A 42,394-nucleotide genomic window follows, 5' to 3' on the forward strand; every position below is an offset into this window, starting at 1 on the left:
TCGCTGATTCAACAATATTTTTCACCATCGCCAATCCCAATCCCATTCCCGATGTTTTGGTAGTGAAATTGGGCACGAATATCTTTTCCTGAAGCTCTTCGGGAATGCCCGAACCGTTGTCTGTTACCGAAACAATCCAAAGGCCATTTTCGGGCTTTAGCCTGAGCACAATTTGAGGATTGGTTCCTTCAGAAACAGCCTGAATTGCATTCTTGATAAGGTTATTGAACACACGCAGCATCTGGTCCTTGTCGGCCATTACGCAACTTGGTCCATCGGTTTGGGTTTCCAGCACAATCACCACTTCATTGTTTTGATGAAGTTCTGCCACACTTTCGAGCAGGTGTTTCAGATCTACACTTTCAATGTTTGATTTTGGCATTTGCGCAAAAGAAGAAAACTCGCTGGCTATGTTGGAAAGCGTATCGATCTGCTCAACCAGCGTATTCGTCACTTTATCAATTCGCTCACCTAGATCTTCCGCGCCATCATTCTTGCTTCGCTGAAGCATCTGTATGCTCAGTTTCATGGGCGTCAGCGGATTCTTGATCTCGTGCGCTACCTGTTTGGCCATTTCGCGCCAAGCACTTTCTCGCTCTGACCGCGCCAGCATCTCGGCACTTCGCACCAGTTCGTTCAAGGTGCGGTTGTATTCATCAACCAATTCACCGATCTCGTCCTTGCTGTTCCATTCAATGGCGCGGTTGGCTTCATCCAGTTTCAGGTTTTTTAAGCTATCGCGAATGAAACGTAGCGGTTCAGTAATGCGGTTGGAAATGACCAAAGCAACCACTACTGAGATCAGAATCAGGAACACATAAATGTTGGTCAAAGCGGCCAAAAGCGAGAATATTTCCTGCTGCAAACCGTATTGCCGGGCGAAATAAGGCAAACTCACAATGGCGATCACTTCACCTTTATCATTCCTAAAAGGCACGTATGCCGTAAGGTATTTTAGGTTGCCAATGGTTTCTTCCTGGATGAAACTTGACCGTTGATTGAATCGCATTTCGACATAAGCAGTGCGGTCGAGCACTTTTGCTAACAAACCTTCGTCATACAAACGAGGGCGCGAAGTGGCCAGAAGATGGCCGTTCATCTGATATAGATTCACATCGGTGAAAAACACTTTCGACAATCGGTTGAGTAATTCCGAAAGCATTGGCTGATCTTCTTGCGAGAAAGATTCTCTTTCGCGAAGCCGTCTTTCCATGACGATGAGAACCGAACGCGAGCGTTCCGATATCATTTCCTCGTTGCGGTTGTTGTATTCGCGGACCACGTAAAAAACCGTGAGCGCACCGATTAGCAACAGTGAGAAAAGCAGAACGGAACCCATTGCCAGATTGATACGACTTCGGAAACTGCTATTGGTAAAGAGACCACGTATCAAGGTGCCTTCGAGCATGACCGCAATGGTGGCCAAAGCAAAATAGAACAGGAATAAATAAGAAAAAATGGTGAGATGATCGATGATGCCATCGTCTACGATACTGATGACCACCACGTGACCATCGGAAGGATTATTGACCAGATGCTCGTAACCATCAAAAACAGTAAACGTGTTTTCGTCTTTGAACTTGGCAAACATGGCATCCGAAAGACTGTAGGCAAAATCTCCGTGACGTTCTTGCAATTCGCCATTTTGGTAAATGGCGTACGAATAACCTTCCAGGTCTTTGGCGGTGCCGATCTCCTCGTCCACAAACAGATCGGTGAATCCAACCACATCATCTGTTTTTTCGGGAATGAGTTGAATGAAAAGCACGAGGTCATCCTGCGAACGTCTGCCTTTCAATTCCAGCCTGGCCAAGTAGCCGCCATCCGTATTCCAAATTCCTGCGTAGCGTAGGTTCTTGGACATGGTTGGTTTAGAGGCATCGAAATCGCGTTGCAACTCAAAATAGTTAGGTCCAACAGTTGGCTGGTCAGAAACCATTATTCCACCGTTCTGGTTGTACATGTTAACTACCGCTCGGTACTGATTCCAGTGGTCGTAGGCCAGAAAATGATGAATAGCAATCAGTACCGCATCTTCATCCATTGGCCGAACGGTAAGCAGGTTGCGCAATGACCTATCATCAATGATCTTTTCTTCCAAAGCAGAGAAGAGATATTCGCTGATCGGATTTTGACGGTGCTCAATTTTTTGGGCCAGCGCTTTGCGCGATTCGCGTTCGTTGGCGTGGAACGAACTCACCATCATTACGCTTGCAAGAATGGTAAAAGCGAGAACCAAAGGAACGTAGCCAGAAAGCCCATCTGTCCGGCTGAGCCATTTCTCTGCCACAGAGAGGAAAATGACCAAGGCTAATGCCGTTGCACTCACCAATATCGCACTGGCGTCCATGTTGGTCAGCAAGAACAATCCGATGGTACCGATCAGCCAAAAAACGATTGACTTCCTCCAGTTTCTTGTTTCCGAAGGAAGGATTCGATTAAGCAGTTTGTAGGAAATGAAATAGCTAAGCAGCCCAATAAAACTGATTGTGAGTCCCACAAAACTGTAGATGCTGAGAGAGAACGGGTCATTCAGTTTTAAGGAGAAAGACGAGTTGACCACTAGCGTTTGAAACAGCCAGAAAACCGGAAAAACAAGCAGTACTTGAATGATGGGCACAAGGGCGCTGACGACTCGCGAATTAGACGGACGGAATCCGAAACGTACCAATCGGATCAGCATCACCAATCCGAAAATGAGATGCAGCGCTAGGTCGCCAAGCGATGGGACCAAGAGGGATGAAGCGTGCAATGAAGGACCGAATGTTTCGATGGCGTAGAGTGCCTTCGGGAGATTCCACCAAAGCATTAATCCTCGGAAAAGGAGAGTGAGAACAATAAAGCTTGCCACAGAAACCGAAGGCGATGTGAACACCAACATCCAATTTGCCGCAGCCCAAAGCGTCATCAATACAAGCGCAATGAACACCAGCCACAGCGCTGCCGAACGTGAAAAGGCCGGGTTTGCATGCGGATCGCTGAAACGCACATACGCAGCCACCATTCCATCCGCAAAGTGCAAGGCTTGTGTTTCGTGGTCGCTGAGCGTTACCGAAAAATGGTCTCCATCTTTTATCGCTGGATTCCAACGGTTCTTGATGTATCGGTTCTCAAATCCGTATTCGGTCTCAATAAGCGCATAACCTACCAGCAGTTGGCCATTCACTTCGGAGGTTCGACACAGATACCAAGCATTTTTAAGCTTTGTGAGACCTTCGGTCGGTTTGGTTCTTTCTTCGAATGAAGTCTGAAAAGGCAGTGCGTTGGTTGTCCATTCGGTGGCCAATCCGTTGTCGTAGATCACCAGACCGATACCGTATTTTTCCCAGCAATCACAATATGTTCGAAGGCCATCAGTTCGTTCTTCTACCCGTTTGATTGTCTGCTGCAAACGCGCGTCAACGGCCTGAAAATCGAGTTCAATCTGCGCGTGTTTCAGTTCTCGCTCGTTGCTTTCGCGATAGTCCGTGAGGAAACCTGCAGAGAAACCTACAAGCAAGGTCAGGGTGAATAGCAGAAGGAATTTTCTCACAGAATCGAGAACGATTTAATCAAAGATAAGGTATGCCGAAACGTTAGCGGATCACCACCATCCGCTTGTTGCTTACTTGTGCTCCGCTCGATAATCGTACCAAATAGATTCCAGATTCAAGACCGGAAGCAATCAGCACTTTTTCTGCTGGGGAGTTGCCAAGCGGTTTTCGTGCAATCAAATGCCCTGATGTAGAGAATATTTCAACCACAGCATTTGAGACGTTTGCTGCATTGGCCGAAAGGAAAACATTGCCATTATTTGGGTTCGGATAAATGGAGAATAGCTCGGTATCAGCTTCCGAAATGGCATCATTCACCGAACAGCTTGCTCCAGGGTTGGCATGGATCTGAATGCCGTTTATAATGATTCCCGTATTGGTTGCGGCAGTCGACCAATTAGCGCCAACGGAGTTGTCCAACGAATCGATGCAAAGCACAATGGATGCTCCGTTTCCATCCGCTCCAGTAGGCCAAGGAGCCGAAGTAGTGTAAGGAATAGAATCTACGGTCTCGTTGAAATTACTTTTCACGATAATGGTTTCGCCCGCATCATCCAAGTCTCCGCTGGTCCACTGTAGAGCAGGAATGCCGAATGTATTTTCAAAGGCCACCGAATCTTTGGCTATGATCACGTATTCCAGCGGCTGAACTAAAAAGCCTATTGGAAATGTAAACTCAATGCCTTGCACAAAGGAATGCCCAGATAAACTCCGTTCGCTGGTTGCGCTCGGATTTTGAATCTCAATGAACTCCAAATTGTCCTCGCCCAATTGAGGAGAATGGTACATGATCTCCGAAATGACGATGGCAGGACTCCCAGGTGGAAGCGGTTGGCTGAAAGCTGCCCCACTGATTCCAGGTAAGAACAGGATAACTAATGCTGGTAGAAAACGCATGACACGAAGGTACTTGGTAAACGAATATGCGCTTCAAGGTTGTGTTGGAGTACCAAGTACGTGGCAGATGGTGGATTATTTAGGGGTGGATAAACAGGAATTGTGCAAAACAGAAAGGGCGGCCCAGATGAGCCGCCCTTCATTATTTGATAGGTAAGTGCTTACTGCACAATCAAATTCTGATGCGAAATAGCATCTCCATCTTGTAGTGTGATCACGTAAAATCCACTTGCCAATTGAGAATCAACTCGTTTAGTTGTGGTTCCAGCGGCAATGGTTTCCATTTGAATCAACTGACCAACACTGTTGTGGATGCTCAGTGTTCCCATGTTCTTTAGTTCTGCGAATTGCATCGTAAACAGACCTTCAGTAGGATTTGGATAAACGAGCGTAGTAATGACGTTATCGTCTGCGATACCTGTTGCTGTACAAGTAGCAGCCATTCCAGGATCTGCATAGATGGTCAAACTATTCACAACAACCCCAGTGTTGTTCTCAGAAACGGTCCAGTTTGCAGCCAAGCTGTTGTCTGCCGTTGGGTCGCACAGAACCAATGAGTACCCTTGGCTGTTTGCCCCAGCAGGCCACATTCCAGAAGCGCCATAAGTAACTTCATCTACTACTGTGCTATTCGGGGCTTTTAAGGTGATTGATTCACCGTTATTGCTTAATTGGTTGGCAGAGCCTTCCCATTGGAGTGCTTCAACACCAAAAGCAGACTCAAATATCACAGAGTCTCCTGCAATTACAACATACTCGCCAGTGCCTAAGATGAAGCCTGATGGGAAAGTGAAACTAAAAGCATCTTCAATATAAAAACCAGACATGTTGATGGTGGCTGTTAGACTTGGATTGAGTATCTCAATGAATTCCAAGGAATCGGTTCCCGATTCTGGTGGATTGTACATGATCTCGGTAATTACGGGAGCAGCTCCGCCAAGTGCGGATTGTGCAACGGTTTGTGTGCCAAAGGCAACAACACCGGTTAAAACAGAAAAGTAAAGTAGAATTTGTTTCATGTAATTATTTTAGAATGGTAAAAGTAAGTAGATCAGGACTTTCCTGTATTAAAGTACGATGAATCTTTTGGTGACCTGACCACTGTTTGATCGGATGGAGAGAAAATAGATTCCAGCAGGTAATGTTTTCAGATCTAAGCGTTGAAAATGAGCGCCCGAAGCAAATTCTTGTGCTCGTATTTCCATGACCGATTTTCCCATCAGATCTACGATTGAGAAGGAAAGTTCGTTCGCTTCTTCCAGTCCAAATTCTACGTTCAATTGTTCTTTGGCCGGATTGGGATGGATGGAAACATCCATTGCATTGCGCTGAGAATCTTCAACGCCTGCGGTAACATCTACGTTGATATCATCCAAAAACAGCCGATTGTTACCAGCGGAGGTAAACACGAATCGGAATCGGAAACCATCTTCCAAATAACTGGAAGGGATGCCAATATCTTCCTGTTGCCACTGTTCGATTGTTGGCGCAAAGGGTTCGGATTGAGCTGGTGCGGTTTCAAGCGAATTTCCAACGATGCTCAATCTGGTGACCCATGTGGTCTCGCAGTTCCTACTTACCTGAAGCTGCAACTTGGTGTCATTTGTTGCGTCAGTTTGCCCAGCAAAAGCATATTTGAAGGCTAAGCGCATGGTAGAAGCTGAACTTAGGTCGATGGATGGGCCGTAGAGTTCATCAACCGTAATGGCATCATTGTCCCAGTTATCTACCCAAACGGAATGACTCGGACTATGAGAAGCAACTTCCGTCAATTCCCATCGGTTGTCCGCATCCAAGGAATTCTCTGACCAAGGCATTCCCTCCAGATCGGAGTTTCCTTCAAACCAATCCCAAAATGGATAGGACCAAGAAGAGTCTGCCGATACTTGGATGTAGTTCTGCTTGGTAACCTGTTCCGATTGTCCGTTTGAATAAACCGTGAGCGACACATCGAAAATGCCTGGCTGGTAATAGACCACTATGGGTTCTGCCAGCAGCGAAAAGGGAGAATCTCCTCCGGGGAATTCCCAATAAACGGAATCGATCTCTCCATGAAATGAGGTGTTTGTGAATGTAACTGCTCCGCCATTCGGATTGCAGATAAAGGTGTTGTCTGCTTCAAAATCGGCTTCGCAAAGGCCCGATCGGGGCATTACGCCAGTAGCCGCCAGGTTGCTTGGTGTCCAAAGGTTATTCCTATTGGCAATGGGCGAATTGAGTGCGGCAAGCATCCGCGTTTTCTGCCCTTCGGTAAACATGATATTGCAGTAAGAATAGTCCATGGCATTCTGAACGTTATCGCGCACGTTTCCGCACGATGCGGCATTGAGGTTGCAATTGCTCCAACCAATGGTGTTGGGTGTGTCGTCTACCAGATCGTCCTCATCGCAATTGCTTGCCTGACCAACAGGCAGGTAATAGAAATTGGGAACGTTATTTCCGCCCCAGATGTGATGAAGATTGAGGTAATGACCGCATTCATGCGCAAAGGCAACAGAGCGCGTGAGGGTGGATGTGCCGATGGTTCCTACATAACTATGGGCGATAACGATGCCGTCCCATTCGGGAATGGTGTCTGCATCGGCAGGCCAAACGCAATGGCCTGCCAAACCAGCGGCATTGGTTACCACATACACATTCAGGTACATGGATGGGTCCCAATGCACGAGTTCCTTTACGCGATGATCGCCACTGTTTGTGAGCTCTGATGCAATGCGGTTGATGCCGCTGTGGCAGTTTCCTTCGGGGTCTTTGGTGGCTAGCGCGAACTCTATTCCCGTGTCGGCATGAATGGGTTTGAAATCGGGGTGAATATCTGCCGTGTCTTCGCGCGTTTTTCGGAAGGTCTCGTTCAGTATGCGCATTCCATCAAGTATCTGCTCGCGCGAGATGTTCTCGGTTCCGTATTTATGGATCACATGGAACACCACCGGAATGGTGTAAAGCTGTCCGCCCCTTGCCGTACCCTGAGCTTGTCGAAGGGCAAATTCTCTTGTGAATGCTTCCAATTGAGCATCGCGTTCGATTACCGCCTGCGCAATCTTCGGATTGGCGTGAAGCGTTTGGATGCGCATTTCGTCCGCTCCGCAATGGAGATGGTCTTGAGCTTGCGCAGAAATGGAGAAGAGTAGAAGTAGGGGTAGCAGCTGTTTCATGCTTCAAAGATATGATGCCAAAAAACAAAAAAGACCCGTTCAGATTACGAACGGGTCTTTTACAAAATGTAGTTGATTTTCTACCCCTCTTCCAGCGCAGCTGCTCCACCAACGATCTCGAGGATCTCGTTGGTAATGGAAGCTTGACGGGCCTTATTGTAAGATAGTTTCAGTGCTTTCAAAATGTCTGAAGCGTTGTCTGTTGCCTTGTGCATGGCCGTCATTCGAGCTCCGTGCTCAGAAGCATGGCTATCAAGTGTTGCAGCATACAATTGCGTTTTCAACGAACGAGGAATAAGGTCAGCAACAATCTCGGCCTTGGCAGGTTCAAAGATGTAATCTGTTGCAGACGTGTTTTCAGTTACTTCTGGTGGCGCAACAGGCAAGAACTGCTCGGCAACACACAATTGCGTAGCGGCATTCTTAAACTGATTGTAAACCACATCCACACGGTCGTACTTTCCTTCAACAAACGCTTCCATGATGCTTTCAGCAATGGGAGCGATGACATCGAAGCTCAAGCTGTCGTAAACACTATCGTGACGTTCAATGACATTGAAGTTTCTACGCTTCAAGAATTCGCCTGATTTCTTTCCGATGGAAACAACAGTAATCTCTTTTCCAGCATATACGCCATTGGCCAAACTCATCACCTTCTTGTTGACGTTTGAGTTGAAACCACCGCACAATCCACGATTGGAAGAAACCGCTACGATAAGCACTTTCTCAATCGGACGCTCGGCAGAATACGCTCCGCCTTCTGATGAATCTAAGCTTGCACTTAGGTTGGCAAGGATCTCTGACAGCTTGCTGGCATACGGACGCATACGGGTTATCGCATCTTGCGCTCTACGCAACTTTGCAGCCGATACCATCTTCATGGCAGAAGTGATCTGCATGGTAGATGAGATCGATTTGATCCTTTCGCGTACTTCTTTTAATCCAGCCATGGTTGGTTATTGGGTTATTGGGTTACTAGGTTATTGGTGTTGTCCTAAATAACTTTTAACCGATTAACGAATAACAAATTAATATTTCCCCGCTAGGTCAGCGGCAACTTTTTCCAAAGTATCCGTGATCTCGTCAGTCAGTTTACCTGCTTTCAATCCGTCAAGAACATCGCGGTGCTTGGCATCCAAGTAATCCAAGAACTCAGTCTCGAAAGCTCTTACTTTCTCTACAGGAACTTTTCTCAAAAGACCTTTAGATCCAAGGTAAATGATGGCAACTTGCTTCTCTACAGAAACCGGAGCGTACTGTCCTTGCTTCAAGATCTCCACGTTACGCTTTCCTTTCTCAAGTACGTTCATGGTAGCAGCATCAAGGTCAGAACCGAACTTGGCAAATGCCTCCAATTCACGGTACTGTGCTTGGTCAAGCTTCAATGTACCAGCAACTTTCTTCATCGACTTGATCTGAGCGGATCCACCAACACGCGATACCGAGATACCTACGTTGATCGCTGGACGAACACCCGAGTTGAACAAGTTAGACTCCAAGAAGATCTGACCATCTGTAATCGAAATTACGTTGGTTGGGATGTATGCAGAAACGTCACCCGCTTGTGTTTCAATAATTGGAAGTGCTGTCAACGAACCACCACCTTTTACTTTTCCTACCAATGAAGGAGGAAGGTCGTTCATGTTCTTAGCAACCTCATCATCGTTGATCACCTTGGCAGCGCGCTCTAGCAGACGGCTGTGTAGGTAGAAAACGTCTCCTGGGTAAGCCTCACGACCTGGAGGTCTTCTCAAAAGAAGAGATACCTCACGGTAAGCTACCGCTTGTTTCGATAGATCATCATAAATGATCAATGCTGGACGACCGGTATCTCGGAAATATTCTCCGATGGCAGCACCCGAGAATGGAGCGTAAAACTGAAGCGGAGCTGGGTCAGAAGCTGTTGCAGCAACAACAACCGTGTAGGCCATGGCGCCTGCATCTTCCAATGTTTTCACAATTCCAGCAACGGTCGAACCTTTTTGTCCGATGGCCACATAGATGCAGTAAACTGGTTTGCCAGCATCGTAAAATTCTTTTTGGTTGATGATGGTATCGATCGTCACGGCAGTCTTACCTGTCTGACGGTCACCAATGATCAACTCACGTTGTCCACGACCGATCGGAATCATCGCATCAATTGCTTTGATACCTGTTTGAAGTGGCTCAGTTACTGGCTGACGGAAGATAACCCCTGGCGCTTTACGCTCCAATGGCATTTCAAAAAGCTCTCCTGAGATAGGTCCTTTACCGTCAATTGGCTCTCCAAGCGTGTTCACAACACGACCTAGAAGTCCTTCTCCTACCTGAATAGAAGCAATTTTTCCCGTTCGCTTGGCGGTTGAACCTTCAGCAATACCGCTCGAAGAACCAAGCAATACCGCACCAACGTTGTCTTCCTCCAAGTTCAGGATGATACCTCGTGTACCTCCGTCAAATTCGATAAGCTCACCGGCCTGTACGTTCGAAAGACCGTAAATACGAGCAATACCATCACCCACTTGGAGTACGGTACCTACTTCTTCCAGTTGGGCTTCAGTTTTGTAGCCTGAGAGTTGTTCTCTTAAAATACCTGAGATCTCTGCTGGTTTGATGTCTGCCATTTTATTAGTGTTAGTTCGAGATTGCTCTCGCTTAATTAGAGTTCTTTAGCAAATGTTTTATTCATGAATTCTTGGCGTAGGTCACCGATCTTACTCAAGATCGAAGTGTCCAATTGTTTGTCGCCAATGCGGAGTATGAATCCTCCAATAAGTTCCGGATTGATTTCTGTTTCAAGTTCAACCGTTCCGCCAACTTCTTTCTGAACAAGGTCAGTGATTTTCTTCTTCGCATCGTCAGCAAGAACCGAAGCTGAAGTAACAACCGCAGTTGTAATTCCTTTCATCGCCTTGTATTGCGCCACAAACGCATCAGCAATTTCTGGAAGAGCGCCTTCTCTTCGGTTTTTAGTGATAAGAGTGATGAAAAGCATGGTCACCTTACTCACATTCTTCTCATAGATGCTGGTCAGAATGCTCACCTTTTTCTCGGTGTTCACCACAGGACTTTTGAGTAGAACAACCAGGTCGCGATTTTCAGAACAGGTCTTTTTGATCAACAGCATGTCGTTGAAAGCCTCTTCCAAATTTCCCTTCTCGGCCACAAGGCCAAGGAGCGATTTCGCGTATCGTGTTGCAACCTTTGTCTGAGCCATTTTAGTTCAGCTTGATGTCTTCAAGTAGATTATTAACCAGTTGTTTTTGCTTTGCAGCATCACCCAACTCAGCTTTTAGAATCTTCTCTGCAATCTCAATAGAAAGTGCAGCAACATGATTCTTGATCTCAGCCATTGCAGCTGTTTTCTCTGTTTGAATACTCTCACGAGCGTCAGCCACTATCTTCTCGGCTTTCGCTTTTGCATCTCCTTCAGCGTCAGCAATCAGTTTTTCACGGATCTCCTTCGCATCCTTCAGCATGTTGTCACGCTCTTCGCGTGCTTCTTTCAGGATCTGCTCATTATCAGACTGAAGTTTTTGCATTTCTGCCTTGGCATTTTCAGCCGACATCAATGCCTTTGCGATGTTCTCTTCTCGCTCTTTGATCGTTTCAAGAATGGCTGGCCATGCAAATTTGCCCAATCCCACCCAAACAATAAGGAAGGCAATGGTCATCCAAATGATGAGGCCTATTCCAGGAGTTACTAATCCCATTTCAGTGTGTTTTTCTAATTCAAATCAATTTGTGGAATCCCACGGTGCTGACCAACCGTCAGCACCGGGATTCCGAACCCTTTATTCGTCTTACTTCATCAACACGATAAGAAGACAAACAATGATTCCGAAGAACGCAGCACCTTCTACAAGTGCAGCAGCAACGATCATTGATGCACGGATGTCTCCGATAGCCTCTGGCTGACGTGCCATTGACTCAAGAGCCGATCCACCGATACGACCGATACCCATTCCAGCACCGATTGCAGCAACACCTGCTCCGATACCTGCACCCATGTAAGCATAGGCAGCGTCCAAAAGAATTGCGATAATTTCCATTGTTTATTATTGTTTTGGGTTAATTGATTACTGATTTGATTAATGATGTTCCTCCACTGCACTACCGAAGTAAAGAGCGGAAAGAAGTGTGAATACGTATGCCTGAAGGAACGCTACGAGCAATTCCATTACGTTCATGAAAACTCCGAAAAGCAACGAAACGATTGATGCTCCATAACCTGCACCAGCGCCATATATATCGGCAAAGATGAAGATGAGACTCATGAACGAAAGAATAATGATGTGACCAGCAGTGATGTTGGCAAACAATCGAAGGCAAAGTACCAATGGCTTGGTGAACACGCCTAAAAGCTCGATTGGAATCATCAACGGCAACAACCATCCTGGAACGCCAGGTGTTGCAAAAATGTGACCCCAATAAGTTTTGTTTCCATTGATGGTGGTAACTACAAAGGTGAACAACGCCAATACCATCGTTACGGCAATGTTTCCTGTAACGTTAAATCCTCCTATGAATGGAATAAGCCCTAAGATGTTGGCAATCCAGATAAAGAAGAAGATGGTAAGCAAGAAAGGCATGAAACGCTCATACTTGTGACCGATAGATGGTTTTGCAATCTCGTCTCTCACAAAAAGAATGATGGTTTCCATCAGCGCCTGAAATCCTTTCGGTGCTTCAGTAGAACCTTCTCGTTTGTAAGCCCCAGCAACTTTGCTGAAGATGATCAACATCAACATCACGGTGATCAGAATTCCAGCCACTGTCTTGGTGATGGAAAGATCAACGAAGGCACCATTTTCGCCTCTGAATACTCCGCCCCAACTTTGCTCTGAGTATCCCATGCTCATAGCTTCTTCCAAGTGAATTTTTTCAGAAGAAGCAAATGGGTTGTTCAGGCCAAGACGATAAATGTGTCCATCGCTCAATACATAACGGTTTTTGGCCGCATGTCCGTGATGAAAACCAGAAGAAAGGAACACACTCAATCCATCTTCAGCACTATAAAGAATAACAGGCAACGGAATGCTAATGGCATGTCCACCAATATCCATCAAGTGAATATCGTAAGCGTCCATCACGTGGTGCATGATCATATCACCAGCGTTGAAAGCCTCAGGTTCCTCTCCAGAATGGTCGGCAGCATGGTCGTGCCCATGGTCCAAAACCGCTTCAGTTACTTCATGCTGGTGAGTTGAATCCTCAGCATGAACATCAGAATCTTCCGAAGCCAACAAGCTTCCTGACGTCAAAAAAGCAAGGGAAATAAGAAGAAAAAATGGCTTGAAAGCCTTATGTGGTCTATGTTTCAGCATCATCGAAACGGGGATTTTATACCGCCTGATTTTTCGGGCGCAAATATAGACAAAAGAAAAGCTAAAGGCCAACGTTTTTTTAAGGTCTTTCTACTAACAGCAAAGTGGTCGGTTATTCACCGATAATCACCGCTACTTTTTAAGGGCTTTGAGAGCCGAAATGACCTCTAGAATAGAGTAGGTCACATAAAGGATCAGAAATGTGACGATAACGGGAATTGACGCTGAACGAAAAACGAAAACATAAATACCCAAGGCTACGATGTAAACCATCATTTTCAGTCCCGTGATTGCCATGAAATATGTTGGAAACAGAGTCGGCTTTTCTAGCGATGCTTTGATGGTAAAATGATGAATAGCCACGCTTGTCCCGAACATGAAAAGGCCACAAAGAGAAATGTGAAGTGTATTCAGATCAATGCTTGCAGTTTCGTTGATCATCGCCAGAATGGCCATGGCAATCAGATAGACTATGAGGGCTTTTACTGAGTATTTCATCCTTTTAGCAGGTCTTTTATTGCAAAATACATCGATAAGAAAACGGCCACAATTGTCAATCCGCCCGTAAACCAAGGCGTTTCTGTCTCCAAATATTTATCGAGTTGCATGCCTCCCAAAGCTCCAGCCACAATGATAAGGGCCATTTGCGTGGCCATCGAAGAATATTTGATGAACGAGTTAGGCTGTTTTTTCTTGTCGTTGATCTTGTCGCTGTCCTGCATTGTTGGATGATGAAATATCTTTGATTACGCCACCCATACTGCACGAACCGCTGAAAGTTGCTCCTGGTTCGATTGCCAATTTCTTGGTCACAATATCGCCCTGAACTTTTGCTGTCGATTTCAACGAAAGAAGATCGGACACAACAATATTGGCCTTGATGCTTCCTTCGATTTCGGCATTCTCGCATCTGATATCTCCGTGAACAGTTCCGTTTGCTCCGATTACCACACGTCCTTGACACTCAAGGTCGCCTTTCAATGTGCCGTCAATCCGTAGATTTCCTTTGGCTTTGATGCTTCCTTCAATAATAGTATCACTATTTATATGGTTCGGCATTCCAGCACCTGAATTACCTTTCGAGCTTTCGCTATTTGATTTGCTATTGAACATTTTTCCTTTCCCTTTGTAACTTGCTCCGCTGCGCGAAGAATGCCAAATATAGCAATCCTTCATAAAGCGTTGTTTTTACGCATGTTGCATTAACAATCGTTATCATTTACAATGGCAGATAGTCCGATAAGAGAACATTTCAGAGCACAGATAGGAAAAGAAGTGGCTTCAACCCCACCAGGTTTCAGCGAATGGTTGCAGCCGAAAATGATTGCGGTGGAGGAGGATTCACTCACAATTGAAGTAATTGTGAGACCCGAAATGTGCAATCCGGTTGGAACATTACATGGAGGAATTCACTCAGCCATTTTGGATGAAGTAATGGGTATGACTGTGGCTGCCATGGGCAATGACACGCATTTTGTATCGCTGAACATGACAACCGATTATCTGCGAGCCGCAAGGGCAGGCGAAGCTGTGCGTGCCACGAGCCAAGTGATCAGAAAAGGTAGAACCGCCATTCATCTTATTGGTCAACTCACCAATGCCGAAGGCAAAGAACTTTCACGCGCTACTCAGAATATGGTTTCTGTCGGGGCTCCAATGAAGATGTGATGAGAAAACTCTCGGCCGTCATCATCACGCACAATGAAGCCCGCAATATCAAGCGGTGTATTGCCTCGTTACAAGATGTGGCAGACGAAATTGTGGTAGTCGACAGCTTCTCGACAGATGCAACTCCAAGCATTTGCAAAGGTATGAACGTACATTTCCATCAGCGCGAGTGGAAAGGCTACAGCAAGCAGAAGAATTATGGAAACGGCTTGGCCTCCAACGATTGGATTCTCTCTATTGATGCTGATGAGGCACTTTCGGAAGAACTGAAATCGGCCATTGTTTCCGAAAAGGAACACGGAAAGGACTTTAATTATTCCTTCAATCGATTGACAAATTACTGCGGAAAGTGGATCCATCATTCCGGTTGGTATCCAGATACGAAGGTTCGGATGTTTAACCGAACCAAGAATGATTGGCAAGGCGAAGTGCACGAGAAATTGACCGTGGAACCTGCTTCTGTGAAGAAATTGAAGGGCGATCTACTGCATTTCAGCTATCATTCAGTAAGTGATCACGTTAAGCGAACAGATACCTATTCTACACTTGGTGCAAGCGAACTTTTTGAGAACGGAAAAAAGGCAAGCTTGATAAAACTGCTATTCAATCCGTGGCTCAAGTTCAATAAGATGTATTTCATCAAACTTGGTTTTCTGGATGGAATGGCCGGATTTACTATTGCGTTGATTACGGCTTACGGCACGTTCCTGAAGTACATTAAGTTGTATTATTTGACCAAGAATCGCGCTTAATGCAGTTTTCCATTCTCATACCCACATGGAATAATCTCGATTTCCTAAAATGCTGTGTGAATAGCATTCGGAAAAATTCTGTGGAACAGCATGAAATTCTGGTTTATGTGAATGAGGGAATTGATGGCTCTGCCGATTGGTGCCAATCTGAAAACATCAAATTCATTCATTCCGACAAGAATTTAGGTGTTTGCACAGCTTTGAATGCGCTGTTCGAAATTGCGACCAAAGACATCATCTGCTATGTGAATGATGATATGTACCTCTGCCCGAATTGGGATGAATCCTTGATCCGTGAGATAGAATTGATCGGCCACGATAAGTTCTATCTCAGTTCAACCATGATTGAACCGGAGGATACGGGAAACAAATGTGTTCTGGCTCCTTATCCTTTTGGGAAAACACCTTCAGAATTCAAAGAAACCGATTTGCTTGCTGTATTACCGAATATGGAAAAAGCAGATTGGAGCGGTTCAACTTGGCCTCCAAACCTCATGCACCGAAGCATGTGGAAAGCTATCGGGGGTTATGGCGAAGAGTTCAGTCCTGGTCTATATTCGGACCCAGATGTGAGTATGAAGCTTTGGCAACATGGCGTGCGAATCTTCAAAGGTTTAGGTGAAAGTCGCGCCTATCACTTCATGTCCAAATCAACGGGACGTGTGAAGATGAACGATGGCAAAAAGACATTCCTCAAAAAGTGGGGCGTAAGCTCATCTTGGTTCGTAAAAGAAGTGCTGAAACAAGGAGAAACTTACGTAGGCCCACTTCCAGAAAAGAAGATCACTCCGAATTTGAAGGACAGATTGAAAGGATTGATCTCCTGATCAAAATTCAATTCAAAGAGGCCAACTCCGCTTCCATCTCCTGTTTTGTGGTAGCAACCAACTTCAGATCTTGCTTCAACTTGTTCGAAATGATGACGCTTCGGTTTGCCATGTAAGCTGTTCCATCCATGATGGAATAACCGACCAAGCGAACAGATTCTCCAACGGGCACACCGCTGAAGGTGACGGTTCCCGCTCTTTGGTCATAGCTGCCGCCCATTACAGAATTGATGTTATCGAAAACCATTCTTACCGAAGGGCGAAAGGTCGTATCGACATAAACGATCACATTGGTTTTCTCTTCTATGTCGTAGAACGCATCGCAGTTTATCCATCCCAATTGGTCGCTTTTAAGTAGATAGGCGTCCATCGCATTCTCGTTTGCCGCAACCTGTGTGGCAATCGCTTCCTCGCGTTCGCGTTCCGCTTTTCGGTTTTCCCATGCTTGCATTCGTGCATAATATTCTTCACCAGTAACCTCTTTGCCGTTGATGTAAAACGTTTCCTTCATTTCCATTACAGTAATGTTCTTGCCTTGCTGTACCCAATCGAAATTTCCAGCGCGGTCAATTCTTCCATTGAAAACTTCCATTGCCTCTGAAGGTTCGCCATCTCCGTGAGGAAATTCAAGTTCTAATGACTTGCCACTTGCCACCTGTGCTGGCTTTCCATTTGTGTTGGCATCTATATGAATTGTTCCGCCAGATTGCAGCATTCTGCCGCTCGAAGCAGTATGTAAATTGGCTTGAATCAACTGTCCGCCACCATAAACTTCTTTCAGTTCCACCGTCATTTCTGAAGGAACAGAGCCGTTTTTCAGTTCGAGCGTGAAAGCGGCAATGTTTACAACCGTTCCTTGATTGCCGACTAGGCGATTGTCTTCTCGCGGATTGATGGTGAAGGTTTGAACGGGCAGTGGCAGAAAGTCATCGATCCTTGTAAAGATCGGTGCCTGTTTTCCTTGCGATTTGGTAAGAATCACTTCGAGTTCGAAGGGTCTTCTTGATGCAAGTTCTGCTTCCAAATGGAGGTAAGGGTTACTTATGTCCTGAATGACGAACACATCGTCTTCATTGGAAATTTGCTTCAGAAGCTTAATGATATTGTGAGCTCGTGCTGCAGTTATCCGATTTTTCTCCATTGTATCATGCACGTTAGAGATCGGGCCGGTGATACCGAATCGTATCTGCTGGCCGACTGGAAGTTTGGTGTAAACAGCTTCCACAACCCGCGCTGGACTGTTAGTCAGTTCGGAACTATTGGCTGCGAAAAAGACGTTATGCCTTGGAATGGTTTGACCATAAACGGATAGAAGAGCAATGCTCAAAATGGTGGTTAAAAGCGTTTTCATGATTCGTAGGATTAGACATTCGAACCATGAACGCGAAGGATCTGAAGGAAATTATTTGGAAATAGAAGAAATGCAACTAAATGTTAATCAGTGCAATAAGGGAAACGGAGATAACGTTTTAAGATGTTTTACTTTTCGCTCCAGCGATAAGAATCCAGTTCAAATCCAGCAAGATCGAGCACGCGGTCAACTACTGTTGCAGCCAAAGCTTCAAAGTCTTTCGGGTTGCTGTAAAACGAAGGACTGGCCGGTGCGATGATTCCGCCAGCTTCAGTAATGGTCTTCATATTATTGATATGAATGAGGCTCATTGGCGTATCTCTTGGAACGAGAATGAGCTTCCGTCTTTCCTTTAAAATGACGTCTGCAGCCCGCGTCATCAGGTCGTTTGAAATGCCTGATGCAATCCTTGCCATGGTTCCCATGCTGCACGGACAGATGATCATGGTTTCGTACTTGGCAGAACCCGATGCGAACGGTGCCATGAAATCGTTGGAGTTGTAAACCGTGAAAGGGAGTTTTTCAAAATCTGAATTACCAAGCTCCAACTTCCAAACATCGCGTGCATTTGTGCTGAAAACCACGCCTATATCGGCTACTTGATCTTTCAAGTGGCTCAAACGATCAAAAAGAACTTTGGCGTAAATAGAACCGCTCGCTCCCGTAACTCCAACAACAACTTTCTTCTGGCTCATTCCAGTTTCACTTCAATTTGATTCTTCTTCTTGGTCGCCTCAATCTTATCTCGGTCCAAGGTGGTCTTAAACCAATACCTAACCGAAAAAGCGAAGACATGGTTCATCCACCAACCATTTTTACGCATGGTAAGAATGGAATTGCTGTAGCGCACGTTCACTTCAATTTTTCCTTTCCAGAAATAATAGCTCAGGCCTGCAGCACCGCTGAATTCCGCTTTGCGATAAGCTGGTGAGTTCCTGACTTCAACGAAAGAAGGATCCGAACCTTTCTCAATTGAACTGAGCAAAATACCAACCTGTGGCCCAAATTCAATGCTCATATTCTTGATTCCATACCAACGATATAGAATAGGAATCTCAAGCATATTGTGGTTGTAAAGGATAAAGGTGTTGTTGTTCTTAACCGTTCCGGCCTGACGGCTTCCTTTTTGAATGAAAGAGATTTCGAATTGAATGGTTGAACGTGGCGTGAAGCGATAATCCGTGAAGGCACCAGCCCAGCCACCAGCTTTGTTGAATCCTACGATGCCGTCTCCGCTTACCTGTGTGGTACTTATCCCACCGTAAAGTCCACCGCCAAATCCTTGTCCGAAACTGGAAAACGGTAATGCAAACAATATGATAAGTAAGATCCGCATAAGCGGCTCAAAGTTACTCTTCCAAGATGGCTTTGAAGTCGGCCTGTACAACTTCTTTTGTGTCTGTTCGATGAACGAATGCAACCACCTTACAGTTCTTGGCAACCCATTCAGGATTCAGCTCTAAAGAATAATTTACGGTGAAGACACTTCCGGCAGCCAGATTTCCAGTACCGATTTGATCTCCCCACGGTCCGTTAAAATTGGTTCGCAGCACATGCATGTGAACATAATCGGGCAGACTTTCATCCTCTAAAGCAGGATCATAATCTTTTTGCCAATCTATCACGCTGTCCTCAGTTAGGCAAACAATAATGTTGTAAGGCCCGCTATTAAGGTCATTGAAGATGGAAACTTCGATGCTGGTATTCAACGTTCGTGAAGTTGGGTCATACGTGTTGTCTAAGGTCAAAGAAGCGTCTGGATCAAGTTCCAATAGATTGGCTACTTCGGCTGTCCAAGCAGTGTAGGTGTAAGGGTAACTCCCATCGTGAGGCCTTCGGTTGATCAAGCCATTCGGTAAACCTTGTGCATCAGAACCGAAGGTGGTGTTCCAAGCATTGCCGGCAGGCGTTCTAAAATCAGTGGCGTAGCTTCCATCAGGATTGTTCTGCACCGCGGCAAAAAAACCAACATGCACGGCCATTGGAATAACTCGCGAACCATAGGTCAGTTGTAGGTCATGAAGAACTTCTGCTGCTCGCGGACAGTTTCCACACGTATGGCCAGTATAATCTTCCACAAGCACGTTTCGCTGACCAGCATAGATGCAGGCGCAGTTGTTTGCTGTGGCAGATGGGTTATAGTTGAGGGCGCTTTGATCGGTGCACCCGAGCGTTACAGTTGTGTCATATTCACATTTCCCTTGACATGGACCATCAGCATGCGTAGCATCCGGGTTGTAATTGGTTGCGTTTGGGTCAATACATCCGTAATGTGGTGGACTTATCGCGTCACATCCGTGAAACAAAACGGTGACGATTGAGACCAAAGCAAGAAGGAGGATTTGTCTTGAACTCATTTCTTAAAAACTTGTAGTTATCGAAAGCGAAACACCATTTGCAGCAGGGACATTTCTACAAATACCACCAACGCAGAAAATACCCGCACGTTGTCTTCCGTAGCCTAAGGTTACACGTGTTGCATTGTGAATGTATCCTACAGTAATTGATGGATAATGCAAGCGTTTCTCAACGTGCTCGTTGCCGTAATTCCATTGATCTGTAACTGCTACAAATAAATGTGGTGACCATTGGTACTCCAGCAATGCCATCGCCCAATCTCCTTGGTCGGCTCTATCCTTTGTCCACAGCCCTTGCATTTCCAATCGCAATGAATGGTCGCTTGCCACTTTATAGGTGAGATCAATAATAGCGATGTTGGCAAGAATGGTTCCGTAGCCAACCAAGCCTTGCACCACGTCTTTGTTGTATGCCAGATTCAAATATTTGGCAACAGCCTTAAAGCTCTTGCTGAACTTCCTACTGATCTCGAAGTTGACGTCTCTGAAATACAGATCGCCTAGTTGGAAGAAGTTGTTCGTGTATCCGCTTCCAGCTTCGTTAACTGTATTCACAAGGCCATGAACTTCAGAATAGTTTAACGTAAGGTCAGTCCCGAATTTGCCACCGATTTTCGATTTCCTCGGAACTTTGTAACTCACTTCTCCTTGAAAAGACCATTCACCGTTAGGTTGTGTGGCGTAAGGGTAAAGGCTTGCTGCCAACTGGTAAGTGTGTTGTTTCGTAAGGGCAGGGAGGTAATTGATGTTCAAATTAGTTCCCGTTGCGTTTCTGTCGGAACGGAACCCCATATTGTCAATTCGTTTTGCTCCAAGCACAATGCCTAAGCCTTTTTGCGAGTAGGCCAGAGTTGCTAATAATCCATTTCCCGGATTGTAATTTTTTCTCAAGAGACCATCATAGAGAAAAGCATTGGTTGCTTCAGGGTCATTGATCTTACTCACGTATTCTACAGATAAATTAAATCTACCATACATTATATTGGCTCGAGCTCCCCACGCACCTACGTTTTCAGGTAGCTCAAAGTCAGGGTCTTCGTCCTTCTGGTATTTACTCACAAAACTGCCTCCGATGGTGGCTTTCAGTTTGCTTTCAGAAATAGCATGGAACGTTTCGTTCAGGTTTATCTCTCCGTCAAATCCACGCACAATTCCATCTCCATAAGTAAAGAACGATCGCTGACGGCCAATAAAAGCGGTCATATATAGACCACCCAGAACGTGCGCCTTCACTCGTGCTCCATCCAGCACGTTATCATAACCCAAGCCTCGTTCTTCGTATGCTCTTAGAATCATCCCTGATCCGAATTGCTCGTAGAAGTTACCCACTGTGATCGTTAAAAAGTCGGCATCGAAGGTGGCGTAGCGATAAGTGATTCCCTGTCCTTGGTAGCGTCTATCAAAACCCTGAAGGGCATTCAGATAGTTTTCATAACGCATACCAACCTGAAATTTCCCTTTTGTGTAAATAAGGTTGGTAAACCCGTTGGAAAGAAGTTTTTCGGGAACGGGTGGAGCGCCAATGATGGTATCGGGATTGTAATACTGGGCATCGAACTGCACATTTCCGTGAATTTCGCCCCATTTGCCAGAGTCTTGGCTAAACCCTTGATATGACCAAATAAAAAGAAGAACAATCGCCCAAAGGCGTAACATCAGTACTCGATTCAAAGCGAAAGCGGTGTTCGGTTATTTTCCAGAATTCTCTTTTACGATCTCGTAAAGATGTTCTTCATCTCCAGGAGCGTAAGCATTGTGCGACCAAACTACTTGTTTGTCGCCATTTAGAACAAATGTGTGAGGAACCGTATTTACATTCATCACCCGTTTGAAGTCTCCATTCGGATCCATGTAAACCTCGTAATCCCAATCTTTACCATTTACGAATGGAGCCACTTTGGCCGTGTTCCGCGCATCATCAATAGAAATAGCAATCAATTTAACACCTGTTTCTTCTTGCCAATCTGCATAGTAGTCGGAAATTGTATTCAACTCTAGTACGCATGGTTTGCACCAAGTAGCCCAAAAACTGATGATGATCGGTTTTCCATCATTCTCAAATGTTTTGGAGTCGATACTTTTTCCATCCAGTGACTTAACAATTGCTGAAGGCAGATCCCATTTCTCTTTGGCCACTTGTGCCTTAATAGAGGCAGTTCCAAAAAGTAAAGCGCAAAAAAGTACAATTGTGTTTTTCATAGTGTATGCGGTCAAGTTAAATTGAAATAGCCACGGTCAACAATCATTCCATGTTGAACCGTGGCTATCAAATGTAATAACTGCGAATCAGAACTACTTAGCTACAGTGATTCTAGTAGAGTGAATGAAACCGTTTGTAAGCACGTTCACGTTGTAAAGTCCTGTAGAAAGACCATCAATGTTGATAGAACGTCTGTTCATTCCAGCCTCAAGTCCGCCCAATGATTGTTGAAGAACAACAGCACCTTTCATGTCAGAAACGGTAACATATCCTTCTGTGTGGTTTTCTGTTTCGATAACCACGTTCAATGCGCCAGATGAAATTGGGTTTGGATATACGCCAATAGTTGTGTTGTCATCATACTCGCGGATGCCTGTAACGAACATTGATGGACCGCTAGAAACAGTAGAGTTCAACACAGTTTTGTTAGAAGCTTGAAGGAAAGCTACAACTCGGAAATCTGCTCCTGCATGGAAATCGAATGATCCTTGAGTTGGAAGGTTCGGATTCACAGTGGCGGTGTAAGATTGTTGAGCAGTGTATTGCGTTCCTGCTGTAAGTGAAACACTTGATCCACTTGCGTTTGGCAACATTTTTCTGAAGATGTTATGGAATTCAGTCTCACCGTTGCTAAAGCTTGAGTGGCTTGTAGCTGCGTACTCAACCTCAACCAATGCAATGTAAAGTTTTGCGTTAGCAGTTACGTATGGATCCACTGTTACTTCAACGGTCACTGTGCTTCCGTCAATAGTGTGTGTGGCAGCGATATCGAACACTGCAATATCATCTTGGTGATCGGCAATATCGCTTGAGTTAAATGCAGAGAAATTATATTCTTCTCCATCAACGAAAGGAGTAGGAGCACCAGTTACACCGTAATATGCTCTTCTATTTTCAACCTCAGAATTCCAACCATGGTCTCCTTCTCCCGGCCAATCCACAGGATATTTAACCACTGATACTTGAGCACCCGAAAGGTTGTTCGCGTTCAAAGCTGAAAGACCGTTGTTCAAACCACTACCATCAAATCCACTCTCGTTCAACCACTGACATGGAGGGCAGGTTGAACTTGTGAAGTCTTCCACTAAGCTTAGGCGGTTGGCCAATTGTAACGCAACAGTAACACTTGAGCTGCCATCGTTGTTTGTCCCATCTGCATCTCCGGTTGCGTCAATTGTAACATCAATATTGTACGTGTTACCAGCAGTTCCTGCAAGAGGAGTGGCATGTGTGAAATTATAGCTGTCTCCAAAAGAAAGACCAAGGCCAGTAAGGTTATCTGTGTAGTTGTTTGTGCCATCAGACCAAACAACAGAAACGTTGTTCAACGTGGCGGTTCCATAGCTAGTAATGGTTCCAGTAATATTGATGTTGCCTGGAGCTGCATATTGTGGAATTGAAAGAGAGGTGAGTTCAACCTCAACTGCTGCAGGCTCAAAAATGGCCACGTTATCTAAGCCCATTCCAAATGTCCAACCAGAACCGTCATTATAAAGCCAAGAGAATTTAACATCGCTGTTTCCTGCTGCTGCAGATACATCGACCAGTAAACCATCTTGCCAGTTTTCTGCTCCGTCAAGTTGTTGCAAAGATGTCCATGTACTTCCACCATTGGTCGAGTATGCAAATGTTCCAACTTCTTGAGCTCCTTGGTAAGCACCGTTGTAAAAGAACAGGTCGAATTTGGCATACAAAGAAGAGTAACCAGTGAGGTCTAAGGAAGGAGTGATCAATCTGTCAGCACTTTTGTCGCAATTACAACCATCGTCATTGGTTCCAACAATGTTGGTGTGGGCAGGAATAGTAAAACTGCTGCTTGAAAGAGCTGTTCCAGTCCCAGCCAACCAACCACCATCGGTAGCCAAAGTCGTTTGAGACCAAGTTCCTGGTAGACCAGACTGAAAATCTTCTTGAAGAAGAAATGTTTGGGCGAATGCCCCAGCTGAGCAGATGAAGCCCATCGATAAAGAGAGTAAGCGTTTTTTCATTAAATTGATGTTAGCTGTGAAATTGTTTAGGTCAAATCTAAGGATCAAACTTAAATCTGGTCTAATCTATTATTTGTATTTCGGCAGACCTATACTGAAAATTGATTCTTTACATTTGTTACAAATCAAAATGCGAAGGATGAAAAGAAAAGTTCTACTCTTAAATACGTTCATGGTCATTGGTCTTTCAGGATTTGCTCAGAGCTTGTCTGTAGCCAGTTTGGATCGCAATGTTTGGTCGTCTGTAGAAGAGACCGTGTCGCAATCTGTAGGAGTTATTGAAAATGTTGGTTCTTCCACTATTGCTGTCAAGGTCAGACGAATTACGGTTGATACTGTTCCAGGAACCCAGAATTATTTCTGCTGGGAACAGTGCTACATTCCATCTACGAATGTATCGCCAACTGCCATGATAATGACACCTGGTCAACAGATCGATCAATTCTATGCTGATTATAAGCCGAACGGAAACGCAGGAGTAAGTGTGCTTACCTATTGTTTTTATGATGTGGATAACGAAGCGGATTCAGTTTGCGCCACGGTTCGTTTCCATGCCAGCGCGGTTGGTATTCAAGATGTTTTCAGAGGAAACGAATCAGGAATCTCTGAGTCTTATCCGAATCCAGCCAAGTCAGTAGCTAATATCAACTATGCCTTACGTGTCGGATGGAAACAAGCAGATTTGACTGTTTACAGTATGCTTGGCTCACAAGTAAAGAAAGTGAAACTCAAAGAAGACCAAGGAACTTACAAGTTAGATGTGTCTACATTACCTTCAGGAATGTATTTCTACACATTGGAAGTTGACGGAAAAGCCATCAGCACGAAAAAGATGTTGGTCACAAAATAATCTCTCCATTCAAAAGAGATCGGACAAGCCGGGGCAATGCTGCTCCGGCTTTTTCATTCAAAGCAACAATTGAATCTGGGTATCTCAATTCGTGCGCATTGGGGTCAATGATCCAAATGCGGCAACTTGGTTTTGCATAGCGATACAGGCCAGCTGCGGGATAGACGTTCAAAGATGTACCAACTATGATAATAGCGTCCGACTCCGAAACGATCTGAGCAGCAGGTAAAAGGTTCGGAACTTCTTCCCCAAACCAAACAATATTTGGCCGAAGCTGATATCCGCTTTCGCACTTATCGCCCAAATTCAGTTGCCATGTATCCAATTCATATGTACGAAACGGTGAACCTGTGCTTCTCGCCTTTTTCAATTCGCCATGAAGGTGAAGTACGTTCGTATTTCCTGCGCGTTCGTGCAGGTCATCCACATTTTGCGTGATCACTTGCACGTCATACAGTTTCTGAAGTTCTGTGATGGCGAAGTGAGCAGCATTTGGTTCGACTTCTGATAGTTGCTTCCTTCTCAGATTGTAAAAATCCAGCACCAGTTTTGGGTTGCGATGCCAAGCTTCGGGAGTAGCAACATCTTCGATGCGATGTTTTTCCCAAAGTCCGTCTGAATCTCTGAAGGTTGAAATTCCACTTTCGGCACTGATGCCGGCTCCAGAAAGAATGGTTATCCGTTTCATTCTCGGGCAAATTTACTGCAACCTGATCAATGCCTTGATTCGCTCAAAACTTGACTTAGCTTGACATGGCAGATAGATGGTTCTAAATCCGTTCATCGAAAACTGCGCCCAGTCCATCGTGCTCAACATGCTTCTAACCTAAAATTATTTACTTTTGCCAACCTTTTTTCAACCTAAAGCGAAGCATATAGATTCTACTCTACCTGAACTGAAGTAAGTTAAACATGATAACACACCTACACGGTGTCTTGGAAGAAAAGACACCTGCAAGTGCTGTCATTGACTGTGGTGGAATAGGATATTTGTTATCAATATCCCTTCATACCTATGCTCAATTGCCCGATAAAGGCACCTGTCGGCTATTTACCCATATGGCCATACGGGAAGACGCGCATGTGCTCTTCGGTTTTTATAACCGCGATGAACGTGAATTGTTCCGCCAGTTGATTTCTGTATCAGGAGTCGGAGGCAACACAGCCTTGGCAATCCTTTCTGGATTGGATCCATCAGGCGTAAAAGACACCATTGTGAGTGGAAACGTTTCTGTCTTAAAGTCAATCAAAGGTGTGGGGCCTAAAACGGCCGAACGCATCATTGTAGACCTGCGAGATAGGATGGGTAAAGTGGAAGTGGGCGAATTGGCTTTGGGACTACCGCAAAATAAAGGCCGTGAAGAAGCGTTAACCGCGCTCATCACTCTTGGATTTGCCAAAAATGCTGCAGACAAAGCAGTAGATAAAGTGCTGAAAACCCATGGAAAAGACCTAGCGGTGGAAGAGATTGTAAAACACGCCCTGAGCAGTTTCTAAGCCTGAGAATCTTGTAATGCAGCGTTTGTCTAAGAAACTCTTACTCATTTCTATTGTTGTCACAGGGCTTGGCCTTGTGGCGGTATCAGACGCGTCCACGCCCAATAAACGGAAGGCGATCATCGGATTGGAGCTGCTCACGTTTGCACTGGACACACCGCCTGCCGACCAACTTCCATATCCGCTGCAAGACTCATATGATCCAACTCCAACAGGGAACGAAAATGGATTATACCTCAGCGACCCAGACAACATTAAGACTGACATTGAATACAATCCGGAGACGGACGAGTACAACATCAATCAGAAGGTTGGAGACGAGATAAATTACCGTCCGCCCACATACATGTCTTTTGATGAATATCAGGATTATCACGCCAATCAGGCACTACGTGATTACTGGCGAGAAAAGGCGCAAAGCCAATCTGAAAGCCAGCGTAAGCCGCTTATCCCTAAACTGAACATCAAGAGTAAACTTTTCGAAAGTATTTTCTGCGGAAGTACCGTGGAGATCCGACCTCAAGGTTCGGCCGAACTTATTTTCGGGGTGAACGTCTCCAAGATCAAGAACCCAGCACTTCCGGCCAAACAGCAGACGAACACGACCTTCAACTTCGATCAGAACATTCAGCTCAACGTAACGGGTAAGATCGGAGATGCGATGACCTTGGGTGTGAATTATAACACAGATGCAACGTTCGATTTCGAAAATCAGATGAAGTTGAAGTGGGAAGCTTGTAACGAGGATCAGATCTTACGTAGCATCGAAGCAGGTAACGTTTCGCTTCCACTTACTGGATCACTGATTTCTGGAAGCCAGAATCTGTTCGGAGTAAAGGCAGTTACGCAGTTCGGTAGGTTGAAAGTGACAGGAATCTTCTCGCAGCAGAAGAGTGAGAGCAATTCAGTTGAAACACAAGGTGGTGCTCAGGTTACTAAGTTTGAGGTAAAAGCGGATAACTACGAAGGATACCGACACTACTTTCTTACACAGTTTTTCCGCGAGAATTACGATAAGTGGTTAGCCGACCTTCCTTTAGTAAAATCGCCAGTTAACATCAACCGTGTGGAGGTTTGGGTTACTTCGGTCAACTTCAATGACGATTCAAGGAACATTGTGGCTTTCATGGACCTTGGAGAGAAACCTTCCGACACCTACAATACTTCCTATGTTCTACCAGGAAGTGGAAATCAAGGCGTTCCGAACAATAATGCCAACTCGCTTTACAGCAATGTTTACAACTTGCCTGGTTCGCGAAACATCAGTCAGGTATCTTCCAATTTTGCATCGCTTGCCGGATCGAACAATTTTGTCAACTCGCAGGATTATGAAGGATTGGAATTTGCTACGAAGCTAACCCCTTCCGAGTATACCTTCCATCCACAGTTGGGATACATTTCGCTTAATCGAGAATTGCAACCGAACGAAGTGCTTGCTGTAGCCTTTCAGTATACTTACGCAGGACAAGTATATCAAGTGGGAGAATTCTCCACTGACGGTATTACAGGTCAGGATGCGCTTTTCGTGAAGTTGTTGAAGAGTACGGTCACCAATCCGAAAATTCCGATTTGGGATCTGATGATGAAGAACGTTTACAACATTGGAGCATATCAGGTATCTAAAGAAGATTTCACGCTCAATGTCATCTACGACAACATTGCCGCAGGAACACGAACCAACTACTTGACGGAAGGTGCCATCAATGGACAGATTCTGCTCCGAACGCTGAATCTCGATCAGTTGAATTATAATAATGACCCTTATCCAGATGGATTTTTCGATTTTGTTGAGGGAGTTACCATCAACAGTCAGAATGGGCGCATCTACTTTCCAGTAGCTGAGCCATTCGGCTCGTATTTAACGAGCAAGTTCTTACCGTCAGAGGCAGACATTGCTAAAAAGTACGCGTATCCACAATTGTACGATTCTACTCATCAGGCGGCACTTAACTTCCCAGAGCTGAACAGGTTCATTCTTGCAGGTACGTACAAAGGCGCAGGAGGAGCAGAGATATCTTTGGGTGGCATGAACATTCCGCAGGGAAGTGTGAAGGTGACTGCTGGTAGTCAGACGCTGGTTGAAAATCAGGATTACACGGTAGATTATACCTTGGGTCGGGTCAAGATCATCAACCAAAGCGTGTTGGAGTCCAATCAGAAGATCACTGCCTCGTTCGAGAGCAATTCCCTTTTCAATATTCAGCAAAAGACCTTGGGCGGTGTTCACCTCGATTATGTGGTGAGCAAAGACCTCGCATTTGGTGCCACAGTTCTTAATCTGAGCGAACGACCGCTTACCCAGAAAGTGAATATGGGCGATGAGCCGATCAATAACACCATTTGGGGTATCAATGGAAATTACCGAACTGAGTCACGGTTCCTTACAAAAATGGTTGATAAGATTCCGTTGATCAATACGAAGGAGGTTTCCACTATTTCTGTTGCTGGAGAATTTGCCCATTTGATACCAGGCAATGCAAAGGCTATCACCAAAGGCGGGGTTTCTTACATCGATGACTTTGAGGGAAGTGTAAACTTCATTGACCTGAAAAGCAGGCAGACATGGGTGTTGGCCAGTACACCTCAAGGACAATCCGACCTTTTTCCTGAAGGATCATTGAGTGATGATATTGGGTATGGAATGAACCGAGCACGGTTTTCATGGTATATTGTAGATCCCCTTTTTCATCGTACCAACAACCTCACGCCTAGCCATATGACGGATCAAGACCGTTCGTATCAATACACGCGGCAGGTGGTTGAGCAAGAAATTTTCCCAAACAAGCAATCTTCCATTGCCAACCAGCAGACTACGCTGCCAATGTTCGATATTGCCTATTTCCCTAAAGAAAAAGGGCCATATAATTACGATGCGGATGGTAAAACACCATCAGGTCAGCAGGTGGCAGCCGGGTTGGACACGGATGGTTCACTGAAAGAACCGGAAACCCGTTGGGGCGGTATCATGCGGCCTATTCAGACCAGCAACTTTGAAACCAATAATATTGAGTTCATCCAATGTTGGATCATGGATCCATATTACTATGATGACCTTACGAATTCCCATACCGGTGGCGACCTTTACTTCAACCTCGGAAACATATCGGAGGATATTCTTCGAGATGGAAGAAAATCGTTTGAGAACGGACTTCCTACACCAAACAACGATAACCCGATAGATTCTACGAGCTGGGGGATTGTTCCAGATGTACAGAACATCATCAACGTATTTGATAACGACCCTGCTGCGCGACCTTTTCAGGATGTTGGTCTGGATGGGATGAACGATAGTGCAGAGGTAAGCTTCCACACGGCCTCTGGCATTACGCCTCCCAATTCCAATTATGTGAATAAACTGAATGATCAGCTCGCGCTTGGCACCATCACACAGGCCGCCTATGATAAACTGATTTCAGACGTCTCATCAGACAACTTCCAATACTACAGAAGCGATGAATGGGACGCCAAACAGGCTTCAGTGCTCGAGCGTTATAAGTACTTCAATGGTCTTGAGAACAATTCACCAACCGCAACCCAATCTGGAACCTCGTTTCAGGCTTCTTCATCTACTTTGCCAGACGTAGAAGACATCAACCGAGATAACACGGTTAGTCAAACGGAGAACTACTTTCAATATAAGGTGAGTTTGCGAAAGGAAGATCTCGTTGTAGGAAAAAACTTCATTACCAATGCAGTGATGGGTAGAGGAACCTTGGCCAACGGCCAACAGATAGATGTTATGTGGTACCAGTTCAAGATTCCTGTTAGGACGCCAAATAAAGTGGTCGGTAATATTCAGGATTTCCGTTCCATTCGTTTTATGCGAATGTTCATGACGGGCTTTGAGGATTCGGTGGTAGCCCGTTTTGCGCGGTTGGAGTTGGTACGAGGCGAATGGAGAAGATACCTTTTCTCGTTAGAGGAACCGGGCGAATATATCCCAGGCGACCCTTCGGATGATTCGCCTTTCGATATATCGGTAGTGAATATCGAACAGAATAGTGAGAAAGACCCTGTCAATTACATCTTGCCTCCAGGAATCGACCGCCAGCAAACGCCTTCAAGTAACACTACGCTTCGTCAGTTGAATGAGCAAGCACTTTCCTTGACTGTTTGCGACCTTGCAGATGGCGATGCGCGCGCTGCTTTCAAGAACACACAGTTTGATGTGCTTTCGTATAAGAAGCTGAAAATGTTCATCCATGCCGAAGCCGTGGGCGATCACATCCTCAATGATGATGACGTGACCGTTTTCCTTCGACTTGGAACCGATTTCGACAATAACTATTACGAATACGAGGTTCCTTTAAAGGTAACGCAACCTGGTTATTATGATGGAAACTCCGTAGACGACCGCTACGATGTTTGGCCGATCTTGAACAATATTGACCTAGAATTCGCGGAGCTGACCAATGCCAAGACAAAAAGAAATGTTGACCTGATAACCGACCCAACGGTGTCTCTTACAAAACGCTACGTGGTAGATCATGGACCAACCAACAAGATCGTCATCAAGGGAAATCCGAATCTCGGGAACATCAAGTCGATTTTGATCGGTATCAGAAATCCTAAAAAGGATGGTGTCCATACTGGCGATGACGGTTTATCGAAGTGTGTGGAGGTTTGGGTGAACGAATTACGTCTTACCGATTTTGATAACAGAGGAGGATGGGCAACTACCGGCCAAGTGAGCATGAAATTGGCCGATTTTGCTGTGGTTAATGGAGCGGCCGATTACAAGAAATTCGGTTTTGGTGCCTTCGATAGTAAACCGACTGAACGTTTGCGCGAAAGTGTGGCCAACTACGATCTTTCTGCACAGATCCAGCTAGGTAAATTCTTCCCAAGCAAACTGGGGATTAACCTGCCAATGTATCTCGGATATGGCGAAACCTTCGGAACGCCTCAGTACAATCCGCTAAATCCAGACATCAGCATGGCGGCTACTTTGGCGAACCTGAATGAGACTTCCACCAATCCGGATTCATCGCGTAAGGCGCTGCTTCAAGCTACGCAGCGCTACCAAAAGCGGAGAAGCATGAACTTTACGGACGTCCGAATTGGAATCAAGGGTAAGAAACCAATGCCTTGGGATCCAACCAACTTCGGGTTCAACTATTCCTACAATCAGGACTACATGCGCGATATCAATACCAAGTATCGCGAAACACGGACCTACAAAGGTGGCATGAATTACAACTATAGTCCGAGTGCTAAGAACGTTCGACCGTTTACGAAGCTTAAACTCGTAAATGCCATGGTTGATGCTACCAAGGAGCGGCAAGAAACCAAGACAAAAGAACAAAAGGCAGTTGTTGACAGTCTGAAGCGCGCCAATGTGAAGGGAGAGGAAATGGCCGAAGCGGAAGACCTCTTGGAGAAGTACAACAAGCGAAAAGAGAATTATAAGAAGTGGTCGAGGGAAATGCTTCGTTCTGGTTGGTGGCAGCCCATCAAGGATTTCAACTTTAATTACTTGCCAAATCGGTTAGGTTTCCAAACGGATATGGACAGAAGGTACACCGAACAACAGCTACGTAACACCACCGATTATCAGGACCTGAGGATTGATTCCACGTTCCAGAAGTCATTCTTATGGAATCGTTCGTACCATTTCAAGTACGACCTTACGAAGGCGATCAAGATTCAGTTTGATGCTTTCAACTTTGGTAGGGTTGATGAGCCACAAGGGCCAGTTGATAGGAAGTTCGATAACTGGGAACACATGCGCGATTCTATTTGGTCGAACGTGTTGAACGGAGGTAGAACCACGCAGTACAACCATGCAACCACTGTAAACTGGACACTGCCGATCAACAAGTTCCCTATATTCAATTGGGTAACTTCTAATGCATCCTACACAGGTAATTATACATGGAACGCGGCCCCATTGACATGGAATGATACACTGCAGAAGTTTGCGCAATCGTCTTTTGGAAATACGGTGCAGAACTCACAGAATTGGCAGATAAACGTGAACGCCAACCTGACACAACTCTACAATAAGGTGCCGTTCCTGAAGAAGATCAACCAAAATCAGCGTAAGTCAAGCAGCGTAAGGAACAACAAGAACAAGGAGAAGTCGAAGCCGGATGTCAAGACCGAACCGGGAGATACGAGCGAAACCGAAAAGCCGAAAGTTAACGTTGGAAAAATACTGGCCGAAGGCTTGGGTTCCTTGGTGATGATGGTGAAGTCTGTAAATCTTACCTATTCCGAGAATAACGGAACATTGCTTCCGGGTTATAACCCTCAAACGGATTATCTCGGACTTGATCAGGGCATGTCAAATATGGGCGGATTCGTGCCATTCATCTTTGGTTGGCAAAGCAATGTGTTGGATGATGTATCTACAGGTTACGACATCCGAAGAGAAGCAGTGAAAGGTGGTTGGATATCGCAGGATACCTTGCAAAGTAGTCCGTTGGTGCAGACGCAATCGAGTTCACTCAACCTGAGAGCCACGGTAGAGCCATTCAAAGGATTCAAGATTGATTTGACCGCTACCCGAACGTATACCGAAAGTGTCACGGAATATTTCCGTTGGGATGAGGCGCTGCAACAGGCCATTACCAATAATCCGGTTACATCGGGTAACTTCAGTATGTCTTACATCACGGTAAATACCACTTTTAGTAAGCCAAGGGCTGACGATTCATCTCCTGTTTTCGATCAGTTCAAGGATAATCGCATCGTCATATCCAAGCGATTGGCCGATGAGTATCCTGGCTACTTGTTGAGCGATGATCAGGGATTTGCACAAGGGTATGGAAGAACGCAGCAGGACGTGTTGATACCTGCTTTCCTTGCAGCTTATGGCGTTTACACACCCGAAAAGATAGAGCAGAGTCCCTTCCCGAAAATTCCACTACCAAACTGGAGGATTAATTACGATGGTTTGGGCAAGATCCCGTTCATTAAGAATTTTGCGCGGAACGTGACCCTTGGGCATGCTTATCGCTCCACCTATAGCGTAAGCAGCTTTACTACCAACTTAGGGTTCTCTCCGTTGGTGGAAGGCGAGAGTTTGCCGAATTCGCGCGATAGTTCCGGCAACTTCATTCCGCAGCTTCAGATCGGAAACATCACCATCAGCGAGCAATTCAGTCCTTTGGTCAGCCTCGATTTCAACTTCAAGAATTCGATGACTGCCAAGTTTGAAGTGAAAACCAGTCGAAATCTTTCGTTCAATTTCTCGAACGATCAGCTTACAGAGGTAACCAGCGAAGAGTACATCGTTGGGGCCGGATATACCTTCAAAAACGTTCCTTTCCCGATCAAATTCGGAAAGAGCCAGAAGCGGATCAAGTCGGATATGAATCTGCGGATCGATTTCTCGCTTCGCGATAACCGAACGATGATCCGTAAGATGGAAGAAGGGATCAATCAGGCAACGTCTGGACAAAAACTCATCAGTATAAAGGTCAATGCCGATTACGTCATCAACCAGCGCTTTAACATCCGATTGTTCTACGATGCGGCCATCAACACGCCCGTTGTTTCTTCATCGTTCCCAACGCAAAATCATGCCGCTGGTTTGAGCTTAAGATTTACATTGGCTGAATGATAGCTGCATTGCCGAAAAACATATTTTTGGCCGACATTAATTAAACGCCTTATAAAATGAATATCCCACAGAATCTCCGTTACACAAAAGAACACGAATGGGTCAGCCTTGATGGCGATGTGGCCACGGTTGGCATCACCGATTTTGCACAAGGTGAGTTGGGCGATATTGTGTACGTAGAGATTGAAACGGAGACAGAAACACTGGCTGCGGACGAAGTTTTCGGAACGGTAGAAGCAGTGAAAACGGTATCAGACCTTTTCATGCCTGTTTCTGGAGAAGTGATAGAAGTGAACAGCGGATTGGATGCTGATCCGGAATCAGTGAACCGCGATCCGTATGGTGCCGGATGGATGATCAAGATTCAACTATCTGACGTGGCACAATATGATGCACTTCTTTCTGCTGATGATTACGCAGCGCTGATAGGAGCCTGATCAGACTCATGTCGCAGACCTTTAGAATAGTATTGGCTGTCCTGTGGACGGCCTTTATTATTTATGGGCTTACCGCAGCGCCAAGCGAACATCCTAGGTTCCCTTGGTTGGCGTTGGAAGGGATGGACAAATTGATCCATGTGCTGCTTTTTGCTGTTGAGGCTAGCCTAGTTGCACTTGCGTTAAGCAATGAGAATGCGAACAGAACGGTGATTCTTGCCTTGCTCTGGTGTTCTATTTTAGGCGGCAGTTTAGAATTACTTCAACATTATTTCGTTGAAGGACGTTCAGGTGATGTGTTCGATCTGCTTGCTGACATGATCGGAAGCGTGCTTGCCATCGGAATAAAAAGCATTTTTGAAAAAAGATAATGCCCTTTGTGGAATAGAATAAAAACCTGCATCTAAACCTTTGAAAAGCAATTGTTGAGTTTGCCTCAATAATTTTAAATTTACCGACCCATAAAATAACTTGGTATGGAGATTAAAAAGAATCCTGAAGTTGACCTGGAGAAAATGCGCTCGCTGTTTCTCGCTGCAGGTTATGTTGTAGCATTGGCCGTTGTGCTTACTGCTTTTGAGTGGAAGACCTTTGATGCGTCTGCCGCTGACCTAGGCCAATTGGTTGTCGATGATGTCGAAGAAGAGATCATTCCGATAACGGAAATGGACAATTTGCCACCACCCCCACCACCGCCACCGCCACCAGCTCCAGAAATCGAGATTGTGGAAGATGACGTTGAGATTGAAGACGAGGTCGAGATCATGGATGTGGAGGCCGATCAGGAAACCGTTATTGAAGAAGTGGAGCCTGTAGAGGAAGAATCGAACGAGCCAGATTTCTTTACCATCGTGGAAGACATGCCTTCTTTCCCAGGCGGTGATGCTGCTTTGCTCAAATTTATTGCCGAGCACGTAGAGTATCCACCGATTGCGAAAGAGAACGGTATTACGGGTGTGGTTTACGTAAGCTACATTGTAGACAAAGATGGTTCTGTTAAGGATGTGAAAGTTGTGCGTGGTGCCGACCCATTCTTAGACAAGGAAGCCGTACGTGTTGTAAAGACACTGAAAGGCTACAAGCCAGGAAAGCAACGTGGTAAGCCAGTTCCGGTTCAGTTCACCATTCCTATTCGGTTCGTGCTGAACTAATAGTAGAAATACATTGAGTATGAATCCCGATCGGCAATTGCTGATCGGGATTTTTTTTGTGCAATAACTAGAATGTCATCGCGTTGAACCAAAAAAGCAACGCGCATGGTGTAACCGTACTTAACCTTTTAATCCTGTTAAAATGAAAAGTTCGAATTCACCATTGGAAAAGAAGCGGCCATTGCTATTTGCGGCCGGTCTCATGTTTGCCGTTTCAATCACCCTTGTCTCGTTTGAGTGGCGCACGCCTTATAAAGTGCCTTACATCCCCGAGGACATCGGTGGAACAGGCGAACTTCCCTACGAGCTCCCTGATATTACCACTCGAGATGATGAAGACGAGATCAAGAAGCCCGAACCACCAAAATTGGAGGTGAAGACCGATCAGATAGAGATCGTAGAGAAGGATATTGTCGATAATGACGAACCGGATGAGCCCTTCATTCCTGAAGTGATGGATGATCTACCAAAAGGAGATGGTGATGCACCAGAACCTGATGCGGACGAGCCTGATTTCTTCACCATTGTAGAAGATATGCCCAGTTATCCGGGTGGCGACCCAGCGCTTTTAAAGTATATAGGCGAACATGTGGTTTACCCAGCCTTAGCCATCGAAAACAACATTACGGGAGCCGTTTGGGTGAGCTACATTGTAGGAAAGAACGGTAAAGTAAGAGATGTGGAGCTCGTTCGCGGGGTACATCCCTCGTTAGACAAAGAAGCCCTGCGCGTAGTGAAATCCATTGATGGATACACGGCCGGTATGCAACGCGGAAAGGCCGTTCCGGTCAAGTTTACTATTCCTATCCGATTCGAATTGAAGTAAGCTATTTCCATCGCGGAAAGAAGGATCCCGAGCTCTACCAGAGAGCTCGGGATTTTTTTATGCAATAATCCAAGAGAGGCACACGTTGGGGTATAAACGCAGCGCGCAGATGGTAAAACCTTACCTAATCCTTTAATCCCACCAAAAATGAAAAGCTCAAAAGCACCTTTGGAGAAGAAAAGGCCGTTGCTGCTCGCTGCCGGTCTCATGTTTGCCCTGTCAGTAACCCTCGTTTCCTTCGAATGGAGAACACCGTATGTCTTGCCTATAATCGATACTGGTATATCTAGCGGAGATGACGAAACGGTCTGGATTCCGATAACGCTGCAAGAACCTACGGCCAAGGTTGAGAAGCCTGCCTTGCCAAAGGCCGATCCCATTCCGCAGCCCGTAGAGATTACTGAAAAACCCGTAACCGAAGAAGGGAAAGAAGAGCCAAAGCTTACGAATGAAATGATTGTTGAGAATCCAAACATTGGAATTCGGACACCAGATAAAGAGGTCGTGGAACCAGTGGTGGTTGAATGGGCACCCGTGATGCCTGAGTATTGCACAGGCGAAGAGGATATGATGAAGTTCCTTGGCGAAAACCTGACCTATCCACGTATTCCGTTGGACAATGGGGTATCTGGGGTGGTGATTGTGGAGTTTGTGGTAGACAAGAACGGGAATGCACGCGATGCCAAGGTTGTCCGTTCTGTAGACCCATGGTTGGATGCCGAAGCTTTGCGTGTTGCGAAGATGCTCGAGTGCTTTCATCCAGGAATGCAAGGCGGCCAGAAGCTGAATGTGTACCTGCGCCTGCCCATCCGCTTCTCCCTTGCGCCATAGGTGGTTGCCTAACCGCGTTATGTAATACTTTTGTCCCAAGCCATTCACCTTGCGCTTGGGACTTTTTTTAGCATTTGTCATATTGATCCTTTCTGCTGTTCCTAGCCTTGGCCAAGAGCAGTACAACCTACCGTTCAATCAAGAGCAGTACACGGAATTTGAGGGCTTTGTGAATGAAAAGGGTTCGGAATTCCATTCGGGGCTACGGCCTTTTCGCGTTAAGCAGATGAATCAATCCTGTCCGTACGACTCCATTCAATGGCAGAACTTCCACAAGGGCAAATTTTCGAGGACCTTTGTAGGTAAGAAGCTCTTTCGGGTGAGTATGCTGAGGGTCGATTCGGCCAAGTATCAACTTTATGTCGATCCGGTGTTCAATCTCGAATTAGGGATGGATGCCGTAAGCAAGGAGCGACTGACCGTGAATACCAAGGGACTGAACTTCAGAGGAAGTATCGGCAGATCGCTCTCATTCAGCACCACTTTTTGGGAAAATCAGGCCACGTATCTGCCTTATCTCAACACATGGATAGATAAGAATCAGGTGGTGCCCGGGGAGGGGCGCATCAAGGATTTTCAGTTTGACAATGCCTTGTATCGCTTTCTGGGTGTGAAGGTAAAGGGCTTCGACTTTTCGATGGCTTCGGGCCATGTGTCGTATTCGCCCGTAAAGGCCGTGAACTTTCAGTTGGGCAACGACCGCTTTTTCATTGGTGAGGGCTATCGTTCGATGTTGCTGTCTGATGCGGCCTACAACTATCCCTATTTTAAAGTGAGTACCAACGTTTGGAAGATCCAGTACGATTTCATTTTCACGCAGCTGCAGGATACGCGGCTCTTCTCCACCTTCGAGTCGGGGTTTAAGAAGAAGTGGGCTTCATTCCATTACCTGAGTGTGAATGTGGGCAAGCGCCTGCAAGTAGGTCTGTTTGAAGGAGTCGTTTTTAAGAGCGATAGTGTGGGCAATGGCGGTTTCAATTGGAATTATTTCAATCCCATTACGCTGTTCCGATCGGTGCAGTATGCCTACGACCATTCGGGGAATAACGCCTTGGCAGGTTTGAACGTGAAGTTCATTCCTTTTAAGCAGGCCGCCTTTTATGGGCAATTGGCCATGGACGACCTGGACTTCACTAAACTGGGAAAGAAGGGCTACATGGGGCAGAAGTTGGGTTGGCAGCTTGGCTTTAAGATCTACAATGCCTTTGGGGTGCGCAATCTGTTCGGTAGGTTGGAGTACAACGCAGCCCGGCCATACACCTACGCCACCAATTCATCCCTTACCAGCTACACGCACTACAATCAGCCCTTGGCGCATCCCTTGGGCGCCAATTTCCACGAGTTTGTGGGCGAATTGGGCTACCGCTGGCACGATATGCGTTTCAGTTATCGCGTAAGTGTGGCCTCTGTGGGGCGCGATTCGGTGGGCAGGAACTACGGGAACGATGTGTTCCTGTCGGATGTGCAAGCAGTGAACGGAGCGGGCTCCTACGGCAACTCCATCGGGCAGGGCGTGAAGACCACGCTCATCTATCAGAAGGTGGAATTGGCCTATGTGATGAATCGGGCTTCGAACTTGCAGATCTTGATCGGCTTGAACCATCGTCTGTCCAAGAACGATTACAGCAAGGAGCAGAACGCCTATGTGTATTTTGGCATACGAACCATGATAAGAAACATCTATCATGATTTTTAGACAGCTGACGGTCATAACGTTTGTGGCGCTGCTGCCATTGCTGGGTTTTGCGCAGCGATTGGTGGTTCCGCATTCTTATTTGCTGGAGACCTACCTGCAAGAAGATGCAATGGGAAGCGGGTCGCCTTATTTCCACGGCAACATTCAGCCTTGGGTGCTGGGGCAGGAGCTGGAAGATGCGCGTGAGGCCAAGTTGCAAAGCTTCGAGCATCGCGATAGCTCTTCGTTGCATCGCTTCTCGCAAGGTCATTTCTTCGATTACAGTAAAAAGTGGTTCGGGCTGCAGCTAGACCCGATCTACCACAGTGTGGCGCGCTACGGAACAGCCTCTGGGTTTACCAGCGAACTGATCGGTGGCCTGCGCGGTAATGTTTATCTCGGCAAGAACTTCTTGGGGCACTTTTCCTTGCGTGGTGGGGCTTTCCGCCCAGTGGCGCACATGGCGGCTTACATGGCTGTGAATAATGTCGACCCCGGACAGGGAAGCTTTAAGAATACGGGCTACTTCAACACCTTCTTCGACCCAAGTGGTTACCTCTCGTATTCGCCTTCCAAGCATTTTAATGTGCAGGCCGGGTACGATAAGCTCTTCATCGGCAATGGGTATCGCTCTCTGTTCCTATCGGATAATGCCAATCAGGCGGCTTTTCTCAAATTGGACACGCGGGTGTGGCGCCTACGCTACGTTAACATCTTTGTGAACTACAAGGATGTGCGGCCTGGGGCGTATCGCAACAAGTTGGGCACCTTCCATTACCTCTCGCTCAACATTGCCAAGCGTTTCACCATCGGATTGTACGAAAGCATTATTTGGCAGGGAGCCGATTCTACAGGAAAGCGGGGCTTCGAGCTCAATTACATCAACCCCATCATCTTTTACCGTCCGGTTGAGTTCTCCTTGAATTCGCCCGATAACGTGATGCTCGGTTTCGACTTCCGTTACCGCATTGGCAAGAACAACCATCTCTACGGACAGCTTATTTTGGATGAGTTCCTATCGAATGAGGTGTTCAAGAACATCACCGCGCGCAACGACAGCAACGTGCAGAAAGGATTTTGGGGAAATAAGCAGGGCTTTCAGGTGGGTATCAAAGGTTGGAACCCCTTCAAGCTCAAGAACCTCTTTTATCAGTTTGAGTTCAATTGGGTGCGGCCTTTCACCTACACGCACGTAACGGTAGAACAGAACTTCGGGCATTACAATCAGCCTTTGGCGCATCCGCGAGGGGCCAATTTCTACGAATCGGTGAACGTTTTGCGCTACCGCAGAAACAATTGGTTGCTAGAGGCCAAGTTCATTTATTCGAACTACGGACTCGACACGAACAGCGTCAGCTTTGGGGGTAACATTTACCGCTCGTACCTACAACGGAGTGGCGAATACGGTCATAAGATGGCCGATGGCCTGAACACCAATCTCTACCTGTGGCAGGTGCGTGCCGAATATGTGCTGAATGCCACTTGGGACCTTCGCCTCATTGGCGGATTTACCAGCCGTGTGGAGCAATCGGCCATCCATCGCAACGAAGAGCTTTACGTCTTCTTCGGTATCTCGTCCGATATCAGGCGGCCCTTCGATGATTTTTGACGCTGCTTCTTGGGCTAAGGAATCACGATCAGGTTCAGTTTAAAATCGTAAGTGTAGGTTTTGCCTGCGCCAAGTTCCACTGCCACAGATTCTGGGTAATACTCCGTTGCAGAAGCTTCCAATGTTCCGATGAAGATGCCGTTATCTGGAATGTCTGTGAGCTCGAGCTTGAAGTTTCCGTCCGCATTGGTAGTGGTGGTGATGAAAGCAGCGGTACCGGATGATTTGGCTGAAACCGTGGCATTCTCGATAGGAGCCAAGGTGTTCAGGTCAGAAACGTTGCCAGAGATGTAGATGGAGTTGGGTTTTGGAGTTATTGGTTTACCCGAAGAGCCTTTGCGATTAATGATGATGCGTGCCTGTTTGTAGGCGTTATATAATTCCGGGTTCGTTGATCTGAAGGGAATCATAAGCGGGTCTAGCTGTTGTGTTAACAGCTCTTGCGTCTGCGAGATGAGGTCTTTTAGCGTCTCGGTATGAAGGTGGCGTGCATTCACTGCTTCTCGAGGACTTTCGAGTACGGCCACGTAGACATTCAAGGCATCTTGCCATGAGGTAACGATCGTAGGGTCTATCCCGTAATCTGCCATGGCAACAAGGTTGGCACTGACGAGGCCAATACGGTATTCGCAGAAGCCCTGCATGATATCGTCCTTTATCTTTTGAATTTCGCTGATGGGGTAGTCGAACTCGGCAGCCAAGGTATTGTTGCCTATGGCAATGGCCCATGCCTTGCACGGTTGCAATACGGAGTTGGTCATGTTATCGAGGGTATCGCGGAGGGCGGTCTTATCCTGCGCGACACCTGAGGTGTTGGTTGACTGAGAGCCGATCTGTTTATTGATGGCAACGATGTTTGACTGGAGCTGCCCAAAGGCGGTTGTGCGAGCAGGAACCGCATCGATGTCTGGCTGATTGGCCAAATAGAAGTTGTTGACGATGATATACATGTCGAGGCGATTGGATTGTGAATCTGTCATGATTTCTAATTTTTATGCCCAATGGGCGGTTATGTCTTTAAAAACTTTGGTATTGCAGCGAAAATTTTGGGCGCAGTGATTTTTCCTTTTTGTGCTGACGATGAAGCATATGTTTCGGAACATGAAGGGTAGGTGGCGAGGCTTGAAGCCGTTATGGCTTGACTGAAGGCATAGCTGGCGAGGCTTGAAGACGTGATGGCGAAACGAACATGCGTGATGGCGGAACGCAAAGCCGTGGTTTCGGAGCTGGAAGGCCAGATGGCGGGAACGGAAGGCGCGATGGCTTAACTTTTTTTAGCGTTGGCGATGCACTAGCTGTCAATTTCTGACGTTTTAAAGGGTGTTAAAATGGTGAAACATGCTTGTTCTGAACTTAAAACGCCAACTTGTGATGCGCGGCATTAAGCATGGAGTGTCTTACTTGCAGCATCATGGATATACGGAGGCAGAGGCCCGTAAACTGATCAATGGGAATTTGAAATTGATACGGCTGACCCTGCTTGCACGGTTGTGCGAGACCTTTAAATGTTCTCCGAACGAATTGTTTGATTGGGAGGGCGACCCGACCCATGTATTGTCAGAGATCAGCAAATCGGAAGCACCGAATATTCTGAAGCTGCTGGAGGGTAAGAGCCCACAGGAGCTGGAGGAGATCTTGAGGAAGTTGAAGGAGATAGGTTAGGGTGCTTGGGTCGGGGTTTTTTCACGCAGAGGCGCGGAGAGAGTGACAGGGTAGTTGGTGATTGTGCTGGATGAAGAGGTTTGAAGCACGAAATTCTAAAAGAGGAAATACGAAAAGGGGATGAAGTAATGAAGGGATTCTTATCGTGCTTTTCTCTTGATAGAAAAGCACCAAAAGATCAAGGCTTGGAATTCTCATCGACCCTCCCCGCTCTCCGACCTGAACGGGACAAGCCGCTTCGCTTTTGCGCCCCGT

The 42,394-nt window shown here is 46.1% G+C and carries 35 protein-coding genes and 1 pseudogene (1 of these 36 running past the window's edge); 14 read left to right on the top strand and 22 right to left on the bottom strand.

Going from position 1 to position 42,394, the window contains the following annotated elements; translation table 11 throughout:
* The 13 genes and pseudogenes from K9J17_10255 to K9J17_10315 form a co-directional block, all read right to left on the bottom strand.
* A protein-coding gene (locus K9J17_10255) for a GHKL domain-containing protein (protein ID MCF8277108.1) crosses the window boundary here: on the bottom strand, positions 1-3,532 show its 5' portion. Its footprint begins 71 nt before the window's first position; the window shows 3,532 of its 3,603 coding nt (coding positions 1-3,532); it begins with the start codon at positions 3,530-3,532; its stop codon lies off the left edge, out of view.
* Positions 3,533-3,575: 43 nt separating this feature from the next.
* Positions 3,576-4,430 carry a lamin tail domain-containing protein gene (locus tag K9J17_10260; GenBank protein ID MCF8277109.1) on the bottom strand — a complete coding sequence of 285 codons (855 nt, stop codon included), beginning with the start codon at positions 4,428-4,430 and terminating at the stop codon, positions 3,576-3,578.
* Positions 4,431-4,591: 161 nt separating this feature from the next.
* Positions 4,592-5,449 (bottom strand): lamin tail domain-containing protein, encoded by an 858-nt coding sequence (locus K9J17_10265; protein MCF8277110.1) that lies wholly within the window; start codon positions 5,447-5,449, stop codon positions 4,592-4,594.
* A gap of 48 nt (positions 5,450-5,497) precedes the next feature.
* Positions 5,498-7,585 (bottom strand): T9SS type A sorting domain-containing protein, encoded by a 2,088-nt coding sequence (locus K9J17_10270; GenBank protein MCF8277111.1) that lies wholly within the window; start codon positions 7,583-7,585, stop codon positions 5,498-5,500.
* Positions 7,586-7,665: 80 nt separating this feature from the next.
* On the bottom strand, positions 7,666-8,535 hold the full coding sequence (gene atpG / locus K9J17_10275) for an ATP synthase F1 subunit gamma (GenBank protein ID MCF8277112.1): 870 nt from the start codon (positions 8,533-8,535) through the stop codon (positions 7,666-7,668).
* A 78-nt stretch (positions 8,536-8,613) separates the two neighbouring features.
* A complete protein-coding gene (gene atpA, locus K9J17_10280; protein MCF8277113.1) occupies positions 8,614-10,188 on the bottom strand; it encodes a F0F1 ATP synthase subunit alpha in 1,575 nt (524 codons plus the stop codon).
* Between the two features lie 35 nt (positions 10,189-10,223).
* On the bottom strand, positions 10,224-10,781 hold the full coding sequence (gene atpH, locus K9J17_10285; protein MCF8277114.1) for an ATP synthase F1 subunit delta: 558 nt from the start codon (positions 10,779-10,781) through the stop codon (positions 10,224-10,226).
* A 1-nt stretch (position 10,782) separates the two neighbouring features.
* Complete coding sequence (locus K9J17_10290) at positions 10,783-11,277, bottom strand: F0F1 ATP synthase subunit B (protein ID MCF8277115.1); 495 nt, start codon at positions 11,275-11,277, stop codon at positions 10,783-10,785.
* Between the two features lie 90 nt (positions 11,278-11,367).
* Positions 11,368-11,574 (bottom strand): ATP synthase F0 subunit C, encoded by a 207-nt coding sequence (atpE, locus tag K9J17_10295; GenBank protein MCF8277116.1) that lies wholly within the window; start codon positions 11,572-11,574, stop codon positions 11,368-11,370.
* A gap of 81 nt (positions 11,575-11,655) precedes the next feature.
* A pseudogene (gene atpB, locus K9J17_10300) lies at positions 11,656-12,791 on the bottom strand (F0F1 ATP synthase subunit A).
* A 232-nt stretch (positions 12,792-13,023) separates the two neighbouring features.
* Positions 13,024-13,389 carry a hypothetical protein gene (locus K9J17_10305; GenBank protein MCF8277117.1) on the bottom strand — a complete coding sequence of 122 codons (366 nt, stop codon included), beginning with the start codon at positions 13,387-13,389 and terminating at the stop codon, positions 13,024-13,026.
* Complete coding sequence (locus K9J17_10310) at positions 13,386-13,547, bottom strand: AtpZ/AtpI family protein (protein ID MCF8277118.1); 162 nt, start codon at positions 13,545-13,547, stop codon at positions 13,386-13,388. The genes K9J17_10305 and K9J17_10310 overlap by 4 nt, the downstream gene beginning before the upstream one ends.
* 22 nt (positions 13,548-13,569) lie before the next feature.
* Complete coding sequence (locus K9J17_10315) at positions 13,570-14,067, bottom strand: polymer-forming cytoskeletal protein (protein ID MCF8277119.1); 498 nt, start codon at positions 14,065-14,067, stop codon at positions 13,570-13,572.
* Positions 14,068-14,115: 48 nt separating this feature from the next.
* Between K9J17_10315 and K9J17_10320 the strand changes: the two genes are divergently transcribed.
* Genes K9J17_10320 through K9J17_10330 form a run of 3 tightly spaced genes read left to right on the top strand, consistent with a single transcriptional unit; the run spans position 14,116 to position 16,138 of the window.
* Positions 14,116-14,559 (top strand): PaaI family thioesterase, encoded by a 444-nt coding sequence (locus K9J17_10320; protein MCF8277120.1) that lies wholly within the window; start codon positions 14,116-14,118, stop codon positions 14,557-14,559.
* Entirely contained in the window at positions 14,559-15,311 is a 753-nt protein-coding gene (locus K9J17_10325) for a glycosyltransferase family 2 protein (protein ID MCF8277121.1), read from the top strand. Before K9J17_10320 ends, K9J17_10325 begins: the two co-directional genes overlap by 1 nt.
* Entirely contained in the window at positions 15,311-16,138 is an 828-nt protein-coding gene (locus tag K9J17_10330; protein MCF8277122.1) for a glycosyltransferase, read from the top strand. Before K9J17_10325 ends, K9J17_10330 begins: the two co-directional genes overlap by 1 nt.
* Before the next feature lie 7 nt (positions 16,139-16,145).
* Here K9J17_10330 and K9J17_10335 read toward each other — a convergent pair whose 3' ends face one another.
* From K9J17_10335 to K9J17_10365, 7 genes are all read right to left on the bottom strand, one after another.
* Positions 16,146-17,489 carry a hypothetical protein gene (locus K9J17_10335; GenBank protein MCF8277123.1) on the bottom strand — a complete coding sequence of 448 codons (1,344 nt, stop codon included), beginning with the start codon at positions 17,487-17,489 and terminating at the stop codon, positions 16,146-16,148.
* 128 nt (positions 17,490-17,617) lie between these two features.
* Positions 17,618-18,184, bottom strand: coding sequence for a UbiX family flavin prenyltransferase (locus K9J17_10340; protein MCF8277124.1), 567 nt, complete (start codon positions 18,182-18,184; stop codon positions 17,618-17,620).
* Entirely contained in the window at positions 18,181-18,825 is a 645-nt protein-coding gene (locus K9J17_10345) for a PorT family protein (GenBank protein ID MCF8277125.1), read from the bottom strand. The genes K9J17_10340 and K9J17_10345 overlap by 4 nt, the downstream gene beginning before the upstream one ends.
* A 13-nt stretch (positions 18,826-18,838) precedes the next feature.
* Positions 18,839-19,846 carry an Omp28-related outer membrane protein gene (locus K9J17_10350; protein MCF8277126.1) on the bottom strand — a complete coding sequence of 336 codons (1,008 nt, stop codon included), beginning with the start codon at positions 19,844-19,846 and terminating at the stop codon, positions 18,839-18,841.
* Between the two features lie 3 nt (positions 19,847-19,849).
* On the bottom strand, positions 19,850-21,502 hold the full coding sequence (locus tag K9J17_10355; GenBank protein MCF8277127.1) for a DUF6029 family protein: 1,653 nt from the start codon (positions 21,500-21,502) through the stop codon (positions 19,850-19,852).
* A 33-nt stretch (positions 21,503-21,535) separates the two neighbouring features.
* Entirely contained in the window at positions 21,536-22,045 is a 510-nt protein-coding gene (locus K9J17_10360; protein MCF8277128.1) for a TlpA family protein disulfide reductase, read from the bottom strand.
* A 93-nt stretch (positions 22,046-22,138) separates the two neighbouring features.
* Entirely contained in the window at positions 22,139-24,034 is a 1,896-nt protein-coding gene (locus K9J17_10365; GenBank protein MCF8277129.1) for an Omp28-related outer membrane protein, read from the bottom strand.
* A 139-nt stretch (positions 24,035-24,173) separates the two neighbouring features.
* On the opposite strand from K9J17_10365, the gene K9J17_10370 reads away from it, so the two are divergent.
* The gene (locus K9J17_10370; GenBank protein ID MCF8277130.1) at positions 24,174-24,884 is read left to right on the top strand and encodes a T9SS type A sorting domain-containing protein; all 711 of its coding nucleotides are present in this window, start codon (positions 24,174-24,176) and stop codon (positions 24,882-24,884) included.
* On the opposite strand, the gene K9J17_10375 is transcribed toward K9J17_10370, so the two are convergent.
* Positions 24,874-25,572 (bottom strand): NAD-dependent deacylase, encoded by a 699-nt coding sequence (locus K9J17_10375; protein ID MCF8277131.1) that lies wholly within the window; start codon positions 25,570-25,572, stop codon positions 24,874-24,876. The two genes, K9J17_10370 and K9J17_10375, sit on opposite strands and share 11 nt — an antisense overlap.
* 224 nt (positions 25,573-25,796) lie before the next feature.
* Here K9J17_10375 and ruvA point away from each other — a divergent pair, with 224 nt between their 5' ends.
* The 9 genes from ruvA (at position 25,797) to K9J17_10420 (ending at position 40,477) form a co-directional block, all read left to right on the top strand.
* On the top strand, positions 25,797-26,381 hold the full coding sequence (gene ruvA / locus K9J17_10380) for a Holliday junction branch migration protein RuvA (protein ID MCF8277132.1): 585 nt from the start codon (positions 25,797-25,799) through the stop codon (positions 26,379-26,381).
* A gap of 16 nt (positions 26,382-26,397) precedes the next feature.
* Positions 26,398-33,948, top strand: a complete 7,551-nt coding sequence (sprA, locus tag K9J17_10385; GenBank protein ID MCF8277133.1) for a cell surface protein SprA — start codon at positions 26,398-26,400, stop codon at positions 33,946-33,948.
* A 56-nt stretch (positions 33,949-34,004) separates the two neighbouring features.
* Positions 34,005-34,385, top strand: coding sequence for a glycine cleavage system protein GcvH (gcvH, locus tag K9J17_10390; protein ID MCF8277134.1), 381 nt, complete (start codon positions 34,005-34,007; stop codon positions 34,383-34,385).
* Positions 34,386-34,393: 8 nt separating this feature from the next.
* Positions 34,394-34,756, top strand: a complete 363-nt coding sequence (locus K9J17_10395; GenBank protein ID MCF8277135.1) for a VanZ family protein — start codon at positions 34,394-34,396, stop codon at positions 34,754-34,756.
* A 105-nt stretch (positions 34,757-34,861) separates the two neighbouring features.
* Complete coding sequence (locus tag K9J17_10400) at positions 34,862-35,536, top strand: energy transducer TonB (protein MCF8277136.1); 675 nt, start codon at positions 34,862-34,864, stop codon at positions 35,534-35,536.
* Between the two features lie 142 nt (positions 35,537-35,678).
* Positions 35,679-36,362 (top strand): TonB family protein, encoded by a 684-nt coding sequence (locus tag K9J17_10405; GenBank protein MCF8277137.1) that lies wholly within the window; start codon positions 35,679-35,681, stop codon positions 36,360-36,362.
* 147 nt (positions 36,363-36,509) lie between these two features.
* Positions 36,510-37,193: a TonB family protein gene (locus K9J17_10410; protein ID MCF8277138.1), complete on the top strand. Its 684-nt coding sequence runs from the start codon at positions 36,510-36,512 to the stop codon at positions 37,191-37,193.
* 55 nt (positions 37,194-37,248) lie between these two features.
* Positions 37,249-38,889: a hypothetical protein gene (locus K9J17_10415; GenBank protein MCF8277139.1), complete on the top strand. Its 1,641-nt coding sequence runs from the start codon at positions 37,249-37,251 to the stop codon at positions 38,887-38,889.
* Positions 38,879-40,477: a hypothetical protein gene (locus tag K9J17_10420; GenBank protein MCF8277140.1), complete on the top strand. Its 1,599-nt coding sequence runs from the start codon at positions 38,879-38,881 to the stop codon at positions 40,475-40,477. Before K9J17_10415 ends, K9J17_10420 begins: the two co-directional genes overlap by 11 nt.
* 14 nt (positions 40,478-40,491) lie before the next feature.
* Here the strand turns inward: K9J17_10420 and K9J17_10425 are convergent, their stop codons facing one another.
* The gene (locus K9J17_10425) at positions 40,492-41,457 is read right to left on the bottom strand and encodes a carboxypeptidase-like regulatory domain-containing protein (GenBank protein MCF8277141.1); all 966 of its coding nucleotides are present in this window, start codon (positions 41,455-41,457) and stop codon (positions 40,492-40,494) included.
* Between the two features lie 358 nt (positions 41,458-41,815).
* Here K9J17_10425 and K9J17_10430 point away from each other — a divergent pair, with 358 nt between their 5' ends.
* Complete coding sequence (locus K9J17_10430; protein MCF8277142.1) at positions 41,816-42,139, top strand: helix-turn-helix transcriptional regulator; 324 nt, start codon at positions 41,816-41,818, stop codon at positions 42,137-42,139.
* Positions 42,140-42,394: the final 255 nt, after the last annotated feature.

The organism is Flavobacteriales bacterium (genome assembly GCA_021739695.1).
In the GTDB taxonomy this organism is placed as follows: domain Bacteria; phylum Bacteroidota; class Bacteroidia; order UBA10329; family UBA10329; genus UBA10329.

Bases quoted from the DNA above. Each gene is read 5' to 3' on its own strand.
- gcvH (MCF8277134.1), top strand. From the start codon at position 34,005: ATGAATATCCCACAGAATCTCCGTTACACAAAAGAACACGAATGGGTC.
- K9J17_10270 (MCF8277111.1), bottom strand. From the start codon at position 7,585: ATGAAACAGCTGCTACCCCTACTTCTACTCTTCTCCATTTCTGCGCAA.
- atpG (MCF8277112.1), bottom strand. From the start codon at position 8,535: ATGGCTGGATTAAAAGAAGTACGCGAAAGGATCAAATCGATCTCATCT.
- K9J17_10330 (MCF8277122.1), top strand. From the start codon at position 15,311: ATGCAGTTTTCCATTCTCATACCCACATGGAATAATCTCGATTTCCTA.
- K9J17_10320 (MCF8277120.1), top strand. From the start codon at position 14,116: ATGGCAGATAGTCCGATAAGAGAACATTTCAGAGCACAGATAGGAAAA.
- sprA (MCF8277133.1), top strand. From the start codon at position 26,398: ATGCAGCGTTTGTCTAAGAAACTCTTACTCATTTCTATTGTTGTCACA.
- K9J17_10375 (MCF8277131.1), bottom strand. From the start codon at position 25,572: ATGAAACGGATAACCATTCTTTCTGGAGCCGGCATCAGTGCCGAAAGT.
- atpE (MCF8277116.1), bottom strand. From the start codon at position 11,574: ATGGGTGCAGGTATCGGAGCAGGTGTTGCTGCAATCGGTGCTGGAATG.
- K9J17_10430 (MCF8277142.1), top strand. From the start codon at position 41,816: ATGCTTGTTCTGAACTTAAAACGCCAACTTGTGATGCGCGGCATTAAG.
- K9J17_10335 (MCF8277123.1), bottom strand. From the start codon at position 17,489: ATGAAAACGCTTTTAACCACCATTTTGAGCATTGCTCTTCTATCCGTT.
- K9J17_10265 (MCF8277110.1), bottom strand. From the start codon at position 5,449: ATGAAACAAATTCTACTTTACTTTTCTGTTTTAACCGGTGTTGTTGCC.
- K9J17_10310 (MCF8277118.1), bottom strand. From the start codon at position 13,547: ATGGCCACGCAAATGGCCCTTATCATTGTGGCTGGAGCTTTGGGAGGC.
- K9J17_10400 (MCF8277136.1), top strand. From the start codon at position 34,862: ATGGAGATTAAAAAGAATCCTGAAGTTGACCTGGAGAAAATGCGCTCG.
- K9J17_10370 (MCF8277130.1), top strand. From the start codon at position 24,174: ATGAAAAGAAAAGTTCTACTCTTAAATACGTTCATGGTCATTGGTCTT.
- K9J17_10425 (MCF8277141.1), bottom strand. From the start codon at position 41,457: ATGACAGATTCACAATCCAATCGCCTCGACATGTATATCATCGTCAAC.
- K9J17_10360 (MCF8277128.1), bottom strand. From the start codon at position 22,045: ATGAAAAACACAATTGTACTTTTTTGCGCTTTACTTTTTGGAACTGCC.
- K9J17_10325 (MCF8277121.1), top strand. From the start codon at position 14,559: ATGAGAAAACTCTCGGCCGTCATCATCACGCACAATGAAGCCCGCAAT.
- K9J17_10420 (MCF8277140.1), top strand. From the start codon at position 38,879: ATGATTTTTAGACAGCTGACGGTCATAACGTTTGTGGCGCTGCTGCCA.
- K9J17_10340 (MCF8277124.1), bottom strand. From the start codon at position 18,184: ATGAGCCAGAAGAAAGTTGTTGTTGGAGTTACGGGAGCGAGCGGTTCT.
- K9J17_10395 (MCF8277135.1), top strand. From the start codon at position 34,394: ATGTCGCAGACCTTTAGAATAGTATTGGCTGTCCTGTGGACGGCCTTT.
- K9J17_10305 (MCF8277117.1), bottom strand. From the start codon at position 13,389: ATGAAATACTCAGTAAAAGCCCTCATAGTCTATCTGATTGCCATGGCC.
- K9J17_10365 (MCF8277129.1), bottom strand. From the start codon at position 24,034: ATGAAAAAACGCTTACTCTCTTTATCGATGGGCTTCATCTGCTCAGCT.
- atpH (MCF8277114.1), bottom strand. From the start codon at position 10,781: ATGGCTCAGACAAAGGTTGCAACACGATACGCGAAATCGCTCCTTGGC.
- K9J17_10355 (MCF8277127.1), bottom strand. From the start codon at position 21,502: ATGTTACGCCTTTGGGCGATTGTTCTTCTTTTTATTTGGTCATATCAA.
- atpA (MCF8277113.1), bottom strand. From the start codon at position 10,188: ATGGCAGACATCAAACCAGCAGAGATCTCAGGTATTTTAAGAGAACAA.
- ruvA (MCF8277132.1), top strand. From the start codon at position 25,797: ATGATAACACACCTACACGGTGTCTTGGAAGAAAAGACACCTGCAAGT.
- K9J17_10345 (MCF8277125.1), bottom strand. From the start codon at position 18,825: ATGCGGATCTTACTTATCATATTGTTTGCATTACCGTTTTCCAGTTTC.
- K9J17_10350 (MCF8277126.1), bottom strand. From the start codon at position 19,846: ATGAGTTCAAGACAAATCCTCCTTCTTGCTTTGGTCTCAATCGTCACC.
- K9J17_10290 (MCF8277115.1), bottom strand. From the start codon at position 11,277: ATGGGATTAGTAACTCCTGGAATAGGCCTCATCATTTGGATGACCATT.
- K9J17_10405 (MCF8277137.1), top strand. From the start codon at position 35,679: ATGAAAAGTTCGAATTCACCATTGGAAAAGAAGCGGCCATTGCTATTT.
- K9J17_10315 (MCF8277119.1), bottom strand. From the start codon at position 14,067: ATGAAGGATTGCTATATTTGGCATTCTTCGCGCAGCGGAGCAAGTTAC.
- K9J17_10410 (MCF8277138.1), top strand. From the start codon at position 36,510: ATGAAAAGCTCAAAAGCACCTTTGGAGAAGAAAAGGCCGTTGCTGCTC.
- K9J17_10260 (MCF8277109.1), bottom strand. From the start codon at position 4,430: ATGCGTTTTCTACCAGCATTAGTTATCCTGTTCTTACCTGGAATCAGT.